This window comes from Brevundimonas sp. 'scallop' (assembly GCF_011045535.1).
GTDB classification, from domain to species: Bacteria; Pseudomonadota; Alphaproteobacteria; order Caulobacterales; family Caulobacteraceae; genus Brevundimonas; species Brevundimonas vesicularis.
This window is the reverse complement of the sequence record NZ_CP039382.1, coordinates 1,068,823-1,122,712: the sequence shown is the minus strand read 5'-3', so window position 1 is coordinate 1,122,712 and position 53,890 is coordinate 1,068,823. Positions and strand designations below refer to the sequence as shown.

Genomic DNA, 53,890 nt, shown 5'->3' with positions numbered 1-53,890 from the left:
AACGTCGGCTCCATCTTCGGCTCAATAAACTTCGCCCACTTCGCCAGCTATTCCAGCGCCAAGGCCGGGATGCGAGCGCTCAGCCAATCGCTGCGTCGCGAACTGGCCGGTACGGGCGTCGGCGTCACCTATGTCGCGCCCCGCGCGGTGGCCACGCCGTTCAACTCCGCCAAGGTCGACGAATATGCGCGCCTCACCGGCATGGCCATCGACGATCCGGACCCGATCGCCGACCGCATCGTCGCCGCCATCCGCTCAGATCGCCGCGACGTCTATCTTGGCTTCCCCGAAAGCCTGTTCGTCCGCCTCAACGCCCTGGCGCCCGGCCTGATCGACGGGGCCCTGAAGTCCAACGACCTGAAGGCCCGCGCCCTGTTCGCCGGCTGAACCACAGAACAATAGGAGAGACACGCCATGAAGACCGCCTTGTTCGCCCTGGCCCTGATGGCCGCCCCCCTGACGGTCGCCTCCGTCGCCCATGCCGACGCCTGCGACGACCGCGCGCGCGGTCTCCAGCAGTCGTGGGACCATGTGAATTTCGAGGTCCCGCAAGGCGTTCGAATGGCGGAAATGGCGCGGCTAAACACCCAGGCCGACGCCGTCGTGGCCCAATGCCCCAACCGCGCTGAACCTCTGGTCTGGGACGCCATCATCACCGCTTCGGAAGCGGGATTGAAGGGCGGTATCGGCGCCCTGGGCCTCGTGCGTGAGGCGCGCTCCGAACTGGAACAGGCCGAGCGGATCAACCCGCGCGCGCTGAACGGCTCGGTCTATGTCAGCCTCGGTTCGCTCTACGCCCAGGTGCCGGGCGCCCCGATCGGTTTCGGCAACCGCCAGCGCGCCCGCGGCTACCTCCAGCGCGGTCTGGCCATGGCGCCCAACGACGTCGACGCCAACTTCTTCATGGGCGATCTGCTGGTGCGTGAACACGACTGGAACGGCGCCGCCCGCTATCTGCAAAAGGCTATCGACGCCCCCGTCCGTCCCGGTCGCGCCGTCGCCGACCGCGGTCGCAAGGCCGAGGCCCGCGCCCTGCTCGTCCGCGCCCAGCAGCATCACTGAACAGATCCATCATGAGCCCTGTTTCCCCCGCCCTGTCGCTCGACGTCGTTCAACGCCGTCGCAAATGGTTCGCCGGCCTTGCTCTGCTCGCCCTCATCGCCCTGACCGCCAGCGTCCGCTCGGTCGCCGCGTTCAACGGCGAATGGCATGAGGGCGTCGAGACCCTCGGCCTGGCTGCCATCATCGTCGCCATCGTCGGCCGCGCCTGGTGCTCGCTCTATATCGGCGGACGCAAGAAGGCCGAGATCGTCGATCGCGGCCCCTATTCCATCACGCGCAACCCGCTCTATCTCTTCAGCTTCATCGGCGCCTTCGGCGTCGGCGCCCAGACCGGCAGCGTGACGATCGGCGCGATCTTCGCCGTGGCGACCTTCCTGGTCTTCCTGCGCACGGTCGGTCGCGAAGAGGCCTGGCTGGCCGAACATTTCGGCGCGCCCTACGCCGCCTACTGCGCCCGCACGCCGCGCTTCCTGCCCAATCCCGCCCGCTGGCGCGACGCCGAGGAACTGACCATCCGTCCCGCCTTCTTCGTCCGCACCCTGCGCGACGGCCTGGTCTTCCTCGCCGCCATCCCCGTCATGGAAGGCATTGAGCGCCTGCAGTCATCAGGATTGATCGGCTTTCCGATCAGCCTGTTCTAGCCCTAACCGTCGCGCCATTCGCTGAGCGTCTGGCCGTCGGCGTCTTCGAAGGCGACGCGATCGAATTGCGCCGCGCCGATGCAGACCGGCCGTTGATCAGGGGCTGCCGTACGACAGTGGATGGCGCGGCCGTCGGCGAAGGTGGTCATCCGGCCTTCCAGCACGAGACGATAGCCCTGTGCTGATGGCGCAGGCGGCTGGCCATCCTCGCCGCGCAGGGTGAACTCATAGGCACGGCCGTTTCGACGGCCGGTCCGCGCGCCGTTGGGCTTGAATACGGCGGCCAGCCCCGAAGTTTGAGGCGAGGCCTGGCTTGAAGGCGAGGCGCCGGGCGCAATCGCCGGGCAGGCCTCGGTGCGTAGCCACGGCCAGGCCAACCAGAAGCCTTCGGCCGCCTCCAAGCTGCTGTCGTCGTTTCCGATCAGGCCGGACCGCAGCCAATCCGCCGGCGCCAGGCTGAACTTCAGGCTCTGACCATCCTTCGCCCAGGCGACTATCGCCTGCCCATCGGCCGCAGCCTCGGCGGCGTCGTCGGGCTCACCGCACCCAAAGGCCTGGCGCACGACGAAGCGACGCCCTGCCAGAGACGCGCCCCCAACCCCGCGCCCTGCGGCGAAGGCCGAGGCGGCGATGTCCATGGCCTGAAGCAGGCCGGCGCGGTCCAGGACCGGCGCTGGCGCGACCGTCACGACCGGCGGCGTTTCGGATTTTTTGGCCGGACCAGGCGCAGGCTGCGGCTCACGCTGGCAGCCGGCGAGCGCCAACAGGGATACTGCAAGCACGACGAACTGGGGACGAGGCGACGCAATCGGATCGAGCATGGAACTACCCTAACACGCGAACCGCTGAGGGGGATGCGCTGACCCGAAAAAGGTTGACGCGAGCGATGGGGGACGGTCTGCACAGCATCATGACTTTCGACCAGATCGCCGCCCTCGCCGTGCTCGTCGCCGTCGTGGGCATCCTGATCCATGGCAAGATGCGGGCCGATGTCGTCGCCTTGACCGGCGCCGCCGTGCTTCTGCTGCTGGGCGTCGTGCGGCCGGTCGAGGTGCAGGGCGCCTTCGCCAGTCCCGCAGTCATCGCGCTGGCCGGCCTGTTCGTCATCGCCTACGCCATCGAACTGTCCGGCCTCTTGGGCTGGTTGATCCGACAGGCGACGCAGCTTTCCGCCCGGATCGGCGCCCGAGGCATCTGGATCGTCATCGGCCTGTGCGGTTCGGTCGGCGGCTTTCTGAACAACACCCCTGTGGTGGTTTTGGCCGCGCCGGTGATCCGCGACGTGGCCCAATCCTTGCGCCTGTCGCCGAAACGCTTTCTGATGCCGCTCAGCCACGTCACGGTCATGGGCGGTCTGCTGACGCTGATCGGGACATCGACCAATCTGCTGGTCAACGACATGGCCCGCAACGCCGGCCAGCCGGTCTTCGGCCTGTTCGAGATCACCCCCGTGGGTCTGGCCATCGCGGTCGTCGGCGGCCTGTGGCTCTATTTCGTGGGTGCGCGCCAGCTGGGTCGATCGGTCGCCAGGGATGAGGCGGAAACCGCACGCCTGGCGGAAATGGAAGAGGCGCGTCGCCGCGCAGAGGCCGAGGCCATCAATCGTCGCAAGCGCCTGCTGCCGTTCGGCCTGCCGCGCCTGGGCGGATCACGAAACCAGGTCGATGGATCGGGCGATGCGCATCTCGGCGACGTCGAACTGTATGGGGCCGCCGATCGTCCGCTGCGGCTGAGGCCGGCTGCGATCTCGCTTGGCGTGTTTGTCCTGGTGATCTTGTCGGCGGCGCTGGGGTGGGCGCCGATCGCCGCCTCGGCCTTCGCCGGAGCCGTCGGCTTGATCCTGTTGCGCGTCATTACGCCCGAAGAGGCCTATGCCGGACTGCGCCCTGAAATCCTGTTGCTGATCGCCGGCATGGTCGTGGTCGGCACGGCGATCGAGGTGACAGGTCTGGCGTCCGCTGGCGCGGATCGTCTGATCGGCGTGATCCGGCCCCTGGGGCCGCTGGGCGCCTTAATCGTACTTTACGGCGTGACGCTGTTCGCCACCGAACTGCTGTCCAACGCCACCGTCGCGGTGCTGATCACCCCCATCGCCGTGGCCCTGGCCGAAAGCCTTGGCGTCGATCCCCGACCCTTCCTGGTGTGCGTCATGATGGCCGCTTCGGCCGCCTTTGCCACCCCATTCGGCTATCAGACTAATGTGCTGGTCTTCAACATGGGCGGCTACAGCTACATGGACTTCGTCCGCGTCGGCCTGCCTCTGAACCTGATCACCTGGATCGCCGCCATGGTCGCCATCCCGATCTTCTTCCCGTTCTGATCGAGTGGCAGTCGTAGTGGTGCGGGCGGCCGGGCTTGAACCGGCAAGGACTTTCGTCCGGCAGATTTTAAGTCTGCTGCGTCTACCAGTTTCGCCACGCCCGCAGCCCGGTCTGGCCCGGTTTGGCTCCTATAGACGGAACCGGGCCGGGTCTCCAAGTCGTCAGCGTGTTGGGGTCGCCGGCGTGGTCGCGGGCTTCATCGCCCGGAAGTCCACGTCGGAGTCGGCGATCAGCCACAGCAGGCCGGCCCAGGCGGCGACGTTCTGGTTCAATTGCGCCGGGTCGATCTTGTCGAGCGTGTCGTTGGCGGTGTGGTGCAGGTCGAAATAGCGGGTTCCGTCCTGAGCGAGGCCGAAAAAGGGCACGCCCAGCGGGCCCATCGGTCCGACGTCGACGCCGCCTTCGGTCTCGACGCGATCGGAGGCCAGGACGCCGATCGGATAGAGGACGCGGGTCGCGGCCTTCTGAAAGTCTGAGCCTTGCGCGCCGGCGGGCAGGCGCAGGGCATAGACGCGATCGGCGCCGAAATCGCTCTCGCCGGCGATGATGTGCTTGTCCAGCGCTGCGCCCTGGCCGCGGGCGTAGACGCCGCCGCCGTTGCCGGTCTGGGCGGTCGGCTGGGCCACTTCTTCCGAACCGTAGAAGATGACGCGCAGGGTGCGGGCCGGACGGCGGCCGCTGTCGGCGATGGCCTTGGCGGCGGCGATAGTGATGGCGCCCCCTGCCCCGTCGTCGATGGCGCCGGTGCCCAGGTCCCAGCTATCCATGTGGGAGCCCAGGACGATGATCTCGTCGGGCCGGGTCGCGCCGGGCAGATCGCCGATGACGTTCTGGCTGTGCGTCTGATAGGTGCGGGCGGTCGAGGTCAGGCGCATGCGCACCGGCTGGCCCAGGGCGACCAGGCGGCTGACCTGATCGGCGTCGGGCGCGGCCAGGGCGAAGGCGGGAATGGTCGGCTTGCCGTCGACATAGCGGGTGGTGCCGGTGTGCGGCATCCGGTCTTCGTCCGAACCCACCGAACGCATGACGAAGGCCGCCGCGCCCTTGGCCGCCGCCACGCCGGGGCCGGCGCCGCGCACGCGGGTCTGAGGACCATAGCCCGAGCCGTCTTGCATCGGGTGCATCTGACCCAAGTCGACATAGACGATCTTGCCGCGGACGGCGGCCTCGGGCGCGGCCTGCAGGTCTTCGAAGGTGGAGAAGCGCACGATCTCCGCCTCGACGCCGCCCCTCGGCGTGGCCGGCGAGTGGCCCAGGGCGGCGGCGACCAGGGCCTGGGCGTTGTCGCCGACGATGGCGGCCGAGCTTTCACCCCGCTCCCAGCCGACCAGCGGGAACTCTTCGATGCGGACGTTCTGGAAGCCGTTGGCGCGCAGATAGTCAGCGGCCCAGGCAGCGGCCTGCTGCTCGGAGCGCGAACCCGCCGGGCGCGCGCCGAACCGCGTCGTCAGTTGGGTGACATAGTCCATGGCGATGTTCGAGCGCATCGCGGCGTCGCGCACCACGATCGCCTGCTGCACCGTCGCCGCATCCTGAGCATGGGCCGCGGGTGTAAACGCGACAAGACCCAGGGCGACGGCGCTGACGGTCAGCAGACGGATGGACATAAGCAGGCTCCGGACTCAGATGAGAGCCGGACCCTAGGTAGGTTCAGTCATTCTGGAAATAGGGTTCGACCGGACCCTGCAGTTTCACGGTCAGGGCCTTGCCCTTGCGATCCACGCGGTTGCCGAGCGCCAGACGCACCCAGCCTTCGGACACGCAATATTCCTCGACATTGGTCTTCTCTTCGCCCTTGAAGCGAATGCCGACGCCGCGTTGCAGGACCTCGGCGTCGTGATGCGGGCTGGACGGGTCGACCGAAAGGCGATCGGGGGGCGTGTCGGACATGGCGTTGGTCGGGCTCAGATCTCGGGAAGGCGCGGTGATAGACGCGCTGGCGCGCCCTGCCAATCCGAAACCGGGTTCAAAGACCTACGGCAGCAGGGGATAGTGCTGGGCGACAACGGCCATCATCACGGTTCCGACCGCCGGAACGGCGAGTATGATGGCCCGGCGCATGCGGTGCGCCACGTAAAGCAGTTCGCCGATCATGGCGCGGATCCTCGATGTCATCGCTCTCTGACGGGGCGTTCGAAGATCATTGGTCGGACAGCGCTCGCTGTCGAGACGAAACGTCAGCGTCGAGATTACACTTAAGGTTACTGCACAGTTTGCCGGGGCTGGGCGTTGGGGGCGGCTGACGGCTGATAGGCCTGCGGGCCGGTCGCAGCGGGAGCGGCCGCAGGCGTGGCGGCGGGACGGCGCGCCGGAGTCGCGGCCGGGCGAGCCGCCGGTCGCGCAGCGGGCCGGTTGGCGGCCGGGCGCGGCGTCGGACGGGTCGTTGGGGCGGCGGCGGGCTGAGCCGTCGGTGTCGCGGGCGGGGTTGTCACGGCAGGCGCAGCAGCGGCGGCGGGCGTAGCGGCCGGAGGGGGCGTGGCTTCGGCGGCGGCGGCGCGAGCGGCCATCTGCTGGGCCTGGAACCGGGCGGCGAGCTTTTCGGTCAGCTCCTTGGCTTGCGGCGCGCTCATCTGGGCCATGATGGCGGCCAGGGTGCGCGGACGCATGGCGGCGGCGACCGGCAGGCGCACCCGGTCCTCCAGCGCGGCCATGACCGGGGCGGCCTCCTTGGGACGCATGGCGGAATAGACCTGAACCAGACGATCGATCTCGGCCTTCTCGCGCTCGTCGACTTGGCCGAGCATCTGCTTCATCTCGGCCTTCAAGGCTTCCAGCGCCTTGACCTTGGCGTCCAGCTTCTGCTCGGCGGCGACCATCAGCGGCAGGGTGGTTGCGAAGTCTTGATCACGTGCGTCCAGCGCCGCTCGGCGCTGCGACAACGACTGGATGATCTTCAGCTCGGCCGGCGAAATCCCGGCCTGCTGGGCCAGTTGTTCGGGAGACAAGGCGGAACAGGTGCCGGGCAAAGCTGGCTTGGGCGGCGCGCCGGCCGCAGCGGGAACCGCCTCTTCGGCCCAGGCCTTGGCCCCGTCGAAAAGGCCAGGCGCGACGCCGACGGCGCGCACGGCGACGACCCCGCCGATGGCGATGGCGATCAGGGGCAGGATGCGGGGAAGGCGGGCCATGAAATGGGGTTCCGAACTCAGGCGGCGAACAGGTCGTCGTCGAGATTACGACGCGCGGCGTTGAGGCTTTGTTTGGCGGAATGGTTAGCGGAGCGTCCGGCGGTCAGGGCCTGAACGATGGCGGCGACATTGTCGCGCCCGGCGGGCGCAGCCGCTTCATTGCGACGGTTCGAAGAGGGACCGGCCAGTCCCTGGATGCGTTGCGCCAGTGCCGCCATACGCTCGGCCCGCTCCTCGTCTTCGGTCGCGGCCGGCGCCGTGGCCAGGGCGGCCGGGGGCGCGCGACGGACGGGTTCGTCCTCGACGATCCGCGCCGGCGCCACTGCCGGCGCGCGGGCGATCAGGGTCTCCAGCTGGGCCTTGACCTCACGCGCCTTGATGATCCGGTCGTGCAGCAGATCCGTTTCCTGACCCGAGGCCCGAAGAGTGGCCAAGGCGTTTTCGGCGCGGCCCGCCGCGGCGTTCAGTTCGGTCACGGCCTGGGCGAAGGCCAGCTGGCCGGCGCGCAGGGCGGCCAGCTTGCGTTCCAGCTTGATGCCGTAGCCGACCGCCGCGATCAGCAGCACCATCAGCACGCCGTCCATGATCATTCCGGCCATCAGACGTTCACTCCCAGGCGGGCGGCGACTTCCGGATTGACCGGCCCTTCGACGCGTATGGCGATGTGCTGGCCCTTGCGACCCATGCGGCCGGTGGTCAGCGGAATGGAGCCGGCGCGGATCGAAACCTCGGAATCCGGCGTGGCGTTCAGCATCATCGTGTCGCCGACCTTGAGGTTCAGCACGCTGGACAGAGGCATTTGCTGTTCGTCCAGGACCGCGCGGACTTCGGTTTCGGTCGTCCAAATCTCGGTGGCCAAGTGGCCTTCCCAGATGTTGTCGCGGCCGAACTTCTCGCCCATGAACTGCTGCAGCAGCATCTTGCGGATCGGCTCCAGTGTCGCATAGGGCAGCAGCAGTTCGATGCGACCACCGCGATCCTCCATGTCGATCCGCAGTTTGATCAGGATGGCGGCGTTGGCGGGACGCGCGATGGCGGCGAAGCGCGGGTTGGTCTCCAGCCGGTCCAAGTTGAAGTGGACCGGGGTCAGCGGCTCGAACGCCTGGCGCGCGTCGTTCAGCACGACCTCGACCATCCGCTGCACCAGCACGCGCTCGATGGTGGTGTAGGGCCGGCCTTCGATGCGCAGCGCCGCCGTGCCGCGACGACCGCCCAGCAGCACGTCGACGATCGAATAGATCAGGTTAGAATCGACCGTCAGCAGCCCGTAGTTGTCCAGCTCCTCGGCACGAAACACCGCCAGGATGGCCGGCAGCGGGATCGAGTTCAGATAGTCGCCGAACCGGATCGACGAAATATTGTCCAGGCTGACTTCGACGTTGTCGGAGGTGAAGTTGCGAAGGCTGGTCGTCATCAACCGCACCAGGCGGTCGAACACGATCTCCAGCATCGGCAGACGCTCGTAGCTGACGAGCGCGGAGTTGATAATGGCCCGGATGCCCGAGCGTTCTGAACCGTCGTCTTCGCCCAGGTCGAAGCCCAGCAGGCTGTCGATCTCATCCTGGTTCAGGACGCGTTCGGACAGGGCGTCGCCGGGATCGCCCAGACCGCCGAACGGATCGAGTTGCGCCGCGTCCGTCATGCCTATTGCACCAGCATTTCTTCGATCAGCACGGCGTCGACCTTGCCCGGAGCGGCGATTAGATTGACGCGGCGCAGGATCTCGGCGCGCAGCTGATAGGTGCCGGCCGAGCCGCTGAGGTCCTCGGGGCGCAGTTCGCGCACGAAGCCGGTGAACATGTCCTGCAGACGCGGCATCTCTTCCTGCAGATGGGTCGCCACCTCGGCGTCCTGCATCTCCAGGGTCAGCTTCAGCTTCAGGAAGGTCGGACGGCCGTCGGGCGACTGGATGTTCATGACCATGTCGGGCAGGGTGTAGAAGGTGACGCCATCCGGCCCCGCGGCGATGACGCCCAGCGCAGGATCGGCCTCGCCTTCCTTGCCGCCGCCGTGACCGCCGCCTTCCTGCTTCTCTTCCTTGCCCTCGGCCTTCTTGTCGGCCTTCTCTTCTCCGTGGCCGGCTTCAGCCTCGGCGCCGTGCGCTTCGGCGGGCTTGGGCTTCAGCATGAAGAAGGCCGCCGCTCCCCCGCCGCCCAGCACCAGCAAGGCGACCGGCGCAATGATGAACAGCAGCGGGATTTTCTTCTTCTTGGGCGCGGCTGCGTCACCATCGGCGGCCTCGCCTTCGGTCACGGCCGGCAGGTTGGCGTCGGCGTCGGCCGCAGGCGCACCCTTCTTCTTGCCGAACTTGAACATGCGCGCGCCCCGGAGACTCTCTCATCGCGAGGATCGTCCGGTTTGGTTAACGCGACGTTTACAATGGGCAGGATTTGCCGGGTCGGAAGCGGCATGATCCTGCTCAAACCCGCATTGCGCCTGAATTAACCCTGTTGGCACGGCCGTTGCGAGAGGCTGAGGCGAAGGAGCACGCCTCTCGTGGAAAACGCCGCCTATATCGGATTGTCACGCCAGATGACGCTGCGTCGCGAACTGGACATCGTGGCCAACAACGTCGCCAACGCCAACACCACCGGCTTCAAGGTCGAGCAGCTGATGCTGAGCGCCGAGATCGGCCAGCGGGCGCGCAACGACTCGATCCGCCCGTCCGCCAGCTTCGTGCTGGACAATGGCGTGGGCCGCGACTTTGGCCAAGGCTCGATGCAGCAGACGGGCCGCTCGCTGGACTTCGCCATCTCCGGCGAAGGCGCCTTCTTCACCGTGCGTGACGGCGCCAACGGCGAGGCCTACACCCGCGACGGCGCCTTCACCCTAGACCCGGAGGGGCGTTTGACCACCAAACAGGGTCAGGCCGTCCTTGGCGGCGGCGCGGAGATCGTGCTGGACCCCGCGCTCGGCGCGCCCAGCGTCGGCGCCGACGGCACCATCACCCAGAACGGACAGGTCACTGGCCGGCTGTCGGTCGTGCGTTTCGATACGCTGGGCGTGCTCGAAAAGGGCGGCGACAGCCTCTACCGCAATAAGTCCAACGCCCAGCCGATCGAGGCCGCCGACGCCCAGGTTCATCAGGGCTCGCTGGAGTCCTCCAACGTCAATCCGTTGATCGAAATCACCAATCTCGTCGAGATCAGCCGCGCCTACGAGAGCATTTCCAAGCTGATCGAGAACACCACAGACCTGAGCCGTCGCGCCGTCGAGCGCCTCGGCAAGGCCGCTTAAAGGAGAGCCGGAACATGCGCGCTCTGAGAACCGCAGCCTCGGGCATGGCCGCCCAGCAGCTGAACGTGGAGGTCATCTCCAACAACATCGCCAACATGAACACGGTGGGCTTCAAGAAGCAGCGCGCCGAGTTTCAGGACCTGCTGTACCAGAACGTAGAACGCATGGGGGCCCAATCCTCGGCCTCCGGCACCGTGGTTCCAACGGGCATCCAGATCGGCGCAGGCGTCAAGGCCGGGGCCGTCTATCGGATCACCGAACAGGGCACGCCCCAGGCGACGGGCAACCCGTACGACATGGCCATCGACGGCAAGGGCTATTTCCAGATCAGCCTGCCTTCTGGCGAAAAGGCCTACACCCGCGCCGGCAATCTGCAGGTCAATCCAGAAGGCCAGATGGTGACCGACGACGGCTATCTGCTTGAGCCGGCGATCACCATCCCGCAGGACGCGACCAAGGTATCGATCTCCAAGACCGGTCTGGTTCAGGTGACCCAGGCCGGACAGCCCGCCCCGACCACGGTCGGGCAGATCGAACTGGCCAGCTTCTTCAACGAGGCGGGTCTGGAAGCTATCGGCGACAACCTGCTGCTGGAAACCGCCGCGTCCGGGCCGGCGATCGTCGGGACGCCCGGCGACGCGGGCTACGGCCAGATCATGCAGTCCTACACCGAGGCGTCAAACGTGGACGCGGTAGCAGAGATCAGCGCCCTGATCGTGGCGCAGCGCGCCTATGAAATGAACTCCAAGGTCATCAGCACCGCCGACCAGATGCTGTCCGTCGCCTCGCAAGTGAAGGGCTAACGCTATGACCATGATCCGTTCCCTGCTGCTCGCCGCCGCCGTCAGCGCCTTCGCGGGCGCCGCCATCGCCAACCCGGTCGTGCTGCGCGCCAATCCCGTGGACTATGACGGTCGCGTCACCCTGGGCGACATCTTCGAGGGCGCGGGCGCCGCAGCCAATGTCGCCGTCGCCGAACGCGTCGGTCCCTCGGTCGTGCTGGACGCCGGTCAACTTCAGGGCCAGGCGCGTCAGGCGGGCCTTGACTGGAGCAATCCCAACGGCCTGCGCCGCGTCGCCGTGCGCCGTTCGGCCGGACCCGTTCAGACCGTGGCCGAGGCCGCGCCGACGGACGCCGTCCAGGCTCCCCAACCTATCGCCCGCGCCGCCTATCGTCCCGGCGCCGCGCCGCAGGTCATCGCCCGCAACGATATGGTGCGCGTCACCTATCAGGTCGGCGGCGTGAACCTGGCCGTCATGGGCAAGGCCATGCGCAGCGCCGGTCTGGGCGAACCAGTGGCCATCATGAACACCACCTCCAACCGCGTCATCGACGCGGTCGCCTCCGGTCCCGGCCAGGCCATCGCCGGCCCCGGCGCCGACATGGCCCGCGCCAATCCCCAACAGTTCGCCGCCCGCTAGGGAATCCAAGTCATGCGTAAAACCGTTCTGATCCTCGCCGCCCTCGCCCCGCTCGCCGCCTGCTCGACCGTCGCCGAAACGGTGCGCGGTCCGGAACTGGCACCCATCGGCTATCCCGCCGCCCTGATCCCGGCGCAGCAAGCCTATTTGCCTGCGCGCGAGACCGCGCCGGCCAGCGCCAACAGCCTGTGGCGCACGGGCGCCCGCACCTTCTTCGGCGACCAGCGCGCGCGCCATATCGGGGACATCCTGACGGTCAAGATCGACATCGACGATCGCGCTCAGACCCAGAACTCGACCCAGCGCTCGCGCTCCAACGAGATCAATGCCGGCGTCAGCAATCTGTTCGGCCTGGAAAGCAGCCTGGGTCGCGCCTTCCCCGGTGGCTTCGATCCGTCGAAGATGGTCGGCATGGAAGGCGATCTGAAGTCGTCGGGCAATGGTTCGGTCACCCGCGCCGAGAAGGTGTCGCTGACCATCGCCGCCGTCGTCACCGACGTCCTGGCCAACGGCAATCTGGTGATCCAGGGTCGGCAGGAAGTGCGCACCAACCGCGAGGTCCGCGAATTGACCGTCGCCGGAATCGTCCGCCCAGAAGACATCTCATCGGCCAACGCCATCAACCACACCCAGATCGCCGAGGCGCGCATCTCCTACGGCGGTCGCGGCGACGTCAGCCGCGTCCAGGCCCCGCCCGTGGGTCAGGCGCTGGCGGAACGCTTCAGCCCGTTCTGAAGCGAGCTGACCCTGCGGGTTGAACTGCGGACGGATAACCGCGTTCAAAGGAAATGCGGTCGTCCGATCTCTTGCGGTCACAGCCGCGTCTGACGACATTTAAGGCGACGCGGCGCTGCGCGTCGTCGGCGGGGGCTGACACATGATGCTGATACTCTCCGCCCTGATGGCGGTCGCGATACAGACTGCGCCCGCCGCAGGCTGGACCTGGAGCCTGTACGAGGGCGAGGGGCCGATGGTGCTGGCCAACGACATCCCCGACACCGCCACCCTGCGCGCCACGCTGCAATGCCTGCCGGGTTCGGGCGCGGTCTCGGTTGCGGTCTATGGCGGGGATGCATCCGCCGGCTTTGCTCGCATCACCTCGGGCGGGTCGACGGCCACCAGCGAGGCCCGCGTCGGGCGCGGCGGCAAGCTGGAGACGGCGATCCCCGTCGATCACCCCGCCTTTTCCGCCTTCGTGTCGAACGGCCGGATGACGATCGCCGTCGGCGACGACGCCAACACAATCACCGTGGAACGTCCGCACATGGCCAAGCTGCGTCGTTTCGCCGACCGCTGCGCCGGCTGAGGACCTCAGGCATGCGTCTTCGATTGATATCAGCCTTGATCGCCGTGTCGGCGCTCGCCGCTTGCGCGACCCAGGCCCCGATGCCCGCCGCCGGATCTGCGGCGACCGCATCGGCGCCTGCGGCCACGCCCGGTTACGACTGGTTCCTGAATACCGATGGTCAGGAGGCCATGCTGGCTTACGGGGTCGCCAACAGCGACGAAGTCAAACTTCGGCTCGTCTGCCAAGTGGGGTCGAGCGCGCTGGAATTGACAGCCTCCAGCGACAAGCCGGGCCGCGAAATCTATCTCGAATCAGGCGGCGACACCGAGCGCTATCGCTCCGCATCTGAGCCGGCCGTCGTGCATGACGGCGAACTGCTGACGGCGCAGGCCAAGACCAAGGATCCGGTCTTCCAGCGCTTCCGCCGTCTGGGCTGGATCGCCGCCTGGGCTGATGACGAACGTCACGTCTATGCCGCCCATCCCGCCGCAAAGGTGCAAATCGAGCGGTTCTTCACCGTCTGCGGTTGACGCATCGGCTCTGCTCGGCTTGCGTGCCCCTCCTGACAGGAGGGGCGTCATGAAGATTTCTTATCTGGCTATCGCAGCCATGCTTGCGGCTGGTTCGCCGATTGCGGCCGCCGCGCAGACGCCGCCCGCTGCCGTCGCAACCGCCCCGGCAGACGCCGCGCTGAACGCCGTCATCGCCGACTACGAGACCTATCTGAAGTCGGTCGATCCGATTTCGGCCGGCGGAGAGGGCGATGTCGAGGCGATGGGCCGCGTGCCTGACCTGTCGCGTGAGTTTGAACTGGCCCAGCGCGCACCGCGGGAAGGGTTCGTGCGGCGGCTGACGGCCATCAACCCGGCAAGTCTTTCCCACGCCGGCGGCATCAACCACGCCTTCCTGCTCTATACGCTTAACCGCAGCCTGGAAGGGTTGGACTACGACACCAGCCGCTTGGCGTTCGACTCCGAAGGCGGCCCCGGAACCTGGGCGCTCTACGTCGGCGGCAGCACGCGCCTGAACTCGGTCGCGGAGTCGGAGGCCTATATCAAGCGTATCCGGGGCTTCGGCCAAATCTACGCCCAGACGACCGCCAACGCCCGGCGCGGCCTGGACACCGGTCTGGTCCAGGCCCGATCGGTAACCGAAAGCGCCCTGACGCTGGCGCGAAACGATGTGGCGATCAAGCCGGACGCCGAGCCGCTGCTGAAGCCCTTGGCCACCCTGCCATCCACCGTGTCTCAGGCTGATAAGGATCGCCTGACTGCGGAGGCGACGGCGGCGGTTTCGGGAACGATCGTTCCCGCTCGCCAGGCCTGGCTGGCCTTCCTTGAAAGGGATTATTTGCCCAAGGCGTCGGTCCAGCCGGGTATCGGCGATCGGCCCGGCGGCAAGGAACTCTACGCCTATCTGGTGCGCGGCCACACGACGACCGACCTGACGCCGGACCAGATCCACCAGATCGGCTTGGACGAGGTCGCGCGCATCCGCGCCCGCATGGATGTGGAGATGAAGGCGTCGGGCTGGACCGGCGACTTCGCCGGCTTCCTGAACTTCCTGCGCACCGATCCTCAGTTCTATGCGACCAGCCGCGAGGCCCTGTTGCAGCAGGCGTCGGAGATGGCCAAGCGCGCGGATGGCGGTTTGCCGCCCCTGTTCGCCACCCTGCCCCGCCTGACCTACGACGTGCAGCCCGTGCCGCCGCAGATTGAGGAAAACTACACCACAGGCCGCTACAACGGCGGTTCGATGCAGAACGGCGTTTCGGCTCATTACATCGTCAACACGTCCAAGCTGGATCAGCGTCCGCTGTACGAGTTGCCCGCCCTGACCCTGCATGAGGCCGTTCCGGGCCATCACCTCCAGATCGCCTTGCAGCAGGAGGCGCCCGGCCAACCCTATTTCCGCCGTCAGGCCAATGTCAGCGCCTATACCGAGGGCTGGGGCCTATATGCCGAATATCTAGGCGAGGAGATGGGCTTCTACCGCACGCCTTACGAGCGGTTCGGCCGCCTGTCCTATGAGATGTGGCGCGCCTGCCGACTGGTCGCGGACACCGGCCTGCACTGGATGGGCTGGACCGAGGAACAGGCCCGCGCCTGTTTCCGCGACAACTCGGCCCTTGCGCCCCACAACATCGAGACCGAACTTCAGCGCTACATCGGCTGGCCCGGCCAGGCCACGGCCTACAAGATCGGGGAAATTCGCCTGCGCGAGATCCGGGCGCGGGCCGAGCGAGAGCTGGGGCCGAAGTTCAACATCCGCACCTTCCACGACGCCCTGCTGGTCGAGGGCCCGCTGCCGCTGGCGCTGTTGGACCAGCGGATGGACGCCTGGATCGCGGAGCAGAAGGCGAAATAGACTGTGCGGCTTACGCCCAGTCCGGCTCCGGCAAACCCTTTGACCGCAGGAATTCCGGGTTGAACAGCTTGGACGCATAGCGCGAGCCGGGATCGCACAGGCAGGTCACGATGGTCTTGCCGGGCCCAAGCTCGCGCGCCAGCCGCACCGCGCCGGCGATGTTCACCCCCGCCGATCCGCCCAGCGACAGACCTTCGTGCTTCACGAGGTCGAACAGGATCGGCAGAAACTCCGCGTCCTCGATCCGATAGGCGTAGTCGGGTTTGAAGCCTTCCAAATTGCCGGTGATGCGGGCCACGCCGATCCCCTCGGTGATCGACGATCCCTCGCCCGTCATCTCGCCCTTGGTGAACCAGTTGAACATGGCCGCGCCCGCTGGATCGGCCAGGGCGATGGTCACATCCGGCTTCTGCTCGCGCAGATAGGCGCCGACGCCGGCGATGGTTCCGCCCGAGCCGACGGCCGAGACGAAGGCGTCGACCTGACCGTTGGTCTGCGTCCAGATTTCGGGGCCGGTCGTGTTGTAGTGGGCCTCGCGGTTGGCGGTGTTGTCGAACTGATTGGCCCAGATGGCGCCGGCCTCTTCGCTGTCGTTCAGCTCGGCGGCCAGACGCCCGGAATAGTGGACGAAGTGGTTCGGGCTGGAAAAGGGCGCGGCGTCCACCTCGACCAGGCGCGCGCCCAGCGAACGGATGGCGGATTTCTTCTCTTCCGACTGGGTGCGGGGAATGACGATGACGACCGGATGCCCCAAGGCGGCCCCGACCAAGGCCAGGCCGATGCCGGTGTTGCCGGCCGTGCCCTCGACGATCGTCCCGCCGGGTTTCAGCGCGCCGGACGCCCGCGCGCCCTGCACGATCGACAGGGCCGCGCGATCCTTGATCGAGCCGCCGGGATTCAGAAACTCGGCCTTGCCCAGGATTTCGCAGCCCGTCGCGTCGGACAGGCGGTTCAGGCGCACCAGCGGCGTATTGCCGATCAGGTCGATGACGGATGACGTAGCGGACAAGGTTGGGCTTTCAGGCGAAGGTCGAAACAGGGCGGATCAGGCGGCGGCCTGGCGTTGCCCTAAGTGGATGCCGCACTCGACCTTGTCCATGCCCGACCAACGTCCGGCGCGGGCGTCTTCGCCGTCCTGGACCGCACGGGTGCAGGGCCAGCATCCGATGGAGGCATAGCCCTGCTCGACCAGCGGATGGCGCGGCAGATCGTTCTCCTCCAGCCAGGCCTCCACGTCGTCGGCGTCCCAGTTGGCCAGGGGATTGATCCGCAGCACTTCGTCCAACACCTCGAACGGCTTCAGCTTTGCCCGCGTGGCGGATTGATAGCGTTTACGTCCGGTGATGAGCGCATTGAACCCGGCGGTCGCCCGCGCCAGCGGCCGCACCTTCCGCAGATCGCAGCAGGCGTCGGCGTCGGTCTTCCACAGGTCGTCGCGCGCATCCAGCGTCGCCTTCTCGCCCGCATCCGGCGTAACCAGCCGCACGTCGGTCAGGCCCAGCGCCTTGGTCAGTTGCGTGCGATAGGACAGGGTCTGGAGGAAATGCTGGCCTGTCTCCAGAAACACCACCGGCACGGTCTTGTCCTCGCCGGCGATGATGTCCAGCAGGGCGGCGGACTCGGCGCCGAAGGACGAGATGGCGCCGACCCGCAGGCCCAGCGCCGGATCCAGCGCCGCCTTCAGGATTTCGGACGCGTCTAGGCCCTCGGTCTCGCGGTTCAGCCGTTCGGCCAGCGCGTCCAGGTCGCGGTCGTTCGACGCCGCACGCCGACGCTGCCAGATCGTCGGCGCGGGATCGACCGCCGGCTGATAGGCGCCGCTGAACGCCCGGTCCATCCGGTCCCAGGCGGCCGCATCCGCGCCCTCGGTCAGTTCCACCGCGTCGAAGCCCGAACGCCGAAGGTGTCGCGCCTGATCCGGCAGGACCTTGCCCGCCGCGATCAGCCGCCCGGCGTAACCGCGCTCTCGCAGCACCGCCGCCAGCGAGAAGCCGCGTCCGTCGCGGAAGGCGTCGAACTCCAGCACCAGCGTGTCTTCGCTTGCGGCGGCCGTCTCAACCTCCTCCAGCGGGGTCGTCACCGACAGGCGCAGCCCGTTCTGTATGCCCTCAAGCCGTTGCATCGAGCGTCTCATAAATGGCGTCGCGGAAGGGATCGGGTCCGACGCGGCGCACCGTGTCAATGAACCGCTCGCCGTCCGTGCGGATTTGCAGATAGCGGTCGAGGGTCCGGTGGATGGCCGGCGCGACCTCGTCTGCCGGCAGGCTCTTGCCCACGATGTCGCCCAGAGCCGCCTGTTCGTCGGGCGAGCCGCCGACGGTGATCTGGTAATATTCCTCGCCCTTGCGATCGACGCCCAGCACGCCGATGTGGCCGACGTGGTGGTGGCCGCAGGCGTTGATGCATCCGCTCATATTGATGCGGACCGGCCCCAGCTTCTCCTGATAGTCCATGTCCGCCAGCCGCTTCGACAGGGCCTGGGCCACCGGGATCGAGCGGGCGTTGGCGAGGCTGCAATAGTCCAGGCCCGGGCAGGCGATCACGTCGGTCGCCAGATCGGCGTTGGCCGTCGCCAGCCCCGCCTCTCGCAGCGCTCGCCAAAGAGTCGGCACGTCGTCCAGCTTCACATGCGGCAGGACCAGGTTCTGCTCATAGGCGGCGCGCAGTTCGTCGAACGCATAGCGCTCGGCCAGGTCCGCCACCGCGTCCATTTGGTCAGCCGTGATGTCGCCGGGCACGCCCCCGACCGGCTTCAGCGACACCACCACCGAGGCGTAGCCAGACTGGCGATGACGGCGGACGTTGTTGCGGGCGAACCGGGCGAAGTCGGGATCGGCCAGCAGGGCGCGGTCGAATGGGGCGCTGGTCTTGGGCAGGGCCTCGAACAACGGCGAGGCGAAATAGGCCTGAATGCGCGCGGCCTCGTCCTCGGGGATGCGCAGATCCTCGTGGCGCAAGGTGGCGTAATGCTTGTCCACCTCCTCGCGGAAGGCCTCGATCCCTAGCGAGGCGACCAGGATCTTAATCCGCGCCTTGTGGATTTTGTCGCGCCGACCCAGCAGGTTCCAAGCCCGCAGGATGGCGGTCAGATAGGCCAGAAGGTCCGCCGCAGGCACGGCCGGGGCGATCTCCTGCGCGATATGCGGCAGACGTCCCTGCCCGCCGCCGACGAAGACGCGGAAGGCGGTTCCGCCATCCTCGCCCTTGACGATCTGAAGGCCGACATCGTGGGTGCGGATCGCCGCCCGATCCTTCTCGGCCCCGATCACCGCGATCTTGAACTTGCGCGGCAGGAAGGAGAATTCGGGGTGGATGGTGGACCACTGACGGATGATCTCGCACCAGGGACGCGGATCCTCGATCTCGTCGCCGGCGGCCCCGGCGAAGACGTCGGTGGTGGTGTTGCGGATGCAGTTGCCCGAGGTCTGGATGGCGTGCATCTCGACATCGGCCAGATCGCTCAGGATCGCCGGCAGGTCGGTCAGGGCCGGCCAGTTGTACTGGATGTTGCAGCGGGTGGTGAAGTGACCGTAGCCCTTGTCGTAGGTCCGCGCGATATGGCCCAGCCGGCGCATCTGACGACTGCTCATCACGCCATAGGGAATGGCGACGCGCAGCATATAGGCGTGCAGTTGCAGATAGACCCCGTTCATCAGCCGCAGCGGCTTGAACTCGTCCTCGGTCAGGGCGCCGGATGCGCGGCGCGCCACCTGGTCCGAGAATTCCTCGACCCGTTCACGCACCAAGGCGTGGTCGAACTCGTCATAGCGATACATCAGGCGGGCTCCCGCGCCAGGCTGTTGCCTACGGTCGGCCCGGTCGCGCGGATGCGCTCTTTGAGTCTGTCGCGGCCTGACGGCGTGCGGTCCTGAACGTCGAACAGATAGGGATTCACGAAGACGTCCGGCCGCCCGGCGACATCAGCCAGCACGAGTTCGGCCGCCGTATCGTCCAGCACCGAAGCCTGATTGATGTGCTCGACCGGCTGGTTGCCGACGCCCGCATAGATGACGCGGCCGTCCGACAGGCGGTTTGCGGTGACGACCTTCACGCCGCCGCCTCCGTCCGCGTCTCGGCGACAGCGGAGAAGGCGGCCGTCTCGCCGACGAACAACAGGGCCGGGCCGGCGAGGTTCGCGCCGCGCACCAGGGCGCCCAGCCCGTCCAGTCGCCCGCTCAGAACCCGCTCGTCCGGGCGGCTGCCGTTCTCGACAATGGCGACGGGTGTCAAGGGCGAGCGACCCGCCGCAATCAGGCGCGCAGCCGTCTCCTCGGCTCGGTCCGTGCCCATATAGATGGCCAGGGTGTGGTTCGTTCCGGCCAGCCGCGTCCAGTCGGCCTCGACGCCGCCCGGTTTGGCCTGGGCCGTCACGAAGGTGACCGCCTGGGCGTGATCGCGATGGGTCAGGGGGATGCCCGCCGAGGCCGCGCAGGCCAGGGCCGCCGTCACACCGGGCACCACGAAGACCGGCACGCCGGCCGCCCGCATGGCCTCCAGCTCCTCGCCGCCGCGACCGAAGACGAAGGGATCGCCGCCCTTCAGTCGCACGACCCGATGACCGGCGCGGGCCTCCTCGATCATCAGGGCCTCGATCTGATCCTGCGGCACCGAGTGCTCGCCGCGTGCCTTACCCACATACAGACGCTTGGCGTCGCGCCGCGCCCGCTCCAGCACCGCCTCGGGCACAAGACGGTCGTGGATGATGACGTCGGCGTCCTGCAAGACCCGCAGCGCCTTCAGGGTCAGCAGTTCCGGGTCGCCCGGCCCTGCGCCGACGATGTGGACCACGCCCTGTTCGGGTGCGGCCGAGTTCAACAGGCGCAGCATCTCGCGCCGGGCCTCGGCCGTCCGACCTTCCGCCGCCAGCGTCACGGCCGGACCCCGGAAGGCCTTCTCCCAGAAGCGACGGCGCGCCATGAAGTCCGGCACGCTGGCCTTGACCGTATCGCGCAACTCGCGCGCCAGCCGCGCCACATTCGCCAGTCCGGCGGGCAGCACGCCCTCAATGGCCGTGCGGATATCCCGCGCCAGAATGGGCGCCGATCCGCCGGTCGCCACGCCGATCACGACCTGGTCGCGGTCGATCAGGGCAGGGGTCTGGAAATCGCTCAGATGCGGCTTGTCCACCACATTGACCTGAGCCCCCGCCGCCCGCGCCAGGGCGACCAACCGCGTCAGCTCATCAGCGTCGTCCAACGCCATGAACACCAGACGCGCGCCCGCCAGGTCGCCAGCCTCCGGCGCGCGCAGCATCGGCTCGGGCGACGTCAAAGGCGTCTCGATCTTCGGCGGCGCGCCGTCCGGTGCGAACCAGACCACCTCGGCCGGCGTGTTCAGGAACAGTCGCAGCTTGGCCAACGCCGGCTCGCCGCCGCCGATGATCACGATCTTTGCGGCCTCCAGCGGAATGGAGGCGAGAAATACACGCATCGTCTTGCTTTCTGGGCCGTCGGGAGAGGAAACAGGGACGACGGCAGGGCGCGAACCTTCGTCTTCCCTGTCCAGAGCCGCAAACCAGATTGCCTTTGTCTCGCTGATAGGATTTCTATCCGCGATGGCCCGTCCCCTGCTCCCGCTCAACGCCCTGCGCGCCTTCGAGGCGGCTGCGCGTCATCTGAACTTCTCGCGCGCCGCCGACGAACTGTCGGTGACGCCCGGCGCGGTCAGCCAGCAAATCCGCCTCTTGGAAGACATCGTCGGCGGGCCGCTGTTCGTGCGCGAGGCGCGGGGCCTGCAACTGACCGACCTGGGCCGTTCCTCCGTGCCGCTGCTGCGCGAGGGGTTCGAGCGGCTGATGGACGCGTCGGCCCTGTTGCGCGAACCCCCGCGTCGCAAACAGGTGTCGATTAGCGTAGCGCCCGGCTTCGCCTCCAAATGGCTGATGCCGCGCATGGACGACTTCCATACCGCCCATCCCGAGATCGAACTGTGGATCTCGGCAGACATGGAGCCGGCGGACCTGAGCGAGGGCAAGGTGGATCTGGCGGTGCGCTACGGTCCCGGCGACTATCCCGGCCTGACGGTCGATCGGCTGATGACCGAAACGGTCCTGCCCGTCTGCGCCCCATCGCTGATGGATGGCGACAAGCCGATCCGTAAGCCCGCCGACCTGATCGGACACACCCTGTTGCACGACATGTCCAACGACGGCGACCCCAGCCGCCCGGACTGGGCCATGTGGCTGAAGGCGCGTGGCATTCGTCACCCCGACCCGCGTCGAGGCTCGCGTTTCAACCAGTCAGGTCTGTTGATCGAGGCCGCCATATCGGGGCGCGGCGTGGCGCTGGCCAAACGCACCCTGGCCCAGGCGGACCTGGCGTCGGGGCGGCTGGTTGCGCCGTTCCCCGATGGCTCGGAAGCGGTCGGCTTTGCCTATTATGTGGTCCAACCCCGCGACCGGCCGCCTTCGCCCAGCGCGACGGCTTTTGTCGGCTGGCTGAAGAAACAGGCCGTGGATCACGACAATACGATGGGTCAGTTGTAGGGTCCGTTTCACCGCAGACTGGCGGCGCAGGAAAAGGACATCCGCCATGGCTGACGACAAGGCCCCTCGCCTCGCGGTCCTGATCGATGCGGAGAACGCTTCCGCCCGCATCGCAGAGGCGCTCTTCAGCGAAATCGCCACCTTGGGCGAGGCCTCGGCGCGGCGAATATACGGCGACTTCGCCAGCCCGCAGATCGCCGGCTGGACGCGGGTCCTGGCTCGTTTCGCCATCCAGCCGCAGCAGAACTTCGCCAACACCAAGGGCAAGAACTCGGGCGACATCGCCTTGATCATCGATGCGATGGACCTGCTGCATTCAGGGCGATTCGACGGTTTCTGCCTGGTGTCGTCGGACGCTGACTTCACCCGACTGGCGGCGCGCATCCGCGAGGAAGGCGTCGATGTCTATGGTTTCGGCGAGCAGAAGACGCCCGAAAGCTTCCGTCAGGCCTGCACCCGCTTCATCTATACCGAGAACCTGATCGCGCCGGTTACAGTCGACGCCGGGGCCAAGTCGCCCGTGGCCGAGGCGACGGCGACCAAGCGCAAGCCATCCGAAGCGGCGCGACTGATCGCGGCCATCATCGCCGACATGGACGAGGACGGCGACGGCTGGGTGGCGGTGGGCGGCATCGGCAATCGGCTGCGCAACGCCCATCCCGACTTCGATCAGCGCACCTATGGCTACGCCAAGCTGTCAGACCTGATCCGCGCGACCGGCCGGTTCGAGGTCGAGACCGGCGAACGCGGCGCGATGCGAATTCGCGACCGCGCCTGACGCGTTTACGCGCGGACGGCTTGGCTCGCGGAAACGCCGAGGGCCTGAAGCGCGGCGGCGGTGATGTGTTCGGCGTTCAGGCCGGCCTGGGCGTACATCGCCATGGGCGCATCCTGGTCCTGGAAGACGTCGGGCAGGTTCAGGGTGCGGATCTTGAGCCCGCCGTCCAGCGCGCCCTTTTCGGCCAGCAGTTGCAGCACGAAGGCGCCGAAGCCGCCCATGGCGCCTTCTTCGACCGTGATCAGGGCCTCGTGCTCGCGCGCCAGACGCAGGATCAGATCGGCGTCCAGCGGCTTGGCGAAGCGGGCGTCGGCGACGGTGGCCGACACGCCCTTGGCGGCCAGCATGTCCGCCGCCTTCAGTGATTCCTGCAGACGGGTGCCCAGGCTAAGGATGGCGACCGAAGTCCCCTCGCGCACGATCCGGCCCTTGCCGATCTCAAGCGGCGCAGCGAGTTCCGGAATCTCCACGCCCACGCCGTCGCCGCGCGGATATCGGAAGGCGCTGGGCCGGTCGTCGATGGCCAGGCTGGTCGAGATCATCGCCGCCAGTTCGGCCTCGTCGGCGGCGGCCATCAGCACCATGCCGGGCAGCGCGCCCATGAAGCCGATGTCGAACGATCCCGCGTGCGTGGCGCCATCCGACCCAACCAGGCCCGCCCGGTCCATGGCGAAACGGACAGGCAGCGACTGGATCGCCACGTCGTGGACCACCTGGTCGTAACCGCGCTGAAGGAAGGTCGAATAGATCGCGCAGACCGGCTTCATGCCGTCCGCCGCCAGACCGGCCGCGAAGGTGACCGCGTGCTGTTCAGCGATGCCGACGTCATAGGTCCGCTCGGGGAAGGCCTGACCGAACAAGTCCAGACCCGTGCCGGACGGCATGGCCGCCGTGATTGCCACGATCGACGGATCGACCTTGGCGTGTTTGATCAGCTCGGTTCCGAACACCTTGGTGTAGCTGGGGGCGTTGGAGATGGCCTTGGCCTGCTTGCCCGAGACCACGTCGAACTTGACGACCGCATGGAGTTTGTCGGCGCTGCTTTCGGCGGGGGCGTAGCCCTTGCCCTTCTGCGTCACGACGTGGACCAGCACCGGGCGGTCCTCGATGGCGGCCGCCTTCTTCAGGATTGGCACCAGATTGTCCATGTCGTGGCCGTCGATCGGACCGACATAATAGAAGCCCAACTCTTCGAAGAAGGTGCCGCCGGTGACCATGCCGCGAGCGTATTCCTCGGCCTTCTTGGCCGCCTTGCGGAAGGGGCGCGGCAGGTGCTGGGCCACCGTCTTGCCCAGGCGGCGGACGTTCTGATAGGCGCCGCCCGACACCAGGCCGGCCAGATAGGCGCTCATCCCGCCAACCGGCGGCGCGATCGACATGTCGTTGTCGTTCAGGATGACCATCAGCTGGCCGCTGGTCGCCTCGGCGGCGTTGTTCATCGCCTCATAGGCCATGCCGGCGGACATGGAGCCGTCGCCGATGACCGCTACGACGCGGTTCTTCTCACCCTTCTGATCGCGCGCGGCGGCGAAGCCCAGGGCGGCGCTGATGGAAGTCGAGGCGTGGGCCGCGCCGAAAGGATCGTATTCGCTCTCGCTGCGCTTGGTGAAGCCCGACAGGCCGCCGCCCTGGCGCAGGGTGCGGATGCGGTCGCGCCGTCCGGTCAGGATCTTGTGCGGATAGCACTGATGCCCGACGTCCCAGATCAGGATGTCCTTGGGCGTCTCGAACACATGGTGCAGCGCCGTGGTCAGTTCGACCACGCCCAGCCCCGCGCCCAGATGGCCGCCGGTGACGGACACGGCGTCGATTGTCTCGGCCCGCACCTCCTGCGCCAGCTGTTTCAACTGGGCGATATCGAAGTCCCGCGTGTCGGCGGGCGTCTTGACGGTGTCGAGTAGCGGGGTGTCGGGCATCAGCCGTAAAACCTTGGAAAGTCTGGTCGATCAACCCGCAGGTCGGTTCAACGTTTCGTATCAGGACCGGCGCTTTAGCACAAAGTCCACGCTGGCCCTGAGGATTTCGGCCTCGTCGCCGAACGGCTCCAGATGCGAACGGGCTTGATTGGCGAGATGCGCGACCCTTTGCCGCGCCGCTTCCAGACCCAGCAGGGTGACGAAGTTGGTCTTGCCGAGAGCCGCGTCCTTGCCCCCGGCAGCCTTGCCCATTTCCTCGGCCGACCCTTCAGCATCCAGCAGGTCGTCGACGATCTGATAGGCCAGGCCGACATCGTGGGCGAAGCTGATCAGAGCGTGGCGATGTTGGGCCGAGGCTTCGGCGATGATCAGAGGAATTTCGAAGGCGTAAGCGAACAGAGCGCCGGTCTTGAGCCGCTGCATCCGGGCCACGCCGCCCAGGTCGTCACGCACGCCCAGCAGATCGATCATCTGACCGCCCGCCATGCCCCGCGCGCCGGACGCCAGCGACAGCCGCGCCGCCAGTTCACAGCGCACGGCCGCATCCTCATGGGTGTCGTCATGCAGGATGATGTCAAAGGCGGCCGTCTGCAGCGCATCGCCGGCCAGCACCGCCGTCGCCTCGTCATAGGCCCGGTGAACGGTCGGCCGACCCCGGCGCACGTCGTCGTCGTCCATGCACGGCAGGTCGTCGTGAACCAGGCTATAGGCGTGGACGCATTCCAGCGCGCAGGCGGCGCGCAATACCGATCGCTCATCGATATCGAAAAGGCGTGCGGCCTCCAGCGCGAAGAACGGCCGCAAGCGTTTGCCGGGACCCAGCGCCGCATAGCGCATCGCCTCGGTCAGGCGGGATTCCGGGCCCTCGGCGCGCGGTAGCAGTTCATCCAGCGCTACCGTGACCAGATCGGCGACCTCAGCCACGCGATCGATCACCGCCTGTTCCGGCGAGTTCGCGGCGATGACCCGGTTCACGAAAACCGGCTCCAGACCAGGCTCGAAGACGAAGCAGGGATCATTCGAACGACGCCGCCTCGACGCCCTTGGCCTGACCGTCCGGGCCGACCACGATCTTTTCCACACGCAGTTGAGCCGCCTTCAGCCGCGCCTCGCAATGCGCCTTCAGCTTGGCGCCCTCTTCATAGAGGGCGATCGATTCTTCCAGCGGCGCCTGGCCGGATTCCAGGCGAGACACGATGGTCTCCAGGCGCTTCAGGGCGTCTTCGAAGCTGAGATCGGCGGGGATGGCGGCGGCGGTATCGGTCATGGCGCGGACCCTAGAGGCGCGCGCGGGGCGCATCAACGTCAGAAGCGGCTATCGTTTCTCGTAGCGACGCTGCGACCAGTATTTGAAGCCTTGGTTCTGGACCAGCTTCCAGCCGTCGGCCTTCAGCGCGCGCCCGACCATATGGTTGAAATAGCCATGGGCGAAGACCAGCACGTCCTGACCGCTCTCGGCGCGTGCAATCAACTTTTGCGCCGCCTGATCGGCCCGCGCCTCGGCCTGGGCGCGGGTTTCCTGGCCGCCGTGATGATCGAAGGCGTGCCACCAGAAGCGCGACACCACGCCCCACCATTTGGGCGACAGCTTGATCCATTCTGGAATCGGCGGCGGCGGCAGGGGCGCCTCGATGAACATGACGTCGGCCATGACCTCACGCCCCGCAGCGACAGCAGCGGCGGTTTCCTGGGCGCGCTGACGGGTCGAGGCGTAGATGGCCCCAGCCCCTTGGGCGGCAGCAACCAGTTCGGGCGGCGGGGTCTGGCCGGCCAGCAGGCCGCCGATCTCATATTTCGCCCACCAGTCGCCGTACTGGCGCGCAGAGATCAGACACTTGCGCGACAGGGCTGGCTCGCCGTGACGCGTCAGGATGATGGCGCCGGGACGGACAGCGACAAGCGCGCCGACGGATGGTTCAGCGTCAGGCGGGGATACGGACGGTTCGGTCGAATCGAGGGACAAGGCGGGGGCTGACATGACAAACGGACGGGCCTTTGGTTTCAAGGCGTTAGGCGTCCTCAGTCCTCCCCGAGCGCAGCGACGTGGGCGACCGCAGAGCGGCCTAGTCCTTCAAGGTCGTAACCGCCCTCAAGCGCCGACACAACCTTGCCCGAACAGGTCCGACGCGCGACCTCCAGAATCGCACGCGTCGCCCAAGCGAAATCCTCGGCCTCCAGCGACTGATGCGCCAGTGGATCGCGCCTGTGGGCGTCGAAACCAGCCGAGATCAGGATCAGGTCCGGCCGGAACGATTCCAGCGCCGGCATCAATCCGCCGGCGAAGGTCGCACGCCAGTTCTCGCGCGCCGCATGGGGCGCGACGGGGGCATTGACGATATTGCCGACGCCTGTCTCTGACGCCGCGCCCGTGCCGGGATAGAGCGGCATCTGATGGATGGAGGCCAGGAACAGGCTGTCGTCGTCTTCGAACGCCGCCTGGGTGCCATTGCCGTGGTGAACGTCGAAATCGACCACCGCCACCCGCGCCATCCCTTCAGATTGAGCCGCGCGAGCCGCGACGGCGACGGAGGAGAACAGGCAAAATCCCATCGCGCGGTCCGGCTCGGCGTGGTGGCCCGGCGGGCGCACGGCGGCGAAGGCGCGGTCCATCTCGCCCCGCGCCACGGCCCTCACCGCATTGATCGCCGCCCCCGCCGCCAGCCGCGCCGCCGGTACGCTGCCGGGTGAAAGGACGGTGTCGGCATCCAGTTGGACCATGCCGGCGACCGGCGAGGCGTCCAGCAGGCGCGCGACATAGGCGGCGGGATGCACCCGCTCCAGATCTACAACCTCGGCCTGCGTGGCGGCGCGCCGGTCGCGGGCCAGGCTTGCGTCGTCCAGAGCATCCAGCACCGCCTTCAGCCGCTCGGGACTTTCGGGATGGCCCGCGCCCGGCGTGTGGGACAGCATGGACGGATGGGTGAAGATCGGCAGGGACATTGAAGCGACGATACGACGGGCTTTCGGACTTGTCGCCCGTGACGCGCACCAAGGCGCGCGCTAGAGCCGACGCATGACCGAAATCGTGATCCGCCATGCCCGCCCCGAAGACGCCGCCGCCTTGGGCGCCCTGGGCCGCCAGACCTTTATCGACACTTTCGTCGAGGGGTTCGGCATCCCCTATCCCGAGGCGGACCTGAACGCGTTTCTGGACGCCAGTTTCGATCTGGAACCGACGCTGAAGAAGTTGGCGGAGCCCGACTGCGCCTGGTGGGTGGCCGACCGCGACGGCGAGCTGCTGGCCTTCGCCAACGCCGGCCCCAACGGCCTGCCCCACCCCGAGGCCAGACCGTCGCACATGGAACTGCGCCGGCTCTATGTGTCCAAGGCGGCGCAAGGTCTGGGGCTTGGAACCAGACTGCTGAAGCTTTCTCTGAACTGGATGGAAACCCACACGGACGGACCGCTGTGGATCGGCGTCTGGAGCGGCAACGACAAGGCCCGGCGCCTCTATGCCGCCTACGGCTTCGAGAAGGCAGGCGAGTACGACTATCCCGTCGGCGCTTGGTGCGACCGCGAGTTCATCTTGCGGCGCGACTGATCCGGGTTCACATCCCTCTCATGCTCCTTCCATTCTTCACCGCCCTGCGCGACGCCAAGGTTCCGGTGTCAATGAAGGAATGGCTCCATTTGATGGAGGCCATGGATCGCGACGTGGCGGGGCGCGAGGTCGAGGCCTTTTATCACCTGTCGCGCGCGGTGCTGGTCAAGGACGAGAAACACTATGATCGGTTCGATCAGGTGTTCGGGACGGTATTCAAGGGCGTCGAGTCGGTTGGAACGGGCGAAGACCTGACAACCGACATTCCCGAGGACTGGCTGCGGCTGCTGAACGAAAAATACCTGACCGACGAGGAGAAGGCCCAGATCGAGGCGCTGGGCGGATTCGACAAGCTGATGGAGACGCTGAAGCAGCGTCTGGAAGAGCAGAAGAAGCGGCACTCCGGCGGCTCCAAATGGATCGGCACGGGCGGGACCAGCCCCTTCGGACACGGCGGCTACAACCCCGAAGGCGTAAGGATCGGCGGTCCGGCCAAGCATGGCCGGGCGGTCAAGGTCTGGGAAAAGCGCGAGTTCAAGAACCTGGACGACACGGTCGAACTGGGCACCCGCAACATCAAGGTGGCGCTACGTCGTCTGCGCCGTTTCGCCCGACAAGGGGCGCCCGACGAACTGGATATCGACGGCACCATCGACGGCACGGCTCGTCAGGGCTGGCTGGACATCCAGATGCGGCCCGAGCGGCGCAATACGATCAAGGTGCTGCTGTTCCTCGACATCGGCGGGTCGATGGACGGTCACATCAAGCTGGTTGAGGAGCTGTTCTCGGCGGCCAAGACCGAGTTCAAGAACCTGGAGTTCTTCTACTTCCACAACTGCCTCTACGAAGGCGTCTGGAAGGACAATCGCCGGCGCCACACCGAGCGGATCCCGACGTGGGATCTGCTGCACAAATACCCTGGCGACTGGCGCGCCATCTTCGTCGGCGATGCGACGATGAGCCCCTATGAGATCACCATGCCCGGCGGCTCCGTCGAGCACTGGAACGAGGAGGCCGGCGCCGTATGGATGAAGCGGGCGCGCCAGCAGTGGGAGAAGTCGGTCTGGCTCAATCCCGTTCAGGAGCGGTACTGGGATTATACCGCTTCCGTCGGCCTGTTGCGCGAGGTGATGGAGCAGCGGATGTTCCCGCTGACGCTCGAAGGCCTCGACAAGGCAATGCGGGCCCTGACAAGGTAGGAGACGTTCGGGCGACCGCCTGCAACTTCACGAAGGGTCCGACCATGATCGCCGCCGCCTTCGCCTTGCTGATCCTCCAACAAGCTGCGCCGACCGTCGTGTGGGATGCGACCGCGCCGGAGACGGTCGTTGAAACGCCGGCACCGCCGCTCGAGCACAGTGTGCCTGCCTGGGGCCTGGCTGATCCATTTGGCTTCGAGCGCGCACGGTGCAGTCCGCTGGTGCGCGGCCAGAAGTCCATGGCCGAATGCCAGACCAAGGTGCGCGAGCAACTCGTCATCGCCATGGGGTCCGATCTGCCCGAGGCTCTGCGCCCGAGCGGCATGGCCGGCGACTGCCAGATGATCCGGGCCAGCGTCGCAGGCTCGGACTATGCGGTCCAGTGCGGCCCGCAGTCTCGCGCGGCGGCCGCGCCCTCGAGCCTGCGCGAAATGGATTGTCGTCCGCGTCCGGTCGAGGGCGAGTTCAGCTCTGAGTGCCGCCCGATCGATGGAGCCGACAAGAAGGGGCTATCGCTGACCCTATGGGGCGACAAGAACTGATCCGACAGAAAAACGCCGCCCGCTTTCGCGGACGGCGCTTCGCATCTTGGCGCATTCTAGGGAAGCTTAGGCCTTGTCGCGCAGGCTGTCCTTGACGCCGCCGACAGTATTCTGGACCTTGCCTTCGACCTGATCGGCCTTGCCTTCGGCCTGCATCTTCGTGTCGCCGGTCACCTTGCCGACGCCTTCTTTAATCTTGCCACCGATGTTCTTGGCGGCGCCTTCGATACGGTCATGCTCACCCATGGAAATCTCCTAATTTTCATCGCCGCGACGTAACGTTGCGGTTCGAAAAATAAACGACTTCGCTAATGGCCTGTTCCGTAAGGCTCAGCTTGGACGACGCAGCCAGACGGCGACAGCCCAGGCGTGAGAATCGTGGCGCAAGCGCGAGATAGCGAAGGTCGGATCCAGCCACACCAGGGTGTGGTCGTCCTCGCATTTCGCATCGGGATTTCCGGCCGCTACAGTCGCCGTCCAGAAGCCGCCGACATTGTTCACCGGCTCGCGCGTCGAACGCACGAAATATTGGCTGGCCTCGGCGATGCGGTTCAGCGGCGCGACCGTCAAGCCGGTTTCCTCGACGAATTCGCGGATCAGCGCCTGAACCTCGGTCTCTTCCAAGTCCAATCCGCCGCCGGGAAGATCGAAATAAGGACCGGCCTCGCGTTCGACGCGCACACAGGCGATCAGGCCGTCGCGCTCGACGATGCCGAACGCGGTGGCGCGGTGACGATAATCCGTAGCGGGTTTGCGAACGCCGAACTGCAACATGATGAAAACCGACCCTAGAGGTCGAACGACAACCTGGCGCGCACACCCTTGTGGGCGCCGTCGAACTCGACCGCCGACCGCAGGCCAGACGCCATGGCCGAGATGATCTTGCCGCCCAGGCCCGTGCCCTTGGGCGCGCCGTCGCCCAGGCCGGGGCCGTCGTCCTCGACCGTCAGCATCACGCGATGGTCCGTCTCGCGGCGCAGATGGATGCGAATCTCGCCGCCCTGTCCCGGCGCATAGGCGTATTTGACCGCGTTGGTGACCAGTTCGGTGACGATGACGCCGATGGACACGGCCTGATCGGTCGTGACCGACAGGGGCTCGGCGTCCAACGTCAGTTTGGGCGATCCTTCGTCTGGCCCGATGGATTTGGACAGCTCGTCCATCAGCCCGACCAGATATTCGTCCATCGCCACGTGGCTCATGTCGCCGGACGTGTAGAGGCGGCGGTGAACATGGGCGACGGCCTCGATGCGCGCCTGCGATTCGCGCAGCGCGTCCTTGGCGCCCTGATCGGTGACGTGGCGCATCTGCAACGACATGAAGCTGGACACCAGCTGCAGCGAGTTGCCGACGCGGTGGTTGACCTCGCGCAGCATCGCCTCGGCCCGATCGCGCGCCCGCCGGATTTCTTCCTGCGCCAGTTCATTCTCGCGCTCCAGCCGACGGCGCGACAGGGCGTCTTCGAGCGCCGAGCGCAACAGGGAGGTGAAGTCCTCCGAGACATCCTTGATCACATAGTCCGCCGCGCCGGCGCGCAGGGCCGCGACGGCGATCCGCCCATCCTGCGCGCCCGTCACATAGACGACCGGAGGCGGCGCCGTCAGGGCCAGAATGTCCGGCAGGACGTCCAGCCCGTCTCGCGTCGGCATATAGTGGTCCAGCGCGCAGACGTCGTAGTCATGCTGCTGCAACAGTTCCAGCCCCGCATCGCCGTCCGGCGCGCAGGTAACGGCATAGCCGTGACGCCCCAGCTCCTTTTCGACCAGTCGGGACAGACCCCGATCATCGTCGATGTAGAGCAGGCGAATGGGCTGGGACGCGTCGATCGTCAGATCTCCGGCGCCTGGATCACCGACAGGAACAGGCCCAACTGACGGATGGCGCCGGCGAAGGATTCATAATCCACCGGCTTGGTGATGTAGACGTTGCAACCCAGGTCGTAGCAACGCTGGATCTCGACCTTGTCGTCCGTGGTCGTGAGCACCACGACCGGAGCCCGCTTCAGACGGTCGTTGCCCTTCACCTTTTCCAGAATGTCAGTTCCAGACATATCGGGCAGATTGAGGTCGAGCAGGATCAACAGCGGGCCGTTAGCCAAGATTTCGTCGCTGAACAGATAGTCCAGCGCCGATCCGCCGTCGTCGAAATGCTTGATCTCGTTGTTGATGTTGGCCCGACGAATGTTCTTTTCGATCAGCTTGGCGTGGCCGTGGTCGTCTTCGACCATGATGATTTTGACGGGTTGCGTCACAGCGCGCCTCCGGGTTCAGACAGGATCAGTCGTTTGGGGAATTTCAGCAGGAAAGTCGAGCCTTTGCCCAGTTCGGACTCGACGTCGATGGTGCCGCCCAGGCGGCGCACGCTATTTCTGACGAACGCCAGCCCCAAGCCTTCGCCGGAACGGTCCTGTTTTCCGGAGCGGCGGAAGAGTTCGAAGATCCGCTCATGGTCACGCGGGGCGATGCCCCGGCCGTTGTCAGCGACCCGGTAGACGACCCAGCCGCCCGGCACGTCTTCGCCCGACACGACAATTTCGCCCGGCCGGTCGTGATCCAGATATTTGACGGCGTTGTCGATCAGGTTGCCGACGATCTGCTCCATCGAAATACGGTCGCTTTCGATCTCGGGCAGCGACTGCACATCGATGCGTGCGCCCGAGGCTTCGGTCTGGTGATGGACGCTGTTCGCGATATTCTGGGCCATCGTCGTCATGTCCAGCGGTTCTGGAAGCAGGTTGCGGCGACCTTCGCGCGACAGCTTCAGGATGGCGTTGATCAGCCGGTCCATCTTCTCGGTCGAGGCGCGAATGAAGCCGATGGCCTCGGGCATTTCCTCGCGGACGGCTGTGACGATCTCCGGATCGACCACGCGCGTCTTTTCAGCCTCATAGATCGCCTTGTCGACGATCTTGCCCGCCTGCTCCAGTTCGGAGGTGTAGCCCATCACGTTGACCAGCGGCGCGCGCAGGTCGTGGCTGACGATATAGGCGAAGCGTTGGATTTCCTCGTTCGCGCGCATCAGGTCGCCGGTGCGCTCGCGAACCTTGTCCTCCAGGCTGGCGTTGGCGGCGTCCAGGGTCGCGCGGGCGGACTGGATCTCGGCCACGTAACGCCGCACCAGCCAGGCCGAGAGCAGAGCAAGAACGAGGACCAGAAGCCCCGCGATGGCGTTCATCGTGACGGTCAGGAAGCCAAAACGCTCCGAGGCCCGGCGTCGGCTGTCGATTCTGTCGGACTTCAGCTTGTCGAACTTCTCGATGGCGGCTCGGAGCTCGTCCATATACTGCTTGCCTTCGCCAGACCGCACGGCCTGGATCGACTGCCCGATCCGACCCTGCCGCGCCAAAGCGACGGTGCGCTCCATCTCGTCCCATTTCTTGTCACCCAGACGGTGAATGGGTTCGACGGTGTCTTTCAGCGTCGGATCGAGGGCTGCGCCCTCATCCAGAAACGCCAGAGCGGGCTCCATGTCGGCCCTGGAGTCACGATAGGGCTGTAGAAAATCGCTTCGTCCCGTCAGCAGAAAACCGCGTTGCGACGTTTCGGCGTTCAGGCTCGCGATGAGCACCGTACGCGCGGCGCGCCGCATCTGCTGAGCATGCTCGATGGTCTTGTTCAACGCGACGGTGCGCTGGATCATCACGAACGTCGTCGCATTGACCACGATCAGCAGTCCGAACGCCAGGATCAGCATGGCCGAGATCGACCGGGCCAACGACGGCGTACGCATGAAGTCGCGCAGGCGCGACCATTGGGATCGGGGGTTCGGACTCATGACGGCGGAGCTTTAGCGGGGTGCGTCGCCGCGTCAAACGTCAAACTGCCAAGTCGGCGGGATCAGACCTGGCCGAGGGTCCGCAACCGGGCCTTGGGATGAATCTCGTTCTGGCTCATCACGACGGTCTGGCCGCGGAAGCGTTCGATGATCGATCGCACATAGGGCCGCGTCATCGGGCCGGTCAGCAGGACGGGGTTCTCGCCCGTCATGGCGATCCGCTCGAAGGTGTCGCGAACGGCGCGGATGAAGTCCTGAAGGCGCGACGGCGCCATCGCCAGCTGCTTGTCCTCGCCATTGCCGATCAGGCTTTCGGCGAAGGCGTTTTCCCATTCCGGCGACAGGGTGACGATGGGCAGGGCACCCTCGCCGTCCTTGTTCTGCCAGCATAGTTGGCGGCCCAGGCGCGCCCGAACGTGTTCGACTAGGGTGGTGACGCTGGAACTGTGCGGCGCCGCCTCGGCCAAACCTTCCAGGATCGCCGGCAGGTCGCGGATCGACACCTTCTCGCGCAGAAGCGACTGCAGCACCCGCTGCAGCGTCGTGACGGTGACCACGCTGGGCACCAGTTCCTCGACCAGCTTCTTCTCCTCGGCGCCGAGTTCCTTCAGCAGCTTCTGCACCTCCGCATAGGACAGCAGATCGGCCATATTGTCTTTCAGGATCTCGGTCAGGTGCGTCGTCAGGACCGTCGACGGATCGACAAGCGTATAGCCCCGGAACGTCGCCTCCTCGCGCAGACCTTCCTCGATCCAGGTCGCCGGCAAACCAAAGGCGGGTTCGCGCATATGCTCGCCCGGAAGCTCGACCTGGCGACCCGCCGGATCCATCGCCATCAGGTGGCCCAGCCGCACTTCGCCCGCGCCCGTCTCCATCTCCTTGATGCGGATGGCGTAGCCCTGGGTCGGCAGGCGCATGTTGTCGAGGATGCGCACCTGGGGAATGACGAAACCGTATTCCTGGGCCAGCGACCGCCGCAGAGCGCGAATCTGATCGGTCAGGCGCCGCCCTTCAAGGTCGTTGATCAGGCTGAGAAGCGAGTAGCCGAGTTCGATCTTCACCTCGTCGATGGTGAGGACGTTGGCGATCGGCTCTTCGACGTCTTCCTTGGGTTTTGCGGCCGCCGCCGCCGCCGCAATCTCCGCCTCTGTCGGCTGAGGCTTCAAGCGATTGCGGCCCAGTCGCCAGGCCATAAAGCCCGAGCCGATGGCCAGGGCCGCGAACGGGATCAGCGGCATCCCGGGGATCAGGCCGATCAGACCGGCCGCGCCCGACACCACGCCCAGCGATACGGGATTGGTCGCCAGCTGGGTGACCATGGCCTTGTCCGCCGTGCCTTCGACGCCCGCCTTGGACACCAGGAAGCCGGCAGCGATCGAGATGATGATGGCCGGCACCTGCGTCACCAGACCATCGCCGATGGTCAGCTGGACATAGGTGTTGGCGGCCTCCATCGCCGGCATGCCGTGTTGCAGCGTGCCGATCAGTATGCCGCCGATGGCGTTGATGAAGGTGATGATCAGCCCGGCGACGGCGTCGCCGCGCACGAACTTGGAGGCGCCGTCCATGGCGCCGAAGAAGGTCGATTCCTGCTCCAGCTCCTTGCGGCGCAGCTTGGCCTGGTCCTCGGTGATCAGGCCCGACGACAGATCGGCGTCGATGGCCATCTGCTTGCCCGGCATGGAGTCCAGGGTGAAGCGGGCGGACACTTCGGCGATCCGGGTCGAACCCTTGGTGATGACGACGAAGTTCACCACCAGAATGATCGCAAAGATGATCACCCCGATGATGAAGTTGCCGCCCATCATCAGCTGACCGAAGGCGTTGATGACCTGACCCGCCGCATCGTGACCTTCCTGACCGTGGGTCAGGATCAGACGCGTGGAGGCCAGGTTCAGGCCCAGCCGGAACAGGGTCGAGACCAGCAGCACGGTCGGGAAGATGGCGAAATCCAGCGGCCGCTTCATCATCACGGCGGTCATCAGGATCAGCACGCTGGACACCAGCGAGAAGGCCAACAGAAGATCCAGCAGGAACTTGGGCACCGGCAGGATCAGCAGCATGATCACGCCGATCACGCCGACCGCCATCAGCACTTCGCCGCGGTTGACCCAGCCCAGGACGTCGCGGCCCGTCGGGCGCGCCATGCCGTCCTTCATCATCACCGGCGTATCAGTCACGGCCCAACGCCTTCAGCGCGCGACGCGTCGCCTCGGCGATCACGGCCGCATTGGCGTCGTCAGACGTCGCCTGGGCAGCGTGGTAATAGGCGGCGACGATCACGGGTTGGCCGTTCGGCGGATACAACAGGCCGATGTCATTGGTCGGCCCATAGCCCCCCGTCCCCGTCTTGTGCGCCACCCGCCAATTCGCAGGCGTCCCAGCCCTAAGACGATTCTGACCCGTGGGCGTATCGGTCATCCACTGCAGCAACAGGTCGCGTGACGCCGCGGTCAGGGGCGAGGCCTGATCCAGAAAAAGACGCCGGAGATTGGCGACCGACTGGTTGGGAAGGATGGTGTCTTTGTCGCCGTCCAGGCGATTCATCTCCGGCTCGAAACGGTCCGAGCGGGTGCTGCCGTCGCCGATGCCGCGATAGAAGGTCTGCATCGCCGATGGGCCGCCCATAGCCTTCAGCAACAGATTGGCGGCAGGGTTGTCGCTGACTTCCACCGCGCCCTTCATCAACTGCTCGACCGTCAGGCTGGCGCCGACGGCGGGCTCGGTGACCGGAGCGTGGTTGATCATGTCCGCCGCCGTGATCGGGATGCGGCGGTCCAGTCGCTCCTGCCCGGCCTGCGCCCGCAACAGGGTGGCGGCGGCCAGATACATCTTGAAGGTCGAGCAATAGACGAAGCGTTCGTCGCCGCGCCAGCCCAGCTTACGGCCCGTCGCCGCGTCCTGAACGACGAAGCCGAGACGGCCGCCATTGCGCGCTTCCAGGTCGGACAGATCAATGATCTCTTCTGACAGAGGGGCGGGCGCGGCAGGGTGTGATTCCGCGCGCGGCGAACAGCCGACCGCGCTCAAGGCGGCCAGCCCCGTCAGGACGCATCGGCGCTCCACGGGTGCGCGCATGGGTTCAGGCCGCGTAGCCCGAGGCGGAGACGCCGCTCATCGGCGCCGGAATGGCCGTGCCCTCATCGGCGTATTCGTTCAACTTGTTGCGCAGAGTGCGGATCGAGATGCCCAGGATGTTGGCCGCATGGGTGCGATTGCCGAGGCAGTGCGTCAGGGTGTCCAGGATCAGCGTCTTTTCCATCGCCGCCACGGTCTGACCCACGAAGCTGCGAGTCACGGCGTCGGCTGCCTGGGCGGCACGCGCAGCCACTCCGGCTTCCGGCGCCTCATAGGCCTGTCCCGCCATCATGCCTGCGCTCATGCCGCCCAGCGGCTGACCGTCCGGCAGGCGGATGGCGTCGACGTCGATCTCGGGGCCGGTGGCCAGCAGCACCGCGCGGTGCATCGCGTTTTCCAGCTCGCGGACGTTGCCCGGCCAGCGATGGGCCGAAATGGCCTGACGCGCGGCGGCCGAGATCGGACGCACCGGCACGCCGTTGGCGGCGGCGTATTTCTTGATGAAGTGGTCGGCCAGAACCACGATGTCGCCGGGCCGCTCGCGCAAGGACGGCAGGCGCAGGTTCACCACGTTCAGGCGATACAGCAGGTCCTCACGGAAGGTGCCTTCCGCAACGGCTTTGGCCAGATCGCGGTTCGAGGTCGCGATGATGCGGATGTTGACCGAGACCGGCTTGGAGCCGCCCACGCGATCGATGACGCGCTCCTGGATAGCGCGCAGCAGCTTGGCCTGAAGCCGGGCGTCCATCTCGGAGATTTCGTCCAGCAGAAGCGTGCCGCCGTCAGCCTCTTCGAACTTGCCGATGCGGCGCGCGACCGCGCCGGTGAAGGCGCCCTTCTCGTGGCCGAACAGTTCGGACTCCAGCAGATTGTCGGGAATGGCGGCGCAGTTGACGCTGATGAACGGGCGCTCGGACCGGCGTGAATGCTCGTGCAGATACCGCGCCATCACCTCCTTGCCGACGCCGCTTTCGCCCGTGATCAGGATCGAAGCTTCCGAGCGCGCGACCTGGTCGGCCAGTTGCAGCACCGCCTTCATCGAGGGGTCGGCCGAGATCATCGGCTTTTCGTCGTCGGCCACGGCCGACAGAACGGCGGCGATCAGTTCGGCGTCGGGTGGAAGCGGAATGAATTCCTTGGCGCCGGCCTTGATGGCGGCGGCCGCCTCTCGCGCATCGGCGTCGACGCCGAAGGCCACGACCGGAATGGTGATCCGCTCGGCCTCGTTGGCGGCGATCAGGGCGGCGATGTCCAGCTGATAGTCGACCATCAGCAAGTCGGCGCCCTGCCCCCGGCGCAGTTGTTCGGTCGCCTGGTCGGCGCGCTCGACGTGATTGACCTTGGCGCCGTGCGCCATGGCCATCTTCACCGCCGAAGCGAGCTGGCCGCTCAGTCTGCCTACCACCAGAAGACGCATCGTTCTTCTCCTCTAATCTCTAAAGCCGGTCGCCAATCAGGCGCCCGAATCCTCGGTCTTGATGATTTCCGTCATGGTCACGCCCAGCCGGTCGTCGACGACGACGACCTCCCCGCGCGCGATCAGGCGGTTGTTGACGAAGATGTCGATCGCCTCGCCGACCTTGCGGTCTAGCTCCAGCACCGAGCCCTTGTTCAGCTTCAGCAGCTGGGCCACCGACATGTGCGACTTGCCCAGAACCGCCGAGATGTTGACCGGCACGTCGAAGACCGTGGCCAGGTCGGCGGCACTCTTTTCGCCGCTGTCGTCCAGGGGCGGCAGGCCCGAAAGGCCGGAGAATTCCTCCAGCGCCAGGTCGTCGGATGCCATCAGAACATGCTCCTGTCGACGGGAAGGGTTTCGGCGTGTCCGGCCTCGGCGGCCAAGGCGGCGGTCAGGGCCTCAGCGACGCGGTCGGCCGAGCCTTGCGGATCGTGATCAGCGCGCCCGTCGGCCCATTCCAACTGGAAGGCGGCCTGGGCCATGCCCGGCTCATCGCGGAAGGCGACCACGCCAGTGAAGCCGCTGTCGGCGCAGGCGCGCTCGATCAGGCCGCGCGCCTCGTCATCCAGGCCTGAGGCGCGAACGACCAGACGCGGCGAGGCGTCGATTTCCTGCGCCAACAGTTCCAGAGCGGCTTTCAGCGGCGCATGCGGAAATCGGTCCAGAGCGGCCCCTGCGATGGTGCGCGCAGCAGCCAGGGCCAGGTCAGCGGCCTGTTCGCGGTGCGCTTGGGCCACAGCCTTCAGGGTCGGCATGGCCGAGGTCACAGCCTGGGCGATGTTGCTCAGGGCCATGGCGCGGATGTTTTCGACCTCGCTGAGCGCCTGCTCGCGCGCTTCCAGACGCCCTTGCGCGACCAAGGCATCGACCTCGGCCGGCAGATAGGAGCGTTTGGCCGGCGTCCAGGCGCCGGGGCGCACGACCGTGCCGTCCGCGTCGAACTCGGTGTCGAAGGCGAAGAGGCGCCGGATTTCAGGGGACTGGGTCATGTCAGTAGATCAACTCGTCGTCGGTGCCCTGACCGGCCAGCATGATGTCGCCCTTGGCGGCCAGATCCTTGGCGACCTGGACCATGGCCATCTGGGCGGCGTCCACGTCCTTCAGACGCACCGGACCCATCGACTCCATGTCCTCGCGCATGATCTTGGAGGCGCGCTCGGACATGTTGGAGAAGAACATCTCGCGCAGACCGTCGGACGCGCCCTTCATCGCCAGGCCCAGCGAATCCTTGTCCACCGCGCGCAGCAGGGTCTGCACCCCGCCCGGATCCAGCTTGGACAGATCCTCGAAGACGAACATCAGGGCGCGGATGCGTTCGGCCGACTCGCGATTGCGCTCTTCCAGGGCGCCGATGAAGCGAGCCTCGGTCTGGCGGTCGAAGCTATTGAAGATGTCCGCCATCATCTCGTGGCTGTCGCGTTTGGAGGTCCGCGCCAGGTTCGACATGAACTCGGTACGCAGCGTGGCCTCGATCTTGTCCAGGATCTCGCGCTGCACCGGCTCCATGCGCAGCATCCGCTGGACGCATTCCAAGGCGAAGTCTTCCGGCAGGCTGGTCAGGACGCGGGCGGCGTGGTCCGAACGCACCTTGGACAGGATCACGGCTACGGTCTGGGGGTATTCGTTCTTCAGATAGTTGGCGAGAACGGCCTCGTTCACATTGCCCAGCTTGTCCCACATGGTGCGACCGGCCGGCCCCCGGATCTCCTCCATCAGGCCGTCGACGCGATCCTTGGGCAGGAAGGCGGCCAGCAGCTTTTGCGTCTGCTCATAGCTGCCCATGACAGAGCCCGAGCCGGACAGACCCGAGACGAACTCGATCATCAGGGCCTCGACGGCCTCGGCGCTGACGTTGCCCAGGGTCGCCATGGCCTGGGAGATTTCCTTGACCTCGTCGTCGTCCAGCCGCTCCCACAGGGCGGTATGCTCTTCGCCCAGCGCCAGCAGGATGACGGCGGCCTTCTCCGGTCCCGACAGCTTGTTGGGATCGTCGATCGAGGCCTTCTTGTTAACCAGCTTCGCCATCAGCCTTCGGCCACCCAGGACCGCAGAATGCCGGCCGCATCATCGGGATGCGACTGAACGAAGTCGGCGACCTTCTTGACCGACGACGCCTTCACCTGACCCTCGATGCGGGCGATGTCGATCTTCTGTTCCATCTCGCTGGGCGCCGGCAGCTGAACCAACTGAGGCTGGCCGTCCGGGCCGATCACCGTGGTCGCCACGGTGGTGACCGGCACGCCGTTGGCGCCAGCTAGCGCCGGCAGATTGGCCCCGCCGCCCGCCGCCGTCTTCAGCAGAGGACGCAGCACGAAGAAGATCAGCAGCAGGGCGACGATGGTCAGAATGCCCAGCTCGACGAAACGCATGATGTCGTTCTTGGAGAAGTCCAGCAGCGACGACTTGCCGTCCAGACCGCCCTCGATGCCGGTGTCGTGGTTGAAGCGGACGTTGATGACCTCGATCTTGTCGCCGCGTGCCTCGTCGATGCCGGCGGCGGCCGCGACCAGCGACTTGATCTGGGCGATCTCCTCGGCCGTGCGCGGCGCATAGGTCGGCTCGCCCTTGCCGTCCTTGGCCGGCGTCCACTTGCCGTCCACCGCGACGGCGACGGCCAGCTTCTTGACCTCGCCCGGCTCCTTGGTCGTGGTCGTGGTGGTCTTGGAGATTTCGTAGTTGGTCGTCTCGGCGTTTTCCGAGTTGGTCGAACCGGCCGGCGTCGCGCCGGGCGCAGCCCCGCCGGGGATGTTGTTCGTCGCAGTCACGCCGCCGTCGGGCTGGGCGCTGTTGTCTGCGGATTGCGAGCCGTTGGTCGTGGTCGATCTGACGACCTGACCATCGGGGTCGAACTTCTCTTCCTGCGTCGTGGCGCGACTTTGGTCGATGTCGGCCGTGACCTGAACACGGGCGGCGCCGGCGCCGACGACGCCTTCGACGATGTCCTTGATGCGCGCTTGAAGCTGGCTCTCGGCATTGCCCTTGGCCTCGGCGGCGGACGCGGAGGTGAAGGTTCCGTCGTCGCTGCCGGCCGCCAGGGTGCGGTTCGTCTGGTCCGCCACGGTGACGCGGTCGGGCTTCAGGTTCGGCACGGACGAGGCCACCAGATTGCGGATCGCCCGCACCTGATCGCTCGTCAGGTCACGCCCGCCCAACCCCACCAGAACGGCGGCGGTCGGTTCGCCGGCGGCCGAGGTGAACATCTCGCGGCGCGGCATGGTGATGTGGACGCGGGCGGCCGTGATGCCGCGCATGGACATGATGGTGCGCGACAATTCACCCTGCAGGGCACGCTGTTCGTTCAACTGCTGCTGGAACTCGGTCTGGCCCAGCACCGACTGGCTGTCGAACAGCTCGTAACCAACCGATCCCGAGGTGACCAAGCCCTTGCCCGCGACCAGCATCCGCGCCGTGCCGACCTCGTCGCGGTTGACCATGATGGTCGAGCCGTCGCCCTTGGAGGAATATTTGATGCCGGCCTGATCCAGGGCGGCGCTTATCTCGCTGGCCTCGCGCAGATCCAGGTTGGAATAGAGAAGCGCGTCGGGCGCTTGGCCCATGCGCAGCATGACAGCGACCAGCACGGCGGCCACGCCTGCGGCGACGCCGAGGACCGCAGCCAGACGGCCGATCCCGAACTTCTGCAACGCCGCTGTGAAGCCGCCCACGCGTCCCCGCCCCCTACTCGCGGGAGACACGAACGCCCCGCTAGGCAGAAAATGCCGCCTGGATGGTAAACGTCGCGTTAAGACCCGCTTAAGGGCGCGCCCCGCCCGCCTGAAGCTGCGGCAAAACCGCCGGCGCACCGGACGGCAGAGGGGCTTTCGGGTCTCTCAACCACGAGACGACGTCGCGATAGACGATCTCGGCGTCCAGATCGCGGTTCAGCAGATGCCAGCCGTTCGGATACCAGGCGGTCCGCAGCGTTCCGCCCTCCCGCTCGGCACGCTCAAGCGCCGCCTTCATCGGCCCCTTCTTCACCACCTCGTCGTGGGCGCCGTACATCAGGATGGCGTCGCCCCGAATGCGGCCCAGGCTGCGCGATGAGGCCTCCATCAGATCGACCAGCCCATAGACGGTGTCGAACCGCGTCGCGAGGATGCTCATCGGATCGCGCCCGTTGCGGATCAGCTCCAACGTATTCGAAGAGGCGTGGATGTCGCGCGTGATGAACTCCGGCGGCTCCAGCGCCACGTCGCCCAGCGCTCGGGCTGCGATGTTCAGCGCCGTGCAGTTCAACGGTCCTTGCGTCGACCAGCCCCATACGCCGGGCGCCAGCAGCACGATCCGGTCCGCATCCGGCGGATTGTCGGAGCCGAACGCCGCCGCCGTCACCGACCCGCCCATGCTCTCGCCCACCACGGCGATGACGGCATGGGGATAGCGGGCGCGCGCCATCGCGGTGATCTCGCGCAGATCATCGGTCATCCGCTGCTGCCCGGCCCATTCGCCCCGCCCCGGCGCCCCGCCGAAGCCACGCTGGTCGTAGGACCAGGTCTCGATCCCCTGCTCGGCCCACCAGGGGCCGGCCAAGCGGAAGCTAGCGTCGTGATCGTTCATGCCGTGGAGGGCCACGATCACCGCCCAAGGCGCCCCATCCTTTGGCCCCCAATGCAGATACGGCAGGCGCGCGCCGTCCGACATGACCAGCGCCCGATCCTCGACATGGGCGCCGACAAAGCCCGGCGGCGGCGTCAACGGCGGCTGAATGTGGGGTGCGGCGCAGGCCGACAGAATGAGCGCGGCGGTCAGCGGCATAAGTCTGGAGGCGATCAAGGCCATGTGTCCCAAGCAGCGCTCACGATACCACCGGCAATTCGTTCTCGCTGGAGCGAACGGCCGCCGGATTTGCAGAAGTCAGAATGCGCCGAACGCGTTCCCGCAGATAGGGAAGCACCTCCGCCTCAAACCACGGATTCTTCTTCAGCCAGGCCGTATTGCGCCAAGACGGATGCGGCAACACCAGCAGATCCGGCGCATACTCCCGCCACGCTCGGACCGTTTCGGTCATGGTCCGCTTGGCGTCATCGCCCAGCGCCCACGCCTGGGCATAGCCGCCGACCAGCAGGGTCAGTTCCATCTGCGGCAGGGCGTCCAGCAACTGCGGTCGCCACAGTTCCGCACAGCGTGTCGGCGGCGGATAGTCGCCGCCTTTCGGCGCGGTGCCCGGATAGCAGAAGGCCTGGGCCGCCACCCCGATGCGCGGGTCGGCGTAGAAGGTCTCATAGTCCACGCCCATCCAATCACGAAGACGATCGCCCGAGGGATCCGTGAACGGCAGGCCGCTCTCGTGGACGCGTCGTCCCGGCGCCTGGCCGCAGATCAGCAGCCGCGTTTCGGGAAAGACCCGCACCACCGGGCGCGGCGTGTGCGGCAGGACGCCCGCGCAGGCGCGACAGGCGCGGATGTCGTTCAGGATATCCTGGAGATCAGTCGTCATCGCCCTCGACGACCGGCGGACGGCGGCTCAGCGCCAGGGCCGTTTCTTCCTCGGTCGCTTGGCGCAGGCGCGTGACGCCGCGGAAATTGTCCGGATCGACCGCCTTGCCCTTCTTGGTGATGGTCAGCTTGCCTTGGCGCATCAGGCCCAAAGCGGTCGCGCGGACCTTGGGCAGCATGCGCTGCCATTGCTCGGGCTGTAGCTCTTTGGCCACTTCCGCGGGCTCAATGCTCTTGCCGGGCTCAAGCGCGGCGATTTTGTTCAGGATTGCGGTTTCGATCGGGTCGCTCATTGCGCCTATATGCTGCAACGCACGCCCATAAGTAAGGCCGAGTCTGCATGCCCAAGAAAATCACCATCACCGAGGGCGAGTTCGCCGGCTGGCAGACCTACGATCTGCACGACACCTTCGACACGGTGGTCGGCCCCTTCTACGGCAAGCCGGATCCCGACGGGCACATGCGCTGCGCCTTCCGCGCCGAGCAGAAGCATATGAACGCAGGCGGGCGGATGCACGGCGGCTGCCTGATGACCTTCGCCGACATCGCCATGTTCCAGATCGCCTATCAGGAGATGGAAGGTGCCTCGGGCGTCACGGTTCAGCTGGACTCCACCTTCATCGACGGCGGCTATGTCGGCGAACTGATCGAGGCCACCGGCCAGGTCACCAAGGCGGGCAAGAGCCTGATCTTCGTGCGAGGTCAGATCAATACCGGCGAGCGTCTGCTGATGACCTTCTCCGGCGTCATCCGCAAATTCACGCCGCGCGGCTGAAGCGCGCGATCACCGAGAGCGTCACGGCCATTCCCGCAGCCGGCCATAACGCCGCCAACCCCAGCCGTTGATAGGTCAGAGCGCCTAAAACCGCACCTGCCGTCAATCCGGCCCACAGGGCGAGATAGGGACGATAGGCGGTACGGTCGCGCCCGGTCGCAGCGGCGGCCAAGGCTTGCCCGAGCTTGACCAGAGTGCCGGTCATATAGGTCAAGCTGACGCCGACCTCTCCATTTCTCAGGAAGACCGAGTTCTCCGCCCCCATGGCCGAGACCATCAACAGGATGGCCAGCGGCGTCAGACCGAACGCCGCGGCCAAGGCCGCGCAGGCCAGCAACAGTCCTTCGAACAATAAAACTCGGCTGCGTGACCGCGCGCCCTCACCCCCGGCGATCAGCGCCCCGAGGAACGACCCAAGCACGAAGACCGCGAGAATGGCGGCCAGATGCCCGACGGCCAGCCAGTGTCCAGAAGCCAGGTTGGCGGCCAGCCGCGTGGAGTTGCCGCTCATGAACGAGACGAAGACGCCGCCAAGCTGCAGGAAGCCCAGACTGTCCACATAGCCCGCAAGACCCGCCAGCAGCAGCGCCAGTCCACTGTCCAGCGGGGCGAGCGCGCGCATCGGATCTAGGTCCGCCTCAGAGCCCGAACACCGCCGCCGGCATCGCGCCGACGATGGCCGCGGTCATCAAGGTGGCCAAGAAGCCGGCGAACAGACCCTTCCAGACCATGCCCAGCACCTCCTCGCGGCGTTCGGGCATCAGGACAGACAGGCCGGTCACGGTGATGCCGACCGAGCCGATATTGGCGAAGCCGCACAAGGCGTAGGTCATCAGCATCCGCGTGCGCTCGGTCATCTCGGCGGCCGGGACCTTGCCCAGGTCGATGAAGGCGACGAACTCGGTCAGGGTCAGTTTGACGCCCAGCAGCCAGCCGGCGACGTCGGCGTCCTTCCACTCCACCCCGATCAGCCAGGCGACCGGCGCGAAGATCCAGCCCAGCATCCGCTCGACGGTCAGGGGCGCATCGAACACGACGAACCCGCCCAGCATGACGTTAACCAGGGCGACCAAGGCCACGAACACGATCAGCACGGCCGAGATGTTCAGCACGACCATCAGGCCGTCGGACGTGCCTTTGACGATGGCGTCGATGGCGCTGTCGTATTTCAGGGCCGAGTCATAGTCGGCGACCGCGCCGCCCATACCCTCTTTCTCAGGGATGATGATCCGCGCGAGCAGCACGCCAGCCGGCGCCGACACGATCGACGCCACCAGCACGTGCCCCGCCGCATTCGGCAGCACCGGCGACAGGATCGTCGCATAAGCCACCATGGTCGAACCGGCGACCGTCGCCAGGCCCACCACCATCATCAGGAAGATCTCGGAACGCGTCAGCTTGTCCAGATAGGCGCGGATCACGATCGGGCTTTCGATCATGCCCAGGAAGATGTTGGCCGCGACCGCCAGGGCCGACGCGCCGCCCAGACCCATCGTCTTCTGGAATAGAAAGCCGAAGCCCAGCGTGATCCACTTCAGGATTTTCCAATGCCACAGCAGGGCCGACAGGGCGGAAATCACCAGGATCAGCGGCAGAACCTGGAAGGCGAAGGTGAAAAGCGCGCCCTGGTTCGAGACCGTATAGGGCTGGTCCCCGCCGGCCAGATAGCCGAAGACGAACTTGGTCCCCTCGGTCGTGGCGACCGCCAGACCGTCCACTGCGCCCGTCACCGCCGCCAGCACCGCCTGCGAACCCGGAATGGCGAACAGGGCGAGCACCAGCCCCGCCTGCACCAGGATCGCGCCGATCGTCAGCCGCCAGGGGAAGGCCTTGCGGTTTTCCGAGATCGCCCAGCAAACCGCGACGATGACGACCAGACCCAGAAGGCTCTGGAGGTTCAGGAGGCTGAACATGAAAAACGATCCCCGCACTCGGCGCGCCTGCCGGTCTGTATTCGCTTCAAGGACAAAGTGACGCGGCTGGCAAGCGAAACGAAAAAGGGCGGCCCCTTAAGGGACCGCCCTCATCCTGTCGTCGCGCCTCGGCTTACAGTTGGCCGCGCACCAGCTTGCCGTAGTGATCCATCAGATCCAGCGACAGCGCGCCGGGAGTGAATCGATATTCACCCACCTCGGCGACCGGGGTCACCTCGACGGCCGTGCCGGTCAGGAAGCATTCGGTGAAATCCGAAAGCTCATCCGGCTTGATCTCACGCACCACGACCTCAATGCCCTTTTCGCGGGCGATCTCGATCACGGTCTGGCGGGTGATGCCGTCCAGAATGTGCTCGACGTTCGGGGTGTGGATAACGCCGTCCTTGACGAAGAAGACGTTGGCGCCGGTCGCCTCGGCGACATAGCCGCGCCAGTCCAGCATCAGGGCGTCGGCGAAACCGCGACGCTCGGCGGCGTTCTTGGACATGGTGCAGATCATGTACAGACCCGCCGCCTTGGCTGTCGTCGGGGCCGTCGCCGGATCGGGACGACGCCACTTGGACCATTCCAGACGCAGGCCGCGCGCCTTGACCTCTGGGTCGAAATAGCTGGGCCAGTCCCACACGGCGATCGCCAGGTGAACCTTGTTGTTCAGGGCCGAAACGCTGGTCTGTTCCGGGCCGAGGTAGGCGACGGGACGCACATAGCAGTCCGTCAGACCGTTCTTGGCGCAGGTTTCCTTACAGAAAGCGTCGATTTCAGCGACGCTGTAGGGTATCTCGAAATCGAGCAGGTTGGCGGACCGCTTCAGGCGCTCGGAATGTTGCGTCAGCTTGAAGATTTCGCCGCCGTACATACGCTCACCCTCAAAGACCGACGAGCCGTAGTGAAGGGCATGGGTCAGAACGTGCGTTTTCGCTTCCCTCCAGGGGACGAAATCGCCATTCACCCAGATGAAGCCGTCACGATCGTCGAAAGGAACGAAGGCCATTGAAATACGTCTCCCGCGAAACTGACGGTCTTAGAGCCGCACGAATCGCTCAGGTCAACGCCGCAAGCGGGGGAAACGTCGCATGAGCATGACGGAATCGCGTTCGCATGGCCGCTCAGGCCCCATCGCCGGCCCCGGCGTCGGCCGCCATCTGCTGATTGTCGACGACGACGATCGCATCCGCGAACTGCTGAAGGAGTTTTTGGCGCGCGAAGGCTATCGCGTGACGGGCGCCGCGCACGCGGCCGCCGCCAAGCGGATGATGGAGCTGATCGAGTTCGATCTGGTCGTGCTGGACGTCATGATGCCGGGCGAAAGCGGCCTGGACCTGACCAGTTGGGTCCGCAACAAAGCCGAACTGTCCAAAACGCCGGTCCTGCTGCTGACCGCGCGCGGCGATCCCGAGGACCGGATCGAGGGTCTGTCGCGCGGCGCCGACGACTACATGTCCAAGCCCTTCGAACCGCGCGAACTTGTGCTGCGCATCGACGCCATCCTGCGCCGCACCGGCGGCAAGCCGATCGGTCCCAAGGAAATCAAGCTGGGCACCGCCGTCTTCGACATGGAACGGCTGGAGTTGAGCCGTGACGGCGCGCCCCAGCGCCTGACCGAGGCCGAAGCCCAGTTGCTCAAGACCCTGGCCCTTCACGCCCACGCCCCGGTCGAGCGGATGAGCCTTTCGCCCGACACCGCCGACATCACCGGCCGCGCCGTGGACGTCCAGGTCACCCGTCTGCGCCGCAAGCTGGAAGTCGATCCCAAGAACCCGCGCTATCTCCAGACGGTGCGGGGCGTCGGCTATATGCTGGCTCCCGACTGAGCCGATGCGGCTTCTGCCCGCCTATCTGTGGCCGCGATTTCTGAAGCGGCGCCTGCCGACCTCGCTATGGGGCCGGTCGCTGCTGATTATCGTCCTGCCGGTGCTGGTCATGCAGATGGCGGTGACCTGGGTCTTCTTCGACGCTCACTGGCAGACGGTGACCGCGCGCCTGTCCGAAGGCCTGGCCGGCGACATCGCCTGGGCCGTCGAGAGCTATGAGGACGACCCCAGCCCGGCGAACCTGGACAAGCTGGCCAATCGCGCCGAACGGTCCATGTCCCTGTCCATCGTGCTTCAGGACGGGCGCACCCTTCCGACGGAAGAACGCCGCGGCGCCATCGGCGTGGTGGACCGTGTGCTGGACAAGGCCCTGGATGCGCGTCTGGACCGCCCCTACTGGTTCGACACCACCCGCTATCCCGCCTACGTCGACATCCAGGTGCAGGAGCCGCAAGGGGTGCTGCGCATCATCGCCCCACGCGAGCGTGCGGTGGCGACCCAGGCCCATATCTTCGTCCTGTGGCTGGCGGTGGCGACCGTTCTGTTGATGGGCGTGGCCATCCTTTTCATCCGCAATCAGGTCCGCGCCATTGAGCGTCTGGCCGACGCGGCCGAAGCCTTCGGGCGCGGCGAAACCGTGCCCCGGTTCAAGCCGCACGGCGCGCGCGAGGTCCGCGCCGCCGCCGTCGCCTTCATGGCCATGCGAGACCGGATTCAGCGCCACATCGATCAACGCACCGCCCTGCTCGCCTCGGTCAGCCACGATCTGCGCACGCCCCTGACCCGTTTGCGCCTCGAACTGGCTCTTGCTCCACCTTTCAAGCGCCAGTCCGCCATGCGGGGCGACCTGGACGAGATGGAGCATATGATCGACGAATACCTCGACTTCGCCCGTGGCGAAGCGGGCGAACCACCCAAGCCGGTGTCGATTTCCGACCTGTTGAACGCGGCCGGCGAGGATGCAAAACGTGCTGGCGCCGAGGTCGAGGTGGTGGTCGCCGACGGGCTGACGGCCTCGGTTCGCCCCCTCGCCTTCAAGCGCGCCCTGGTAAACCTGGCCGGCAATGCCGCCTCGCACGGCGAGCATGTGCGGCTGTCGGGCCGCGCCCTGGCGTCAGGCGGGCTGGAGATCATCGTCGAGGACGACGGTCCCGGCATTCCCGAAGCCATGTATGACGAGGCCTTCCGGCCCTTCTCGCGCCTGGACGACTCTCGCAACCAGAACCGCAAGGGCGTCGGTCTGGGCCTCGCCATCGCGCGCGATGTGGCGCGCGGCCACGGTGGCGACGTCACCCTGGATCGCAGCGAACTGGGCGGGTTGAAAGCGACGATCCGCATCCCCGGCGCGGTCACCGTCGCCGAGCCCGCTTAAGGCATGCAAGCTTTCGTCGGCAGGGTCTGGCGGAACGGCGCTGCAAGGGTCATCTTGAGGGTGACAGGGCTTGGAGATGATTTCGATGCGTAAACTCGCCTTCTTTGCACCGCTGGCCGCGACCCTCGCCGTCGCCGCCATGGCTCAGGCTCAAGCGCCGACGGTGAACGTCACGGTCGGGCCGCAGCTTCAGCGCGAGGTCGAAAAGCTCGGCCACCGCGAGGTCAACGAACAGATCGCCAGCCTTCAGGCCGAGGTCGGAAAGGCCTTGGCCCAGCGTTATCCAGGCGCCACCGCCAATCTGGTCCTGGTCGATCTGAAGCCCAACCGGCCGACGTTCGAACAGGTCCGTCAGACGCCGGGCCTCGACCCGATCCGCAGCGTGTCCGTCGGGGGCGCGGCCATCAAGGGCGAGATCGTCCTGGCGGACGGCGCGACGCGGCCCGTGGACTATTCCTACTTCACGCCCAGCATCAACGACGTCTGGGGCTACAGCGTCTGGCGCGACGCCGACCGCGCGTTCGAGCGCTTCGGCGATCAGATCGAGCGCGGACGCTTCTAGCCCATCTCGCGGTTGCGTCTGACCGCCGCCGCGACCGTCTCGTCCAGCATCGCCGTGAGGCGGCCGTCCTTCGCCATGGCGTCAAGCCCGGCGCGGGTCGAGCCGCCAGGCGAGGCGATGCGGCCGATCAGGGCCTCCAGCCCGTCGTCACCCATGGAGTCGGCTGCGGACCTCAGGGTCGCGCGCGCCAGCACATCCGCCGTCGCCGCATCCAGACCCGCCGCCTCCCCGGCCCGCGCCAGCGCTTCGGTGAAGGCGTAGAAATAGGCTGCGCCTGACCCGGCCACCGCCGTCGCCGCATCCATCAGGGCCTCGTCGGCCAGAACCACGGTCTCGGCCATCGGCTCGAACAGCGCCCGCCCGATGCCCTCGGCGCGCCGGTCCGCCGACCAGACAGAGGCCACGCCGCGCCCGCGCGACACGCCGGTTGTCGGCATCACCCGAACGATGGGCCAGCCTCCCAGGCCTTCGGCCAAAGTCGGCGCCGTCACGCCCGCCATGACCGACAGGATGACGGCTCGATCACTCAGGAACGGCGCCAGCGGAGCCATCACCTGGCGCCACAGCGCCGGTTTGACCGCCAGAACGATTACCGCCGCCTCGGTCAGGGCCTCCAGCGGCGGATTTATCCGCGCGCCCTTGGCCCGCGCCATCTCGGCCGCCGGCTTTTCAGAGGGAGAGAGAATGATCAGCTCGGACGCCGCCACCGTCTCGGTCAGCAGCCAGCCTTCCAGAATGGCGGAGCCCAGCCGGCCGCAGCCGACCAGAACAACGGCACCCGGCACAGATGCCGCGCTTGGCATCAGGCGGTGCCGACGGTCTCGAACAGGCAGGCGTCGATCGCCTCCTGCGGCTTCTTGTTCCCGCGCACCATGAAGTCGAAGGCGGGGTAGTAGCGATCCGAAGCCTCGATGGCCGCGTCGATCATCGACGCCGCCTGGGCCAGAGTCGGGCGCTCGCCCATCGGCAGGGCCAGCGAATGGCGGAAGACGATCTCCCCGTCTTCCGCCCAGACCTCGAAATGACCCATCCAGGTGCGCTGATTGATCAGGCCGACCAGTTCATAGGCCGCCGTCTTGCGGCTTTTGGCCACCTTCAGATCCAGCGCGCAGCACAGCTGAAGACAGTCGCCCTCGGGACGCCAGGCGAACCACAGTTCATAATCCTTCCAGTCTCCGGCCAGAGCAAAGGCCAGGTCGCCGTCGTCGGTGCGGTCAAACGGAAGATTCTCGGCCGTGAGCACATGCTCGACGACCTCAAGCGGGTCGAAGGGCACGTCCACTTCCTCGGGCCGGGCGATGTCCATCAAGTGTCTTTCACGCTGCGTCCGCGAGAATCGCGGGCGTTAACAGAACGGTAAGCCTGTTCGCAGATTCGGCTCAACCGGCTGCGTCCCCGGGTTGAGTTCCATCTGTGGACGTTCCCTTCACGGGCGTTGCAGCCGGCTTTTGGGCGGCCTTCAGCTCTGCGATCTCAGCCCGCAGAGCCGCGATCTCGTCCTTCAGAACATCAAACTCGTCGCGACGGACCAGGTCCATTTCGGCGGCGATCCGGTCAGCTTGGGCGCGCCAGGCGGTCTTGGCCTCTTCGCCTGCGGCCTGGGCCAGGCCCATGGCGCCGGTCGTCAGCTTGGCGAACTCGTCCAGAATGGGATTGCGGGTCTGCATGGCGGCTCCGACCTCAACGTCGTTAACGAAGGTTCACCGACTATGGTGAACGAAACCTTTCTTTCTGCTGCTTCGCGGGCGCCATCAAGGCGTCGTGATGCGTCTTCACAGGCGACGACGGCGGCGACGCTTGCTAAACCACTGTCAAAGACAGTCCCGCACAGGAACGCCCCTTGCCCTTTCCCGAATTCGATCCGGTCCTGATCCACCTCGGACCGCTTCCGATCCGCTGGTACGCTCTGGCCTATGTCGCCGGCATCGTGCTGGGCTGGTGGTACGCCGCGCGCCTGGCCAAGACTCAAAGGCTGTGGGCGCCCGGCAAGCCGCCCGTCACCACGACGCAACTGGACGATCTGGTTCTGTGGATCGTGCTGGGCATCATCTTGGGCGGCCGCTTGGGCTACGCCCTCTTCTACAAGCCGGCCATGTACGGCCAGCTGTTCACCGGCCAGACGCTGGGCGAGCGGTTCGAACTGTTGCAGCTGTGGACCGGCGGCATGAGCTTCCACGGCGGCTTCCTGGGCGTCTGCCTGGCCATCGTCCTCTATGCCCGGTCGCAGAAGATCGACATGCTGCGCCTCGGCGATCTGGTCGCGCCCGTCGTGCCGATCGGCCTGATGTTCGGCCGCCTGGCCAACTTCATCAATGGCGAGCTGTGGGGCCGCGAAACGACCGTCCCCTGGGCCGTGCGCTTCTGCAACGCCCGCATCGAACAGATGTACGGCTTCTGCCCCGCCGGTGATGCGCCCCGCCACCCAAGCCAGCTCTATGAGGCGGGTCTTGAGGGGATCGTCCTCTTCTCCGCCCTTTCGATGGCGATCTGGAAGTTCGGCCTGCTGAAGAAGCCCGGCTATATCACCGGCCTGTTCCTGGTCGGTTATGGCGTCTGCCGCGCGGCGCTGGAGAATGTGCGCGAGCCGGATATCGGCATGCCAGATTTCCCGTTCGGCCTGACTATGGGAATGATGCTGTCGATCCCGATGATCCTGGTCGGCGCCTGGCTGATCTGGCGCGCGTGGAAGCGTCCGCCGGCTGCTGCTGAGGCATGAGCGAGACAGAAACCCTCAAGGCCCGTCTGGCGCGCGAGATCGCGCTGACGGGCCCGATGACGGTCGCCGACTACGTAACCCGCTGCCTGCACGATCCCAAGGGCGGCTACTATGCGTCTCGTCCAGATTTGGGCGCGCGTGGCGACTTCATCACCGCCCCCCTGGTCAGCCAGATGTTCGGCGAACTGATCGGCCTGTGGGCGGTCGAAACCTGGAACCGGCTGGGCGCGCCCGAGCGGTTCCGCCTGGTCGAGGTCGGCCCAGGCGACGGCACGTTGATGAGCGACGCCTTGCGCGCCGCCCGTCTGGTCCCGGGCTTTCTCGAAGCCTGCGATCTGATCCTGATCGAACCCAGCGCCCCCTTGCGCGATCTGCAGGCCAAGGCCCTGGCCGGCGCCGACCTGTCGCCGCGCTGGGTGCGCAGCCTGACGGCGATCGAGACCGACGCGCCGGTCATCCTGATCGCCAATGAGGTGCTGGACTGCATGCCCGCCCGTCAGTTCGTCCGCACGGACGGCGGCTGGGCCGAGCGCCGCATCGGCGTCACAGACGACGGCGATCTGATCTTCGGCCTGACAACCATATCCGGCGGTTTTCAGAAGCCAGACTTCGAAATCGCGCCGGGCGGCATTCTGGAAATTTCGGACCAGCAGGCGGTCTTCGGACGCGACCTGGGCCTGCTGATGAAGGCCGCCTCGGGCGCCGCCCTGCTGATCGACTATGGCCGCGCCCGCCCAGAAGCCGGCGACACGCTCCAGGCCTTGCGTCGTCACCAGAAGGTCGATCCGCTCGCCACGCCCGGCGAAGCCGACCTGACCCAATGGGCCGACTTCCCCCTGGTGCTGGAAGCGGCCGTTCGAACGGGCGCCGACGTCACCGGCAGCCTGCCCCAGGGCGAGTTCCTGCGCCGGCTGGGCATCGAAGCCCGCGCCGAGACGCTGAAACCTAGCCGGCCTGCCGCCTCGGGCGTCATCGACCGCCAGCTGCATCGGCTGACTGGCGACGACCAGATGGGAACTCTGTTTAAGGCCGCCGCCATCTTCGCCCCCC

Annotated in this window: 61 protein-coding genes and 1 tRNA gene (2 of these 62 running past the window's edge); 22 read left to right on the top strand and 40 right to left on the bottom strand. The window is 66.6% G+C overall.

Annotated elements, in window-relative coordinates; genetic code table 11:
• The 3 genes in view from E4341_RS05490 to E4341_RS05480 are tightly spaced (at most 27 nt apart) and all read left to right on the top strand, a layout consistent with a single transcriptional unit that may run on beyond the window.
• A protein-coding gene (locus E4341_RS05490; RefSeq protein WP_165115765.1) for an SDR family NAD(P)-dependent oxidoreductase crosses the window boundary here: on the top strand, positions 1-387 show its 3' portion. It extends 366 nt beyond the left edge of the window; only the last 387 of its 753 coding nucleotides appear in the window; its start codon lies off the left edge, out of view; the stop codon is at positions 385-387.
• A 27-nt stretch (positions 388-414) separates the two neighbouring features.
• On the top strand, positions 415-1,062 hold the full coding sequence (locus tag E4341_RS05485) for a lipopolysaccharide assembly protein LapB (RefSeq protein WP_165115763.1): 648 nt from the start codon (positions 415-417) through the stop codon (positions 1,060-1,062).
• 11 nt (positions 1,063-1,073) lie between these two features.
• Positions 1,074-1,703 (top strand): isoprenylcysteine carboxylmethyltransferase family protein, encoded by a 630-nt coding sequence (locus tag E4341_RS05480; protein WP_165115761.1) that lies wholly within the window; start codon positions 1,074-1,076, stop codon positions 1,701-1,703.
• Positions 1,704-1,705: 2 nt separating this feature from the next.
• Here E4341_RS05480 and E4341_RS05475 read toward each other — a convergent pair whose 3' ends face one another.
• Entirely contained in the window at positions 1,706-2,524 is an 819-nt protein-coding gene (locus tag E4341_RS05475) for a hypothetical protein (RefSeq protein WP_165115759.1), read from the bottom strand.
• An 89-nt stretch (positions 2,525-2,613) separates the two neighbouring features.
• Here E4341_RS05475 and E4341_RS05470 point away from each other — a divergent pair, with 89 nt between their 5' ends.
• On the top strand, positions 2,614-4,023 hold the full coding sequence (locus E4341_RS05470; RefSeq protein WP_165118585.1) for an SLC13 family permease: 1,410 nt from the start codon (positions 2,614-2,616) through the stop codon (positions 4,021-4,023).
• Between the two features lie 17 nt (positions 4,024-4,040).
• Here E4341_RS05470 and E4341_RS05465 read toward each other — a convergent pair.
• The 8 genes from E4341_RS05465 to E4341_RS05430 form a co-directional block, all read right to left on the bottom strand.
• A tRNA-Leu gene (locus tag E4341_RS05465) sits at positions 4,041-4,127 on the bottom strand.
• Positions 4,128-4,185: 58 nt separating this feature from the next.
• On the bottom strand, positions 4,186-5,631 hold the full coding sequence (locus E4341_RS05460) for a M20/M25/M40 family metallo-hydrolase (RefSeq protein ID WP_165115757.1): 1,446 nt from the start codon (positions 5,629-5,631) through the stop codon (positions 4,186-4,188).
• Positions 5,632-5,674: 43 nt separating this feature from the next.
• Positions 5,675-5,914 (bottom strand): DUF3297 family protein, encoded by a 240-nt coding sequence (locus E4341_RS05455; protein ID WP_045810378.1) that lies wholly within the window; start codon positions 5,912-5,914, stop codon positions 5,675-5,677.
• A gap of 84 nt (positions 5,915-5,998) precedes the next feature.
• The gene (locus tag E4341_RS05450) at positions 5,999-6,139 is read right to left on the bottom strand and encodes a hypothetical protein (protein WP_165113656.1); all 141 of its coding nucleotides are present in this window, start codon (positions 6,137-6,139) and stop codon (positions 5,999-6,001) included.
• 86 nt (positions 6,140-6,225) lie between these two features.
• Positions 6,226-7,149, bottom strand: a complete 924-nt coding sequence (locus E4341_RS05445) for a MotE family protein (protein ID WP_165115755.1) — start codon at positions 7,147-7,149, stop codon at positions 6,226-6,228.
• 17 nt (positions 7,150-7,166) lie between these two features.
• Complete coding sequence (locus tag E4341_RS05440) at positions 7,167-7,748, bottom strand: DUF6468 domain-containing protein (RefSeq protein WP_165115753.1); 582 nt, start codon at positions 7,746-7,748, stop codon at positions 7,167-7,169.
• Positions 7,748-8,791 (bottom strand): flagellar motor switch protein FliM, encoded by a 1,044-nt coding sequence (gene fliM, locus E4341_RS05435; RefSeq protein ID WP_165115751.1) that lies wholly within the window; start codon positions 8,789-8,791, stop codon positions 7,748-7,750. The genes E4341_RS05440 and fliM overlap by 1 nt, the downstream gene beginning before the upstream one ends.
• Positions 8,792-8,793: 2 nt before the next feature.
• The gene (locus E4341_RS05430; RefSeq protein ID WP_165115749.1) at positions 8,794-9,465 is read right to left on the bottom strand and encodes a flagellar basal body-associated FliL family protein; all 672 of its coding nucleotides are present in this window, start codon (positions 9,463-9,465) and stop codon (positions 8,794-8,796) included.
• A 180-nt stretch (positions 9,466-9,645) separates the two neighbouring features.
• On the opposite strand from E4341_RS05430, the gene flgF reads away from it, so the two are divergent.
• The 7 genes from flgF to E4341_RS05395 all read left to right on the top strand — a co-directional run bounded on the left by flgF (position 9,646) and on the right by E4341_RS05395 (position 15,463).
• Entirely contained in the window at positions 9,646-10,386 is a 741-nt protein-coding gene (gene flgF, locus E4341_RS05425; RefSeq protein WP_165115747.1) for a flagellar basal-body rod protein FlgF, read from the top strand.
• A gap of 14 nt (positions 10,387-10,400) precedes the next feature.
• Positions 10,401-11,189 (top strand): flagellar basal-body rod protein FlgG, encoded by a 789-nt coding sequence (flgG, locus tag E4341_RS05420; RefSeq protein WP_055754135.1) that lies wholly within the window; start codon positions 10,401-10,403, stop codon positions 11,187-11,189.
• A gap of 10 nt (positions 11,190-11,199) precedes the next feature.
• Positions 11,200-11,808, top strand: coding sequence for a flagella basal body P-ring formation protein FlgA (locus tag E4341_RS05415; RefSeq protein ID WP_370458467.1), 609 nt, complete (start codon positions 11,200-11,202; stop codon positions 11,806-11,808).
• A gap of 12 nt (positions 11,809-11,820) precedes the next feature.
• Positions 11,821-12,543, top strand: a complete 723-nt coding sequence (flgH, locus tag E4341_RS05410) for a flagellar basal body L-ring protein FlgH (protein WP_165115743.1) — start codon at positions 11,821-11,823, stop codon at positions 12,541-12,543.
• Positions 12,544-12,685: 142 nt separating this feature from the next.
• Positions 12,686-13,114, top strand: coding sequence for a hypothetical protein (locus tag E4341_RS05405; RefSeq protein ID WP_165115741.1), 429 nt, complete (start codon positions 12,686-12,688; stop codon positions 13,112-13,114).
• 11 nt (positions 13,115-13,125) lie between these two features.
• Positions 13,126-13,626, top strand: a complete 501-nt coding sequence (locus tag E4341_RS05400; RefSeq protein ID WP_165115739.1) for a hypothetical protein — start codon at positions 13,126-13,128, stop codon at positions 13,624-13,626.
• Positions 13,627-13,675: 49 nt separating this feature from the next.
• On the top strand, positions 13,676-15,463 hold the full coding sequence (locus E4341_RS05395) for a DUF885 family protein (RefSeq protein WP_165115737.1): 1,788 nt from the start codon (positions 13,676-13,678) through the stop codon (positions 15,461-15,463).
• A 10-nt stretch (positions 15,464-15,473) separates the two neighbouring features.
• Here E4341_RS05395 and E4341_RS05390 read toward each other — a convergent pair whose 3' ends face one another.
• The 5 genes from E4341_RS05390 to cysG are packed head-to-tail and all read right to left on the bottom strand — an operon-like array spanning position 15,474 to position 20,893.
• Positions 15,474-16,472, bottom strand: coding sequence for a cysteine synthase A (locus tag E4341_RS05390; protein ID WP_165115735.1), 999 nt, complete (start codon positions 16,470-16,472; stop codon positions 15,474-15,476).
• A 36-nt stretch (positions 16,473-16,508) separates the two neighbouring features.
• A complete protein-coding gene (locus E4341_RS05385) occupies positions 16,509-17,585 on the bottom strand; it encodes a phosphoadenylyl-sulfate reductase (RefSeq protein WP_165115733.1) in 1,077 nt (358 codons plus the stop codon).
• Complete coding sequence (locus E4341_RS05380) at positions 17,572-19,239, bottom strand: nitrite/sulfite reductase (RefSeq protein WP_165115730.1); 1,668 nt, start codon at positions 19,237-19,239, stop codon at positions 17,572-17,574. Before E4341_RS05380 ends, E4341_RS05385 begins: the two co-directional genes overlap by 14 nt.
• On the bottom strand, positions 19,239-19,514 hold the full coding sequence (locus tag E4341_RS05375; protein WP_165115728.1) for a DUF2849 domain-containing protein: 276 nt from the start codon (positions 19,512-19,514) through the stop codon (positions 19,239-19,241). The genes E4341_RS05380 and E4341_RS05375 overlap by 1 nt, the downstream gene beginning before the upstream one ends.
• The gene (gene cysG / locus E4341_RS05370) at positions 19,511-20,893 is read right to left on the bottom strand and encodes a siroheme synthase CysG (RefSeq protein ID WP_165115726.1); all 1,383 of its coding nucleotides are present in this window, start codon (positions 20,891-20,893) and stop codon (positions 19,511-19,513) included. The genes E4341_RS05375 and cysG overlap by 4 nt, the downstream gene beginning before the upstream one ends.
• A gap of 124 nt (positions 20,894-21,017) precedes the next feature.
• On the opposite strand from cysG, the gene gcvA reads away from it, so the two are divergent.
• Both gcvA and E4341_RS05360 read left to right on the top strand, forming a co-directional pair.
• Positions 21,018-21,947, top strand: coding sequence for a transcriptional regulator GcvA (gcvA, locus tag E4341_RS05365; protein WP_017504469.1), 930 nt, complete (start codon positions 21,018-21,020; stop codon positions 21,945-21,947).
• 46 nt (positions 21,948-21,993) lie between these two features.
• On the top strand, positions 21,994-22,725 hold the full coding sequence (locus tag E4341_RS05360) for an NYN domain-containing protein (RefSeq protein ID WP_165115724.1): 732 nt from the start codon (positions 21,994-21,996) through the stop codon (positions 22,723-22,725).
• Between the two features lie 5 nt (positions 22,726-22,730).
• Here E4341_RS05360 and dxs read toward each other — a convergent pair whose 3' ends face one another.
• From dxs to E4341_RS05335, 5 genes are all read right to left on the bottom strand, one after another.
• A complete protein-coding gene (gene dxs / locus E4341_RS05355; RefSeq protein ID WP_156146763.1) occupies positions 22,731-24,644 on the bottom strand; it encodes a 1-deoxy-D-xylulose-5-phosphate synthase in 1,914 nt (637 codons plus the stop codon).
• A gap of 57 nt (positions 24,645-24,701) precedes the next feature.
• Entirely contained in the window at positions 24,702-25,577 is an 876-nt protein-coding gene (locus E4341_RS05350) for a polyprenyl synthetase family protein (RefSeq protein WP_165118583.1), read from the bottom strand.
• Between the two features lie 79 nt (positions 25,578-25,656).
• A complete protein-coding gene (locus E4341_RS05345) occupies positions 25,657-25,908 on the bottom strand; it encodes an exodeoxyribonuclease VII small subunit (RefSeq protein ID WP_017504472.1) in 252 nt (83 codons plus the stop codon).
• Positions 25,909-25,956: 48 nt separating this feature from the next.
• Positions 25,957-26,619: a histidine phosphatase family protein gene (locus tag E4341_RS05340; protein WP_165115723.1), complete on the bottom strand. Its 663-nt coding sequence runs from the start codon at positions 26,617-26,619 to the stop codon at positions 25,957-25,959.
• 41 nt (positions 26,620-26,660) lie between these two features.
• On the bottom strand, positions 26,661-27,581 hold the full coding sequence (locus E4341_RS05335) for a histone deacetylase family protein (protein ID WP_165115722.1): 921 nt from the start codon (positions 27,579-27,581) through the stop codon (positions 26,661-26,663).
• Positions 27,582-27,654: 73 nt separating this feature from the next.
• On the opposite strand from E4341_RS05335, the gene E4341_RS05330 reads away from it, so the two are divergent.
• Genes E4341_RS05330 through E4341_RS05320 form a run of 3 tightly spaced genes read left to right on the top strand, consistent with a single transcriptional unit; the run spans position 27,655 to position 29,923 of the window.
• Positions 27,655-28,182 (top strand): GNAT family N-acetyltransferase, encoded by a 528-nt coding sequence (locus E4341_RS05330; protein WP_165115721.1) that lies wholly within the window; start codon positions 27,655-27,657, stop codon positions 28,180-28,182.
• Between the two features lie 20 nt (positions 28,183-28,202).
• Positions 28,203-29,381, top strand: a complete 1,179-nt coding sequence (locus tag E4341_RS05325) for a VWA domain-containing protein (protein ID WP_165115720.1) — start codon at positions 28,203-28,205, stop codon at positions 29,379-29,381.
• Between the two features lie 44 nt (positions 29,382-29,425).
• Positions 29,426-29,923 carry a hypothetical protein gene (locus E4341_RS05320; RefSeq protein ID WP_165115719.1) on the top strand — a complete coding sequence of 166 codons (498 nt, stop codon included), beginning with the start codon at positions 29,426-29,428 and terminating at the stop codon, positions 29,921-29,923.
• Between the two features lie 66 nt (positions 29,924-29,989).
• Here E4341_RS05320 and E4341_RS05315 read toward each other — a convergent pair whose 3' ends face one another.
• The 15 genes from E4341_RS05315 to E4341_RS05245 form a co-directional block, all read right to left on the bottom strand.
• Complete coding sequence (locus tag E4341_RS05315) at positions 29,990-30,169, bottom strand: CsbD family protein (protein WP_165115717.1); 180 nt, start codon at positions 30,167-30,169, stop codon at positions 29,990-29,992.
• Positions 30,170-30,253: 84 nt separating this feature from the next.
• Entirely contained in the window at positions 30,254-30,697 is a 444-nt protein-coding gene (locus E4341_RS05310) for an NUDIX domain-containing protein (RefSeq protein WP_165115715.1), read from the bottom strand.
• 14 nt (positions 30,698-30,711) lie between these two features.
• Positions 30,712-31,674 carry a histidine kinase dimerization/phosphoacceptor domain -containing protein gene (locus E4341_RS05305; protein ID WP_240893654.1) on the bottom strand — a complete coding sequence of 321 codons (963 nt, stop codon included), beginning with the start codon at positions 31,672-31,674 and terminating at the stop codon, positions 30,712-30,714.
• Positions 31,675-31,751: 77 nt separating this feature from the next.
• The gene (locus E4341_RS05300; protein WP_235551281.1) at positions 31,752-32,174 is read right to left on the bottom strand and encodes a response regulator; all 423 of its coding nucleotides are present in this window, start codon (positions 32,172-32,174) and stop codon (positions 31,752-31,754) included.
• A complete protein-coding gene (locus E4341_RS05295; protein WP_205751366.1) occupies positions 32,171-33,697 on the bottom strand; it encodes a CHASE3 domain-containing protein in 1,527 nt (508 codons plus the stop codon). The genes E4341_RS05300 and E4341_RS05295 overlap by 4 nt, the downstream gene beginning before the upstream one ends.
• Before the next feature lie 62 nt (positions 33,698-33,759).
• The gene (flhA, locus tag E4341_RS05290) at positions 33,760-35,859 is read right to left on the bottom strand and encodes a flagellar biosynthesis protein FlhA (protein WP_091748308.1); all 2,100 of its coding nucleotides are present in this window, start codon (positions 35,857-35,859) and stop codon (positions 33,760-33,762) included.
• A 10-nt stretch (positions 35,860-35,869) separates the two neighbouring features.
• On the bottom strand, positions 35,870-36,775 hold the full coding sequence (gene bla / locus E4341_RS05285; protein WP_165115713.1) for a class A beta-lactamase: 906 nt from the start codon (positions 36,773-36,775) through the stop codon (positions 35,870-35,872).
• Positions 36,776-36,779: 4 nt separating this feature from the next.
• Complete coding sequence (locus E4341_RS05280) at positions 36,780-38,192, bottom strand: sigma-54-dependent Fis family transcriptional regulator (protein ID WP_165115709.1); 1,413 nt, start codon at positions 38,190-38,192, stop codon at positions 36,780-36,782.
• 36 nt (positions 38,193-38,228) lie between these two features.
• Positions 38,229-38,561 carry a flagellar motor switch protein FliN gene (gene fliN, locus E4341_RS05275; protein ID WP_039246916.1) on the bottom strand — a complete coding sequence of 111 codons (333 nt, stop codon included), beginning with the start codon at positions 38,559-38,561 and terminating at the stop codon, positions 38,229-38,231.
• On the bottom strand, positions 38,561-39,223 hold the full coding sequence (locus tag E4341_RS05270) for a flagellar assembly protein FlbE (protein ID WP_165115707.1): 663 nt from the start codon (positions 39,221-39,223) through the stop codon (positions 38,561-38,563). The genes fliN and E4341_RS05270 overlap by 1 nt, the downstream gene beginning before the upstream one ends.
• Position 39,224: 1 nt before the next feature.
• Positions 39,225-40,259, bottom strand: coding sequence for a flagellar motor switch protein FliG (gene fliG / locus E4341_RS05265; protein ID WP_165115705.1), 1,035 nt, complete (start codon positions 40,257-40,259; stop codon positions 39,225-39,227).
• On the bottom strand, positions 40,259-41,899 hold the full coding sequence (fliF, locus tag E4341_RS05260) for a flagellar basal-body MS-ring/collar protein FliF (RefSeq protein WP_165115703.1): 1,641 nt from the start codon (positions 41,897-41,899) through the stop codon (positions 40,259-40,261). Before fliF ends, fliG begins: the two co-directional genes overlap by 1 nt.
• 88 nt (positions 41,900-41,987) lie before the next feature.
• Positions 41,988-43,007 (bottom strand): alpha/beta fold hydrolase, encoded by a 1,020-nt coding sequence (locus tag E4341_RS05255; RefSeq protein ID WP_240893622.1) that lies wholly within the window; start codon positions 43,005-43,007, stop codon positions 41,988-41,990.
• Positions 43,008-43,029: 22 nt separating this feature from the next.
• Entirely contained in the window at positions 43,030-43,671 is a 642-nt protein-coding gene (locus E4341_RS05250) for a uracil-DNA glycosylase family protein (protein WP_165115699.1), read from the bottom strand.
• Entirely contained in the window at positions 43,661-43,963 is a 303-nt protein-coding gene (locus E4341_RS05245; protein ID WP_017504494.1) for a DUF3253 domain-containing protein, read from the bottom strand. The genes E4341_RS05250 and E4341_RS05245 overlap by 11 nt, the downstream gene beginning before the upstream one ends.
• A 47-nt stretch (positions 43,964-44,010) precedes the next feature.
• Here E4341_RS05245 and E4341_RS05240 point away from each other — a divergent pair, with 47 nt between their 5' ends.
• Entirely contained in the window at positions 44,011-44,445 is a 435-nt protein-coding gene (locus E4341_RS05240) for a PaaI family thioesterase (protein ID WP_017504495.1), read from the top strand.
• Here the strand turns inward: E4341_RS05240 and E4341_RS05235 are convergent.
• The 3 genes from E4341_RS05235 to E4341_RS05225 all read right to left on the bottom strand — a co-directional run bounded on the left by E4341_RS05235 (position 44,429) and on the right by E4341_RS05225 (position 47,370).
• Positions 44,429-45,067: a YoaK family protein gene (locus tag E4341_RS05235; protein ID WP_165115697.1), complete on the bottom strand. Its 639-nt coding sequence runs from the start codon at positions 45,065-45,067 to the stop codon at positions 44,429-44,431. The two genes, E4341_RS05240 and E4341_RS05235, sit on opposite strands and share 17 nt — an antisense overlap.
• Positions 45,068-45,083: 16 nt before the next feature.
• Positions 45,084-46,358, bottom strand: a complete 1,275-nt coding sequence (locus E4341_RS05230; RefSeq protein WP_066626388.1) for a NupC/NupG family nucleoside CNT transporter — start codon at positions 46,356-46,358, stop codon at positions 45,084-45,086.
• Positions 46,359-46,491: 133 nt separating this feature from the next.
• Positions 46,492-47,370 (bottom strand): branched-chain amino acid aminotransferase, encoded by an 879-nt coding sequence (locus E4341_RS05225; RefSeq protein WP_066626390.1) that lies wholly within the window; start codon positions 47,368-47,370, stop codon positions 46,492-46,494.
• Between the two features lie 88 nt (positions 47,371-47,458).
• On the opposite strand from E4341_RS05225, the gene E4341_RS05220 reads away from it, so the two are divergent.
• From E4341_RS05220 to E4341_RS05210, 3 genes are all read left to right on the top strand, one after another.
• Positions 47,459-48,190 carry a response regulator gene (locus E4341_RS05220; RefSeq protein ID WP_369814635.1) on the top strand — a complete coding sequence of 244 codons (732 nt, stop codon included), beginning with the start codon at positions 47,459-47,461 and terminating at the stop codon, positions 48,188-48,190.
• Positions 48,191-48,194: 4 nt separating this feature from the next.
• Positions 48,195-49,562, top strand: a complete 1,368-nt coding sequence (locus E4341_RS05215; RefSeq protein WP_055754099.1) for an ATP-binding protein — start codon at positions 48,195-48,197, stop codon at positions 49,560-49,562.
• 85 nt (positions 49,563-49,647) lie between these two features.
• Positions 49,648-50,124, top strand: coding sequence for a hypothetical protein (locus E4341_RS05210; RefSeq protein ID WP_205751365.1), 477 nt, complete (start codon positions 49,648-49,650; stop codon positions 50,122-50,124).
• Here the strand turns inward: E4341_RS05210 and E4341_RS05205 are convergent.
• The 3 genes from E4341_RS05205 to E4341_RS05195 form a co-directional block, all read right to left on the bottom strand.
• Positions 50,121-50,909: a pyrroline-5-carboxylate reductase gene (locus tag E4341_RS05205; RefSeq protein ID WP_240893621.1), complete on the bottom strand. Its 789-nt coding sequence runs from the start codon at positions 50,907-50,909 to the stop codon at positions 50,121-50,123. The two genes, E4341_RS05210 and E4341_RS05205, sit on opposite strands and share 4 nt — an antisense overlap.
• A 17-nt stretch (positions 50,910-50,926) precedes the next feature.
• The gene (locus tag E4341_RS05200; protein WP_017504503.1) at positions 50,927-51,430 is read right to left on the bottom strand and encodes a YbjN domain-containing protein; all 504 of its coding nucleotides are present in this window, start codon (positions 51,428-51,430) and stop codon (positions 50,927-50,929) included.
• 73 nt (positions 51,431-51,503) lie between these two features.
• Positions 51,504-51,791, bottom strand: a complete 288-nt coding sequence (locus E4341_RS05195) for an accessory factor UbiK family protein (RefSeq protein ID WP_165115693.1) — start codon at positions 51,789-51,791, stop codon at positions 51,504-51,506.
• Between the two features lie 173 nt (positions 51,792-51,964).
• Here E4341_RS05195 and lgt point away from each other — a divergent pair, with 173 nt between their 5' ends.
• Positions 51,965-52,840 carry a prolipoprotein diacylglyceryl transferase gene (gene lgt, locus E4341_RS05190; RefSeq protein WP_165115691.1) on the top strand — a complete coding sequence of 292 codons (876 nt, stop codon included), beginning with the start codon at positions 51,965-51,967 and terminating at the stop codon, positions 52,838-52,840.
• On the top strand, positions 52,837-53,890 hold the 5' portion of the coding sequence (locus tag E4341_RS05185) for a class I SAM-dependent methyltransferase (RefSeq protein WP_165115689.1). Its footprint extends 32 nt past the window's final position; only the first 1,054 of its 1,086 coding nucleotides appear in the window; the start codon lies at positions 52,837-52,839; its stop codon lies off the right edge, out of view. The genes lgt and E4341_RS05185 overlap by 4 nt, the downstream gene beginning before the upstream one ends.

Bases quoted from the DNA above. Each gene is read 5' to 3' on its own strand.
- E4341_RS05460 (WP_165115757.1), bottom strand. From the start codon at position 5,631: ATGTCCATCCGTCTGCTGACCGTCAGCGCCGTCGCCCTGGGTCTTGTC.
- flgG (WP_055754135.1), top strand. From the start codon at position 10,401: ATGCGCGCTCTGAGAACCGCAGCCTCGGGCATGGCCGCCCAGCAGCTG.
- E4341_RS05395 (WP_165115737.1), top strand. From the start codon at position 13,676: ATGAAGATTTCTTATCTGGCTATCGCAGCCATGCTTGCGGCTGGTTCG.
- E4341_RS05325 (WP_165115720.1), top strand. From the start codon at position 28,203: ATGCTCCTTCCATTCTTCACCGCCCTGCGCGACGCCAAGGTTCCGGTG.
- E4341_RS05220 (WP_369814635.1), top strand. From the start codon at position 47,459: ATGACGGAATCGCGTTCGCATGGCCGCTCAGGCCCCATCGCCGGCCCC.
- E4341_RS05335 (WP_165115722.1), bottom strand. From the start codon at position 27,581: ATGTCCCTGCCGATCTTCACCCATCCGTCCATGCTGTCCCACACGCCG.
- E4341_RS05310 (WP_165115715.1), bottom strand. From the start codon at position 30,697: ATGTTGCAGTTCGGCGTTCGCAAACCCGCTACGGATTATCGTCACCGC.
- E4341_RS05415 (WP_370458467.1), top strand. From the start codon at position 11,200: ATGATCCGTTCCCTGCTGCTCGCCGCCGCCGTCAGCGCCTTCGCGGGC.
- bla (WP_165115713.1), bottom strand. From the start codon at position 36,775: ATGCGCGCACCCGTGGAGCGCCGATGCGTCCTGACGGGGCTGGCCGCC.
- E4341_RS05400 (WP_165115739.1), top strand. From the start codon at position 13,126: ATGCGTCTTCGATTGATATCAGCCTTGATCGCCGTGTCGGCGCTCGCC.
- E4341_RS05235 (WP_165115697.1), bottom strand. From the start codon at position 45,067: ATGCGCGCGCTCGCCCCGCTGGACAGTGGACTGGCGCTGCTGCTGGCG.
- E4341_RS05360 (WP_165115724.1), top strand. From the start codon at position 21,994: ATGGCTGACGACAAGGCCCCTCGCCTCGCGGTCCTGATCGATGCGGAG.
- cysG (WP_165115726.1), bottom strand. From the start codon at position 20,893: ATGCGTGTATTTCTCGCCTCCATTCCGCTGGAGGCCGCAAAGATCGTG.
- E4341_RS05315 (WP_165115717.1), bottom strand. From the start codon at position 30,169: ATGGGTGAGCATGACCGTATCGAAGGCGCCGCCAAGAACATCGGTGGC.
- E4341_RS05380 (WP_165115730.1), bottom strand. From the start codon at position 19,239: ATGTATCGCTATGACGAGTTCGACCACGCCTTGGTGCGTGAACGGGTC.
- flhA (WP_091748308.1), bottom strand. From the start codon at position 35,859: ATGATGAAGGACGGCATGGCGCGCCCGACGGGCCGCGACGTCCTGGGC.
- E4341_RS05195 (WP_165115693.1), bottom strand. From the start codon at position 51,791: ATGCAGACCCGCAATCCCATTCTGGACGAGTTCGCCAAGCTGACGACC.
- E4341_RS05450 (WP_165113656.1), bottom strand. From the start codon at position 6,139: ATGACATCGAGGATCCGCGCCATGATCGGCGAACTGCTTTACGTGGCG.
- E4341_RS05250 (WP_165115699.1), bottom strand. From the start codon at position 43,671: ATGACGACTGATCTCCAGGATATCCTGAACGACATCCGCGCCTGTCGC.
- E4341_RS05430 (WP_165115749.1), bottom strand. From the start codon at position 9,465: ATGTTCAAGTTCGGCAAGAAGAAGGGTGCGCCTGCGGCCGACGCCGAC.
- E4341_RS05330 (WP_165115721.1), top strand. From the start codon at position 27,655: ATGACCGAAATCGTGATCCGCCATGCCCGCCCCGAAGACGCCGCCGCC.
- E4341_RS05475 (WP_165115759.1), bottom strand. From the start codon at position 2,524: ATGCTCGATCCGATTGCGTCGCCTCGTCCCCAGTTCGTCGTGCTTGCA.
- E4341_RS05405 (WP_165115741.1), top strand. From the start codon at position 12,686: ATGATGCTGATACTCTCCGCCCTGATGGCGGTCGCGATACAGACTGCG.
- E4341_RS05485 (WP_165115763.1), top strand. From the start codon at position 415: ATGAAGACCGCCTTGTTCGCCCTGGCCCTGATGGCCGCCCCCCTGACG.
- flgH (WP_165115743.1), top strand. From the start codon at position 11,821: ATGCGTAAAACCGTTCTGATCCTCGCCGCCCTCGCCCCGCTCGCCGCC.
- E4341_RS05210 (WP_205751365.1), top strand. From the start codon at position 49,648: ATGCGTAAACTCGCCTTCTTTGCACCGCTGGCCGCGACCCTCGCCGTC.
- E4341_RS05270 (WP_165115707.1), bottom strand. From the start codon at position 39,223: ATGACCCAGTCCCCTGAAATCCGGCGCCTCTTCGCCTTCGACACCGAG.
- E4341_RS05340 (WP_165115723.1), bottom strand. From the start codon at position 26,619: ATGTCAGCCCCCGCCTTGTCCCTCGATTCGACCGAACCGTCCGTATCC.
- E4341_RS05455 (WP_045810378.1), bottom strand. From the start codon at position 5,914: ATGTCCGACACGCCCCCCGATCGCCTTTCGGTCGACCCGTCCAGCCCG.
- E4341_RS05345 (WP_017504472.1), bottom strand. From the start codon at position 25,908: ATGACCGATACCGCCGCCGCCATCCCCGCCGATCTCAGCTTCGAAGAC.
- E4341_RS05230 (WP_066626388.1), bottom strand. From the start codon at position 46,358: ATGTTCAGCCTCCTGAACCTCCAGAGCCTTCTGGGTCTGGTCGTCATC.
- E4341_RS05445 (WP_165115755.1), bottom strand. From the start codon at position 7,149: ATGGCCCGCCTTCCCCGCATCCTGCCCCTGATCGCCATCGCCATCGGC.
- E4341_RS05225 (WP_066626390.1), bottom strand. From the start codon at position 47,370: ATGGCCTTCGTTCCTTTCGACGATCGTGACGGCTTCATCTGGGTGAAT.
- E4341_RS05280 (WP_165115709.1), bottom strand. From the start codon at position 38,192: ATGCGTCTTCTGGTGGTAGGCAGACTGAGCGGCCAGCTCGCTTCGGCG.
- E4341_RS05295 (WP_205751366.1), bottom strand. From the start codon at position 33,697: ATGAGTCCGAACCCCCGATCCCAATGGTCGCGCCTGCGCGACTTCATG.
- E4341_RS05480 (WP_165115761.1), top strand. From the start codon at position 1,074: ATGAGCCCTGTTTCCCCCGCCCTGTCGCTCGACGTCGTTCAACGCCGT.
- E4341_RS05245 (WP_017504494.1), bottom strand. From the start codon at position 43,963: ATGAGCGACCCGATCGAAACCGCAATCCTGAACAAAATCGCCGCGCTT.
- E4341_RS05385 (WP_165115733.1), bottom strand. From the start codon at position 17,585: ATGCAACGGCTTGAGGGCATACAGAACGGGCTGCGCCTGTCGGTGACG.
- E4341_RS05240 (WP_017504495.1), top strand. From the start codon at position 44,011: ATGCCCAAGAAAATCACCATCACCGAGGGCGAGTTCGCCGGCTGGCAG.
- fliN (WP_039246916.1), bottom strand. From the start codon at position 38,561: ATGGCATCCGACGACCTGGCGCTGGAGGAATTCTCCGGCCTTTCGGGC.
- E4341_RS05200 (WP_017504503.1), bottom strand. From the start codon at position 51,430: ATGGACATCGCCCGGCCCGAGGAAGTGGACGTGCCCTTCGACCCGCTT.
- E4341_RS05320 (WP_165115719.1), top strand. From the start codon at position 29,426: ATGATCGCCGCCGCCTTCGCCTTGCTGATCCTCCAACAAGCTGCGCCG.
- E4341_RS05440 (WP_165115753.1), bottom strand. From the start codon at position 7,748: ATGGCCGGAATGATCATGGACGGCGTGCTGATGGTGCTGCTGATCGCG.
- E4341_RS05215 (WP_055754099.1), top strand. From the start codon at position 48,195: ATGCGGCTTCTGCCCGCCTATCTGTGGCCGCGATTTCTGAAGCGGCGC.
- gcvA (WP_017504469.1), top strand. From the start codon at position 21,018: ATGGCCCGTCCCCTGCTCCCGCTCAACGCCCTGCGCGCCTTCGAGGCG.
- fliG (WP_165115705.1), bottom strand. From the start codon at position 40,259: ATGGCGAAGCTGGTTAACAAGAAGGCCTCGATCGACGATCCCAACAAG.
- fliM (WP_165115751.1), bottom strand. From the start codon at position 8,791: ATGACGGACGCGGCGCAACTCGATCCGTTCGGCGGTCTGGGCGATCCC.
- E4341_RS05470 (WP_165118585.1), top strand. From the start codon at position 2,614: ATGACTTTCGACCAGATCGCCGCCCTCGCCGTGCTCGTCGCCGTCGTG.